54 protein-coding genes (2 of these 54 running past the window's edge) are annotated in these 55,854 nt (G+C 67.0%); 28 read left to right on the forward strand and 26 right to left on the reverse strand.

All coding sequences use genetic code 11. The features are described from left to right. On the reverse strand, window positions 1-1,015 hold the 5' portion of the coding sequence (locus CDO44_RS01495) for an MFS transporter (RefSeq protein WP_087778354.1). It extends 218 nt beyond the left edge of the window; the window shows 1,015 of its 1,233 coding nt (coding positions 1-1,015); the start codon lies at window positions 1,013-1,015; the stop codon falls past the left edge of the window. A gap of 110 nt (window positions 1,016-1,125) precedes the next feature. Between CDO44_RS01495 and CDO44_RS01500 the strand changes: the two genes are divergently transcribed. Then, window positions 1,126-1,905 (forward strand): helix-turn-helix domain-containing protein, encoded by a 780-nt coding sequence (locus CDO44_RS01500; protein WP_087778355.1) that lies wholly within the window; start codon window positions 1,126-1,128, stop codon window positions 1,903-1,905. A gap of 143 nt (window positions 1,906-2,048) precedes the next feature. Here the strand turns inward: CDO44_RS01500 and CDO44_RS01505 are convergent, their stop codons facing one another. After that, the gene (locus CDO44_RS01505) at window positions 2,049-3,029 is read right to left on the reverse strand and encodes a tripartite tricarboxylate transporter substrate binding protein (protein ID WP_233145989.1); all 981 of its coding nucleotides are present in this window, start codon (window positions 3,027-3,029) and stop codon (window positions 2,049-2,051) included. Between the two features lie 56 nt (window positions 3,030-3,085). Continuing rightward, the gene (locus CDO44_RS01510) at window positions 3,086-3,562 is read right to left on the reverse strand and encodes an MBL fold metallo-hydrolase (protein ID WP_233146003.1); all 477 of its coding nucleotides are present in this window, start codon (window positions 3,560-3,562) and stop codon (window positions 3,086-3,088) included. A gap of 394 nt (window positions 3,563-3,956) precedes the next feature. Between CDO44_RS01510 and CDO44_RS01515 the strand changes: the two genes are divergently transcribed. The 3 genes from CDO44_RS01515 (at window position 3,957) to CDO44_RS01525 (ending at window position 6,316) form a co-directional block, all read left to right on the forward strand. Continuing rightward, on the forward strand, window positions 3,957-4,766 hold the full coding sequence (locus CDO44_RS01515) for a class III extradiol ring-cleavage dioxygenase (RefSeq protein ID WP_087778356.1): 810 nt from the start codon (window positions 3,957-3,959) through the stop codon (window positions 4,764-4,766). A gap of 237 nt (window positions 4,767-5,003) precedes the next feature. Next, complete coding sequence (locus CDO44_RS01520; RefSeq protein ID WP_087778357.1) at window positions 5,004-5,408, forward strand: DoxX family protein; 405 nt, start codon at window positions 5,004-5,006, stop codon at window positions 5,406-5,408. A 5-nt stretch (window positions 5,409-5,413) separates the two neighbouring features. Next, window positions 5,414-6,316, forward strand: coding sequence for a LysR family transcriptional regulator (locus CDO44_RS01525; protein ID WP_087778358.1), 903 nt, complete (start codon window positions 5,414-5,416; stop codon window positions 6,314-6,316). 6 nt (window positions 6,317-6,322) lie between these two features. On the opposite strand, the gene CDO44_RS01530 is transcribed toward CDO44_RS01525, so the two are convergent. Genes CDO44_RS01530 through CDO44_RS01545 form a run of 4 tightly spaced genes read right to left on the reverse strand, consistent with a single transcriptional unit; the run spans window position 6,323 to window position 10,482 of the window. Beyond that, the gene (locus CDO44_RS01530; protein WP_087778359.1) at window positions 6,323-7,432 is read right to left on the reverse strand and encodes a zinc-binding dehydrogenase; all 1,110 of its coding nucleotides are present in this window, start codon (window positions 7,430-7,432) and stop codon (window positions 6,323-6,325) included. A 13-nt stretch (window positions 7,433-7,445) separates the two neighbouring features. Then, window positions 7,446-8,432 (reverse strand): hypothetical protein, encoded by a 987-nt coding sequence (locus CDO44_RS01535; protein ID WP_087778430.1) that lies wholly within the window; start codon window positions 8,430-8,432, stop codon window positions 7,446-7,448. A gap of 54 nt (window positions 8,433-8,486) precedes the next feature. Continuing rightward, entirely contained in the window at window positions 8,487-9,455 is a 969-nt protein-coding gene (locus CDO44_RS01540) for a TAXI family TRAP transporter solute-binding subunit (protein ID WP_087778360.1), read from the reverse strand. Window positions 9,456-9,465: 10 nt separating this feature from the next. Continuing rightward, the gene (locus tag CDO44_RS01545) at window positions 9,466-10,482 is read right to left on the reverse strand and encodes a tripartite tricarboxylate transporter substrate binding protein (protein WP_087778361.1); all 1,017 of its coding nucleotides are present in this window, start codon (window positions 10,480-10,482) and stop codon (window positions 9,466-9,468) included. A gap of 121 nt (window positions 10,483-10,603) precedes the next feature. Between CDO44_RS01545 and CDO44_RS01550 the strand changes: the two genes are divergently transcribed. Next, entirely contained in the window at window positions 10,604-12,508 is a 1,905-nt protein-coding gene (locus CDO44_RS01550; RefSeq protein ID WP_087778431.1) for an ABC transporter ATP-binding protein/permease, read from the forward strand. Between the two features lie 72 nt (window positions 12,509-12,580). Here CDO44_RS01550 and CDO44_RS01555 read toward each other — a convergent pair whose 3' ends face one another. Then, window positions 12,581-13,240 carry a bifunctional 4-hydroxy-2-oxoglutarate aldolase/2-dehydro-3-deoxy-phosphogluconate aldolase gene (locus CDO44_RS01555; RefSeq protein ID WP_087778362.1) on the reverse strand — a complete coding sequence of 220 codons (660 nt, stop codon included), beginning with the start codon at window positions 13,238-13,240 and terminating at the stop codon, window positions 12,581-12,583. A gap of 83 nt (window positions 13,241-13,323) precedes the next feature. After that, the gene (locus CDO44_RS01560; RefSeq protein ID WP_087778363.1) at window positions 13,324-14,529 is read right to left on the reverse strand and encodes an MFS transporter; all 1,206 of its coding nucleotides are present in this window, start codon (window positions 14,527-14,529) and stop codon (window positions 13,324-13,326) included. Between the two features lie 119 nt (window positions 14,530-14,648). Between CDO44_RS01560 and CDO44_RS01565 the strand changes: the two genes are divergently transcribed. Continuing rightward, the gene (locus CDO44_RS01565) at window positions 14,649-15,554 is read left to right on the forward strand and encodes a LysR family transcriptional regulator (protein ID WP_087778364.1); all 906 of its coding nucleotides are present in this window, start codon (window positions 14,649-14,651) and stop codon (window positions 15,552-15,554) included. Further along, window positions 15,538-15,828 carry an acylphosphatase gene (locus CDO44_RS01570; protein WP_087778365.1) on the forward strand — a complete coding sequence of 97 codons (291 nt, stop codon included), beginning with the start codon at window positions 15,538-15,540 and terminating at the stop codon, window positions 15,826-15,828. The genes CDO44_RS01565 and CDO44_RS01570 overlap by 17 nt, the downstream gene beginning before the upstream one ends. Here CDO44_RS01570 and CDO44_RS01575 read toward each other — a convergent pair whose 3' ends face one another. The 5 genes from CDO44_RS01575 to CDO44_RS01595 form a co-directional block, all read right to left on the reverse strand. Continuing rightward, window positions 15,829-17,301 carry an aldehyde dehydrogenase family protein gene (locus tag CDO44_RS01575; protein WP_087778366.1) on the reverse strand — a complete coding sequence of 491 codons (1,473 nt, stop codon included), beginning with the start codon at window positions 17,299-17,301 and terminating at the stop codon, window positions 15,829-15,831. 24 nt (window positions 17,302-17,325) lie between these two features. Next, window positions 17,326-19,116, reverse strand: coding sequence for a thiamine pyrophosphate-binding protein (locus tag CDO44_RS01580; RefSeq protein WP_087778367.1), 1,791 nt, complete (start codon window positions 19,114-19,116; stop codon window positions 17,326-17,328). 48 nt (window positions 19,117-19,164) lie between these two features. After that, the gene (locus CDO44_RS01585; RefSeq protein WP_233145992.1) at window positions 19,165-20,142 is read right to left on the reverse strand and encodes a tripartite tricarboxylate transporter substrate binding protein; all 978 of its coding nucleotides are present in this window, start codon (window positions 20,140-20,142) and stop codon (window positions 19,165-19,167) included. A gap of 245 nt (window positions 20,143-20,387) precedes the next feature. Then, window positions 20,388-21,182 carry an enoyl-CoA hydratase-related protein gene (locus CDO44_RS01590; protein WP_087778432.1) on the reverse strand — a complete coding sequence of 265 codons (795 nt, stop codon included), beginning with the start codon at window positions 21,180-21,182 and terminating at the stop codon, window positions 20,388-20,390. A 134-nt stretch (window positions 21,183-21,316) separates the two neighbouring features. Further along, a complete protein-coding gene (locus tag CDO44_RS01595) occupies window positions 21,317-22,021 on the reverse strand; it encodes a hypothetical protein (protein WP_087778369.1) in 705 nt (234 codons plus the stop codon). A gap of 190 nt (window positions 22,022-22,211) precedes the next feature. Between CDO44_RS01595 and CDO44_RS01600 the strand changes: the two genes are divergently transcribed. The 4 genes from CDO44_RS01600 to CDO44_RS27945 all read left to right on the forward strand — a co-directional run bounded on the left by CDO44_RS01600 (window position 22,212) and on the right by CDO44_RS27945 (window position 27,507). Next, entirely contained in the window at window positions 22,212-23,042 is an 831-nt protein-coding gene (locus CDO44_RS01600; protein ID WP_087778370.1) for a DUF3014 domain-containing protein, read from the forward strand. Window positions 23,043-23,402: 360 nt separating this feature from the next. After that, window positions 23,403-23,909: a (2Fe-2S)-binding protein gene (locus tag CDO44_RS01605; RefSeq protein ID WP_087778371.1), complete on the forward strand. Its 507-nt coding sequence runs from the start codon at window positions 23,403-23,405 to the stop codon at window positions 23,907-23,909. Next, on the forward strand, window positions 23,906-26,179 hold the full coding sequence (locus CDO44_RS27940; RefSeq protein ID WP_233145993.1) for a molybdopterin cofactor-binding domain-containing protein: 2,274 nt from the start codon (window positions 23,906-23,908) through the stop codon (window positions 26,177-26,179). The genes CDO44_RS01605 and CDO44_RS27940 overlap by 4 nt, the downstream gene beginning before the upstream one ends. After that, on the forward strand, window positions 26,179-27,507 hold the full coding sequence (locus tag CDO44_RS27945) for a cytochrome c (RefSeq protein WP_233145994.1): 1,329 nt from the start codon (window positions 26,179-26,181) through the stop codon (window positions 27,505-27,507). The genes CDO44_RS27940 and CDO44_RS27945 overlap by 1 nt, the downstream gene beginning before the upstream one ends. 162 nt (window positions 27,508-27,669) lie before the next feature. On the opposite strand, the gene CDO44_RS01615 is transcribed toward CDO44_RS27945, so the two are convergent. The 7 genes from CDO44_RS01615 to CDO44_RS01645 form a co-directional block, all read right to left on the reverse strand. Continuing rightward, window positions 27,670-28,761: an aromatic ring-hydroxylating dioxygenase subunit alpha gene (locus CDO44_RS01615; RefSeq protein WP_087778372.1), complete on the reverse strand. Its 1,092-nt coding sequence runs from the start codon at window positions 28,759-28,761 to the stop codon at window positions 27,670-27,672. Between the two features lie 206 nt (window positions 28,762-28,967). Continuing rightward, the gene (locus CDO44_RS01620; protein WP_087778373.1) at window positions 28,968-30,002 is read right to left on the reverse strand and encodes a CaiB/BaiF CoA-transferase family protein; all 1,035 of its coding nucleotides are present in this window, start codon (window positions 30,000-30,002) and stop codon (window positions 28,968-28,970) included. A gap of 2 nt (window positions 30,003-30,004) precedes the next feature. Continuing rightward, window positions 30,005-30,439, reverse strand: coding sequence for a PaaI family thioesterase (locus tag CDO44_RS01625; RefSeq protein WP_233145995.1), 435 nt, complete (start codon window positions 30,437-30,439; stop codon window positions 30,005-30,007). Further along, window positions 30,436-31,632 (reverse strand): M20 aminoacylase family protein, encoded by a 1,197-nt coding sequence (locus CDO44_RS01630; protein WP_369824485.1) that lies wholly within the window; start codon window positions 31,630-31,632, stop codon window positions 30,436-30,438. Before CDO44_RS01630 ends, CDO44_RS01625 begins: the two co-directional genes overlap by 4 nt. A 41-nt stretch (window positions 31,633-31,673) precedes the next feature. After that, window positions 31,674-32,543 (reverse strand): VOC family protein, encoded by an 870-nt coding sequence (locus tag CDO44_RS01635; protein WP_087778375.1) that lies wholly within the window; start codon window positions 32,541-32,543, stop codon window positions 31,674-31,676. A 15-nt stretch (window positions 32,544-32,558) separates the two neighbouring features. After that, a complete protein-coding gene (locus CDO44_RS01640) occupies window positions 32,559-34,358 on the reverse strand; it encodes an AMP-binding protein (protein ID WP_087778376.1) in 1,800 nt (599 codons plus the stop codon). Between the two features lie 10 nt (window positions 34,359-34,368). After that, complete coding sequence (locus tag CDO44_RS01645; protein ID WP_087778377.1) at window positions 34,369-35,376, reverse strand: zinc-binding dehydrogenase; 1,008 nt, start codon at window positions 35,374-35,376, stop codon at window positions 34,369-34,371. A 127-nt stretch (window positions 35,377-35,503) separates the two neighbouring features. Between CDO44_RS01645 and CDO44_RS01650 the strand changes: the two genes are divergently transcribed. From CDO44_RS01650 to CDO44_RS01690, 9 genes are all read left to right on the forward strand, one after another. Next, on the forward strand, window positions 35,504-36,481 hold the full coding sequence (locus CDO44_RS01650) for an ABC transporter substrate-binding protein (protein WP_087778378.1): 978 nt from the start codon (window positions 35,504-35,506) through the stop codon (window positions 36,479-36,481). A gap of 11 nt (window positions 36,482-36,492) precedes the next feature. Continuing rightward, on the forward strand, window positions 36,493-37,269 hold the full coding sequence (locus tag CDO44_RS01655; RefSeq protein ID WP_087778379.1) for an ABC transporter ATP-binding protein: 777 nt from the start codon (window positions 36,493-36,495) through the stop codon (window positions 37,267-37,269). Between the two features lie 3 nt (window positions 37,270-37,272). Continuing rightward, a complete protein-coding gene (locus tag CDO44_RS01660) occupies window positions 37,273-38,172 on the forward strand; it encodes an ABC transporter permease (protein ID WP_087778380.1) in 900 nt (299 codons plus the stop codon). Between the two features lies 1 nt (window position 38,173). Beyond that, window positions 38,174-38,893, forward strand: coding sequence for an aspartate/glutamate racemase family protein (locus CDO44_RS01665; RefSeq protein WP_087778381.1), 720 nt, complete (start codon window positions 38,174-38,176; stop codon window positions 38,891-38,893). A gap of 30 nt (window positions 38,894-38,923) precedes the next feature. Beyond that, window positions 38,924-39,748, forward strand: a complete 825-nt coding sequence (locus tag CDO44_RS01670; protein ID WP_087778382.1) for an IclR family transcriptional regulator — start codon at window positions 38,924-38,926, stop codon at window positions 39,746-39,748. Between the two features lie 170 nt (window positions 39,749-39,918). Next, window positions 39,919-40,884 carry a tripartite tricarboxylate transporter substrate binding protein gene (locus tag CDO44_RS01675; protein WP_087778383.1) on the forward strand — a complete coding sequence of 322 codons (966 nt, stop codon included), beginning with the start codon at window positions 39,919-39,921 and terminating at the stop codon, window positions 40,882-40,884. 5 nt (window positions 40,885-40,889) lie between these two features. Further along, window positions 40,890-41,513 (forward strand): 2-hydroxychromene-2-carboxylate isomerase, encoded by a 624-nt coding sequence (locus CDO44_RS01680; RefSeq protein WP_087778434.1) that lies wholly within the window; start codon window positions 40,890-40,892, stop codon window positions 41,511-41,513. Next, the gene (locus CDO44_RS01685) at window positions 41,510-43,090 is read left to right on the forward strand and encodes a class I adenylate-forming enzyme family protein (protein ID WP_087778384.1); all 1,581 of its coding nucleotides are present in this window, start codon (window positions 41,510-41,512) and stop codon (window positions 43,088-43,090) included. The genes CDO44_RS01680 and CDO44_RS01685 overlap by 4 nt, the downstream gene beginning before the upstream one ends. A 77-nt stretch (window positions 43,091-43,167) precedes the next feature. Continuing rightward, window positions 43,168-43,710: a GNAT family N-acetyltransferase gene (locus CDO44_RS01690; protein WP_087778385.1), complete on the forward strand. Its 543-nt coding sequence runs from the start codon at window positions 43,168-43,170 to the stop codon at window positions 43,708-43,710. On the opposite strand, the gene CDO44_RS01695 is transcribed toward CDO44_RS01690, so the two are convergent. Then, window positions 43,707-44,045, reverse strand: a complete 339-nt coding sequence (locus tag CDO44_RS01695) for a tRNA-binding protein (protein ID WP_087778386.1) — start codon at window positions 44,043-44,045, stop codon at window positions 43,707-43,709. The two genes, CDO44_RS01690 and CDO44_RS01695, sit on opposite strands and share 4 nt — an antisense overlap. A gap of 68 nt (window positions 44,046-44,113) precedes the next feature. Between CDO44_RS01695 and CDO44_RS01700 the strand changes: the two genes are divergently transcribed. The 4 genes from CDO44_RS01700 (at window position 44,114) to CDO44_RS01715 (ending at window position 46,538) form a co-directional block, all read left to right on the forward strand. Continuing rightward, on the forward strand, window positions 44,114-44,893 hold the full coding sequence (locus CDO44_RS01700) for a class I SAM-dependent methyltransferase (RefSeq protein WP_087778387.1): 780 nt from the start codon (window positions 44,114-44,116) through the stop codon (window positions 44,891-44,893). Between the two features lie 17 nt (window positions 44,894-44,910). Then, window positions 44,911-45,639, forward strand: coding sequence for a bifunctional 2-polyprenyl-6-hydroxyphenol methylase/3-demethylubiquinol 3-O-methyltransferase UbiG (locus CDO44_RS01705; RefSeq protein ID WP_087778388.1), 729 nt, complete (start codon window positions 44,911-44,913; stop codon window positions 45,637-45,639). A gap of 111 nt (window positions 45,640-45,750) precedes the next feature. After that, a complete protein-coding gene (locus tag CDO44_RS01710) occupies window positions 45,751-46,275 on the forward strand; it encodes a methylated-DNA--[protein]-cysteine S-methyltransferase (protein WP_087778389.1) in 525 nt (174 codons plus the stop codon). Next, entirely contained in the window at window positions 46,272-46,538 is a 267-nt protein-coding gene (locus CDO44_RS01715; protein WP_087778390.1) for an Ada metal-binding domain-containing protein, read from the forward strand. The genes CDO44_RS01710 and CDO44_RS01715 overlap by 4 nt, the downstream gene beginning before the upstream one ends. Here CDO44_RS01715 and CDO44_RS01720 read toward each other — a convergent pair. Then, window positions 46,535-47,062 carry a hypothetical protein gene (locus CDO44_RS01720; protein WP_158213186.1) on the reverse strand — a complete coding sequence of 176 codons (528 nt, stop codon included), beginning with the start codon at window positions 47,060-47,062 and terminating at the stop codon, window positions 46,535-46,537. The genes CDO44_RS01715 and CDO44_RS01720 overlap by 4 nt on opposite strands. A 154-nt stretch (window positions 47,063-47,216) precedes the next feature. Between CDO44_RS01720 and CDO44_RS27550 the strand changes: the two genes are divergently transcribed. Beyond that, entirely contained in the window at window positions 47,217-47,714 is a 498-nt protein-coding gene (locus tag CDO44_RS27550; protein WP_158213187.1) for a porin, read from the forward strand. A gap of 239 nt (window positions 47,715-47,953) precedes the next feature. Here CDO44_RS27550 and cadR read toward each other — a convergent pair whose 3' ends face one another. After that, window positions 47,954-48,373 carry a Cd(II)/Pb(II)-responsive transcriptional regulator gene (gene cadR, locus CDO44_RS01730; protein WP_087778393.1) on the reverse strand — a complete coding sequence of 140 codons (420 nt, stop codon included), beginning with the start codon at window positions 48,371-48,373 and terminating at the stop codon, window positions 47,954-47,956. A gap of 85 nt (window positions 48,374-48,458) precedes the next feature. On the opposite strand from cadR, the gene CDO44_RS01735 reads away from it, so the two are divergent. The 3 genes from CDO44_RS01735 to CDO44_RS01745 are packed head-to-tail and all read left to right on the forward strand — an operon-like array spanning window position 48,459 to window position 53,920. Further along, window positions 48,459-50,867: a heavy metal translocating P-type ATPase gene (locus CDO44_RS01735; RefSeq protein WP_087778394.1), complete on the forward strand. Its 2,409-nt coding sequence runs from the start codon at window positions 48,459-48,461 to the stop codon at window positions 50,865-50,867. Continuing rightward, window positions 50,864-51,955 (forward strand): signal peptidase II, encoded by a 1,092-nt coding sequence (lspA, locus tag CDO44_RS01740; protein WP_087778395.1) that lies wholly within the window; start codon window positions 50,864-50,866, stop codon window positions 51,953-51,955. The genes CDO44_RS01735 and lspA overlap by 4 nt, the downstream gene beginning before the upstream one ends. Window positions 51,956-52,003: 48 nt before the next feature. Next, a complete protein-coding gene (locus tag CDO44_RS01745) occupies window positions 52,004-53,920 on the forward strand; it encodes a cytochrome c/FTR1 family iron permease (RefSeq protein ID WP_087778435.1) in 1,917 nt (638 codons plus the stop codon). 87 nt (window positions 53,921-54,007) lie between these two features. Here the strand turns inward: CDO44_RS01745 and CDO44_RS01750 are convergent, their stop codons facing one another. Next, the gene (locus CDO44_RS01750; protein WP_005303904.1) at window positions 54,008-54,622 is read right to left on the reverse strand and encodes a recombinase family protein; all 615 of its coding nucleotides are present in this window, start codon (window positions 54,620-54,622) and stop codon (window positions 54,008-54,010) included. A 60-nt stretch (window positions 54,623-54,682) separates the two neighbouring features. After that, window positions 54,683-55,854, reverse strand: partial view of a TniQ family protein gene (locus CDO44_RS01755; RefSeq protein ID WP_087778396.1) — the 3' portion only. Its footprint extends 46 nt past the window's final position; the window shows 1,172 of its 1,218 coding nt (coding positions 47-1,218); the start codon falls outside the window, past its right edge; the stop codon is at window positions 54,683-54,685.

Below are 55,854 nucleotides of genomic sequence, written 5' to 3' on the forward strand. Positions count from 1 at the left end.
GCTCCTGGGCGAACACCAGGATCGCAGAGAAGGCCGAGGCCAGGATCAGGCCGATGACGAAGCTCAGGATGCCGGTCCACGCCAAGTCCACGTAGGGCAACGCGAGCGCGAATGGCGCCACGCCCAGGATGGAGCCCCAGATCACCTTCTTGCGCCCGATGCGGTCGCCGATGGGGCCGCCCAGTATCGTGCCCAGGGCCACGGCGATGAGGAAGCCGAACAGGTGCATCTGCGCATTCTGCACCGATACGCCGAAGCGATGCATCAGGTAGAAGGTGTAGTAGCTGGTGAAGCTCGCCATGTAGAAGTACTTGGAGAACAGCAGCGTCAGCAGGATGGCCATCGAGCCCGTGACCGCCCCGCGGCTGAGCGAGGATGGGGGCGGAGCCGGCCGGGCCTTGCGCGGGCCGGACAGGTGCTGCCGCTTGTACCAGGCGCCGACCTGGTAGAGCACGACCATGGCCAGCAGCGCGGCCAGGGCGAACCATGCCAGGCTGTCCTGGCCACGCGGGATGATGAACCAGGCGGCCAGCAGCGGCCCCATGGCGCTGCCGGCGTTGCCGCCCACCTGGAAGATGGATTGCGCCAGGCCATGGCGGCCGCCCGATACCAGGCGCGCGACGCGGGAGGATTCCGGGTGGAAAATGGACGACCCGGTGCCCAGCAGCGCCGCGGCCACCAGCAGCGTGGCGTAATTGGGCGCGAAGGCCAGCAGCACGATCCCGGCCAGGCTGCACGCCATGCCGATGGGCAGCGAATAGGGCTTGGGATTGCGGTCGGTGTACAGGCCCACCAGCGGCTGCAGCAGCGATGCCGTGAGCTGGTAGAGCAGCGTGATCAGGCCGATCTGGGTGAAGGTGAGCGCGAATTCGCTTTTCAGCAGCGGGTAGACTGCCAGGATCAGCGATTGCAGCATGTCGTTCAGGAAGTGCGAGAAGCTGATCGCGCCCAGTATCTTGAAGCCGGTGCGCTCCGCCTGGGCGGACGGAACTTGGGCAGGGTTGACGCTTTGCATGATGTCTCTAGGGTTGCCCGACAGCGGGCTCAGGGTTTTTACGTATTTTCGTAAGCGTACCTGTCCGGATTCCGTCTGTCTTGCGAAAATAAGGCACGGCCCTTCTAGAAATGGACAAATCCCGCCCTTTTCCCGACTACCACGATTACGACCGCCGCGAGCGGCCGGTCACGGCCATGGCAAAGGACTTCCCGCCGGGCTATCGCACGGGTCCGCACCGGCACCCCTCGGGACAGCTGGTCTATGCCTTGTACGGCGTCATGGTCGCCCACACCGAAATGGGGCGGTGGGTGGTGCCGCCCACCCGGGGGCTGTGGATGCCCCCCTCGGTCCACCATGAATTGCGCATGGTGGGCGAGGTGCGCATGCGCACCGCCTACATCCATCCCGACGCGGCCCGCCACCTGCCCAGCCACTGTTCGGTGATGGCCATTTCGCCGCTGCTGCGCGAGCTGATCCTGGCGGCCATCGACATCCAGGGTCCCTACGACGACGACACGCGCGACGGCCGCGTCATGCGGCTGCTGCTGGACGAGCTGCGGCAGCTGCCCATGCTTCCGCTGCGCCTGCCCCGGCCCGCCGATGCGCGCCTGCAAGCGGTATGCGAAGCCATCGTCGCCGCTCCCGACGACAAGACCACCATCCAGGGATGGGCCGGCCGCCTGGGAGTGGATGCCAAGACCGTACACCGTCTTTTCGTGCGCGAAACCGGCATGACTTTCGGCCAATGGCGCCAGCAGGCACGGCTGCTGGAAGCGCTGGAACGCCTGGCCGAAGGCGCCAAGATCCTCGACGTTGCCCTGGAGCTGGGCTACGCCAGTCCCAGCGCGTTCTCCACGATGTTCAAGCGGCAGTTCGGCGTGGCGCCCAGCGCGTTCTTCGATCAATAGGCGGCCGGCGGCCCGTCCAGGAAATGGGCCAGTCGAAAGCCACGCGGCGGCGCTCCCCCAGCGCCGCCGCAGTCGGCCGCCAGATGGCCGAGGACGCGCCGAAGCCATGCAGCAACAGCAAGGGTGTCTCGCGCGCCATGGCGTCAGTTGTCCAGCATCACGCCGGACTTCTGCACGATCTCCCGCCAGCGGCGCGCCTCCTCGCGCAGTTCCGCCGCGAACCCGGCGGGCGAGCCCTTGCCCGGCACGAAACCGCCCTGGGCAAAGGCCTCGCGTACCTGGGGTGTGGCCAGGACCTCGTTCAGCGCCTGCGATAGCGCCTCGAGGATTGCCGGATCGGTGCCCTTGGGCGCCGCCAGCCCCCACCAGTTGCTGAGCACGACGTCCGGCATGCCGGCCTCGGCTGCGGTGGGCACCTCCTTCAGGCCCGGATAGCGGCTGGAGGAGGCGACGGCCAGCGCGCGCACGCGGCCTTGGGGCATGTATGCGGCGGCGATGCTGTAGCCGCCGATGTAGAGCTGGATCTCGTTGGCCAGCAGGGCCTGCACGCCCAGCGACGAACCGCGGTAGGGAATGTGGGTCATGTTCGCGTGCATGGCCTCGCTCAGCATGTAGGCCGACAGGTGCGGCGTGGTGCCCGCTCCCGGGGAGCCGTAGTTCAGCTTGCCCGCGTGCTCCCGCGCGTACCGGGCGAAGCCCGCGTAGTCCTCGGCCGGCACGGCCGCGCTGATGTAGATGAAGGCGGGCACGTCGGCCAGCTTGCCCACCATGGCCAGGTCCTGCAGCGGATCGAACCCCAGTTTGCGGTACAGGAACTGGTTGATGACGAAGTTGTTGGTCGCGCCCAGCACCAGCGTATAGCCATCGGGCTTGGCGCGCACCACGTCCTGCACGCCGATGTTGCCGCCCGCGCCGGTACGGTAATCGATGACCAGGGGCTGGCCCAGGCGCTTCTCCAGCAACGGCTGCACCTGGCGGATGGCGATGTCGCCCGCCGCCCCGGGCGCGTAGGGCAGCACGATGCGTATGGGCCGGTCGGGATAGCCCGCCCGCGCGGCGGCGGCAAGACAGATCAGGAGGCCGGCGGCGAACAGCGCGGCGCGGCGGCGAACGGTATCGGTCACGGCATGCCCTCCTTCAAGCGATGCGCCGGATCTGTCGCCGGCGCGGCGGCGTGGCGCTACAGGTCGATGCGCATCAGGTCATGGGCCAGGCGCAGCGGGCCGTCGTAGTTCTTGCGTATGTCGGCCACGATTTCGTCCATCAGGTGCGGGCCCATCAGCTCCACCGGCAGGTGCTTGGCGGCGGCGCGCCTGAGCACGGGGCTGGTGGAATCGAAATGGCCGAAGTGGGTCGCCACCAGGCTCTTCACCTTGGCCCGGCGGGCGATCTTGCCCAGATCCGTCGGGCTGGTGTGGGCATAGGTCCCGACGCCGGTCTTGGCGCGGTGGGCGATGAAGGATTCGGGGAAGGTGCACTCATGGATCAGCAGGTCGGCATCCTGGGCCAGCCGAACCATGGCCTCGCACGGCGCGGTGTCGCCGCTGAACGCGATGACCTTGCCCTCGGCCTCGACGCGTACCCCGAAGCATTCGCAGATGTCGCGCGGGATGTGCTCGACCCAGTCGACCGAAACCCACCTTGGCCGGGTCCACATTGGCACGCACCATCTGCCGGGTCGCGCCTTCGCCGCAGTCGAACAGGTAGTGCCGGTCGTCGTCCAGCGTGAGCAGGATCGCGGACTGGCCGCGGTCGGGATCGGGAAGGGCGGCGCCGGTACCCAGCATCGTGATCTTCATCAAGGCCTCGCGTTTCGGGGATTGGACGAGGCCAGTGTAGGCATCCGGTGACTACCGATGCTCCTGCAGGCCGTACGGGACGAGGCCGCCGGGCTGGAAGAACAGGCGGAACGGGAGTGAAGGACCCCGGCCGCCAGCGGCCGATCCTGCACGAGGAATTATCAACAGACAGGAAACGAACCCTTCCATTTTTGACGATTGATTGCCTGACAGTACGCGCCTATATTGCCCGGAGAGCTATAGGAGTCCGCCATGTCCGCGTCCAGCGCCCATCGTCTGCCCACCTTCTTCATTCCACATGGAGGGGGCCCCTGCTTCTTCATGGAATGGCCCGGCAACCCCGGCATGTGGGACCGCATGGCCGCATTCCTGAAAGGGCTTGCCGCGTCGGCGCAAGTGCGTCCCAAGGCGGTGCTGGTCGTCTCGGGCCACTGGGAAGAAGAAGCCTTCACCGTCAACGCCGGCCCCAATCCGCCGCTGCTGTTCGACTACTACGGTTTTCCCGAGCACACCTACCGCCTCGAATACCCCGCCCCGGGCTCGCCCGCGCTGGCCGCCCGCGTCCAGGCGCTGCTGGGCGAAGCCGGCATCGGTTCCGGCGCGGACGCCACGAGGGGCCTGGACCATGGGGTGTTCGTACCATTCAAGCTGATCTTTCCCGATGCCGACGTGCCCATCGTCCAGTTGTCGATGAAGACGGGCCTGGATCCCCAAGAGCATCTGGCCGCGGGGCGGGCGCTTGCGCCGCTGCGCGACGAGGGCGTGCTGATCGTGGGCAGCGGCATGAGCTTTCACAACATGCGCGGGTTCTCGCCGGCCTTCCATCCTGCTTCGCAGCGCTTCGACGACTGGCTGGCCGAAACCGTGGCCCTGCCGCGCCCGGCGCGCGAGCAGGCGCTGGAAAACTGGCAACAGGCCCCGGATGCGCGCGTCGCGCAACCACGGCCGGATCATTTACTGCCGTTGATGGTGGCCGCGGGCGCGGCCGGCGACGATCCTGGCCGCCGCGTTTTCCAGGACGAGGTCATGAACGTCGTCGTTTCCGCGAGCCGGTTCGGGTAGGGAGCCCACCCCCCGGCGGCCTGCGGCCGCTCCCCCTCCAGGGGGCGGCGCTGGCGGACCGGCAAAGCCGGATCCGCGGCGCCCTGGGGTACCACCGGGCTGGCGGGGAGTGGCGTCCTGGAGGGAAGCTCATGCGTCGCGGCGACGCTGGGCCACGCTTGGAAGGGCAAGAATTCTTGTTGTTGTGCCGTTGTTCTTTGTCTACCGCTCGCCATGTTCATCTCAAGGAAAGAAAAAATGCAGACTTCCAATGACTTCTTCGCCGTCTGGGCTCCCCGCGCGCAAGCGCTGATGCGCATCGTCGTCGCCTACGTGTTCATGCAGCACGGCACGGCGAAGTTCTTCGATATTCCCTCGCTGGGCTTCCAGGGAATACAGCTGTTCTCGCTCATGGGATTGGCGGGGGTGCTGGAGATCGCCGGGGGCCTGCTGATGATCCTGGGCCTGTTCACCCGGCCGGTGGCGTTCATCCTGTCGGGCTTCATGGCGGTGGCCTATTTCATGGCCCATGCGCCCAAGGCTTTCCTCAGCCCCTTGCAGAACGGCGGCGAGCCGGCGGTGCTGTATTGCTTCGTGTTCCTGTTCTTCGCCGTGGCCGGGGCCGGCGCGTTCAGCATCGACGCGGCGCGCGGCAAGGCCTGAGAGGCTTGGATACCCTGGTCAGCATGAAGGTGTTCCGCCTCGTGGTCGAGGCGGGCAGCTTCGCGCGGGCGGCGGCGCAGATGGGTATCTCGCCCGCCATGGCGAGCAAGCATCTTGCCCACCTGGAACGCAGCCTGGGGGCGCGGCTGCTCAACCGCACCAGCCGGCACGTCAGTCCCACCGAGGCGGGACAAGTCTATTTCGAGCAGTGCTGCGAAGCGCTGGACCTCCTGGACACCGCCGAAGCCACCCTGCAGGACAGCCACGCCGAACCGCGGGGGCAATTGAAGATCACCGCGCCCGTCTGGTGCGCCAACCGCCGCTTCGCCGGCATGCTCGCCTGCTATCGCGAACGCTACCCCCGCGTGGCCATCGACCTGCGCCTGAGCAACTACAAGGTAGACCTGGCCGAGGAAGGCTTCGACCTCGCCTTGCGTGCCGCGACCCAGAACGCGCCCTCCCTCATCGCGCGGCCCCTGTGCGAGGTTCCCTTCGCGCTGGTGGCGTCGCGCGATTACGCCGCCCGGCACCGTATCGACACCCCGGCCGAACTGGCCGACCGCCCCGCGGTGCTGCCTGCCTATATCAGGCGGCCGGAAGAGATCCGCCTGCATGGGCCGCAAGGCCCGGCCACGCTGCGCATGCCCGTCGCCTTGAAGACGGACGATTCTTCCCTGGCGCGCCACAGCCTGCTGGCCGGCATAGGTCCGGGCTACCTGCCCGAGTGGCTCATCGCCGACGACCTCGCCAGCGGCGCGCTGGTCCGGCTGCTGCCGGCATACCGCCCTCCGTCCGTGACGCTGTATGCCGCCTATACCAGCCGCAAATTCCTGACGCCCAAGGTGCGCACCTTCATCGATTTCTTCAGCGCGGCCTTCGGCCAGGCCTCCACGGAATCCCGTCCCTAGACGGTCTCAGCCGTGGGCCGGGTGCACCACCGCCATCCATATCGGCTCGCTGCGATCGAGCATCACCTGCAGGGCCCGGTTCACCTCGGCAAGCGGGAAATGGTGCGTAATCAGCTCGTCCGCGCCGAGCCTGCCCGAACCCAGCAGTTCCAGCACCGCATCGGTATCCGACCGGGTGCAGGCGCGGGTGCCGACGATCCGCCAGCATTTCTGCATGATCTCGGCAATGGGCATGGCCAGCGGCGCGGTGCTGCCTCCCATGTGGACCAGCGTGCCGCCCAGCGCCAGCGCGCGCACCGCCTGCACCGTGCCGGGTCCGCCGGGAAAGTAGTCCAGCACCGCGTCCGCGCCATCGGGCAGCAGCTCGCGCAGCCGGCGGGTGAGCCCCTGGTTGTCCGCCCAGTCGGCTTCCAATTCCTCCAGCGCGAGCAGTTCGACCGGCAGGTCGCCCGCCAGCGGCCGGAGCGCCTCCAGCCGTTCGCGCGATCGCGCCACCAGCACGAGCTGGCGCGCGCCGTAGAACCTGGCGAGCTTGATGCTCGCGGTGCCCATGGTGCCGGTGGCGGCGGTGATGACGAGGCGCCCGGGCTCGGGAATCGCGGCGCACTTGAGCGCACGCACCGCATTGGCCAGGTCGTGCACCTTCGCGCCCACGTCGAAGTTCACGTTGTCGGGCAGGACGTCGACCAGCCACGCGGGCACGCGCGCGTACTCTGCCAGCCCGCCCTCGTGATAACGCGCGTACAACTCCATCTTGCCGGTGCCGAAGGCGGCGTGGCCGATCATGCCGGTTTCGGCGCACAGCTGCTGGCGATCGGTGCGGCAGTAGACACACTGACCGCACGACAGCATGGGATGCACGCGCACCCGGCGGCCGACCAGCGCGCCGGCGGCCTGGGCGCCGGCCGCCACCACCACGCCGGCAATCTCATGGCCGGGCGTGGAAGGAAGATGCTTGAAGCGGCCGCGTTCGAGCAGCTTCATCATGCCGGGGGCGATGCCGGCGGACATCACCTTGACCACGACGTCCTCCGGGCCGGGTTCCGGTACCGGCAACCGTTCGAGGCTCAGTTCAGTCGCGCCCCGGTGGGCCCGGGCGGCAAGCATGGTGGTCATATCGCTACCTTCTTCATGGCTGGCGACGCAGCGCGTCGATGTCTTCGGGGGTCAGCCGGGCGGCCTGCCGCGCGGCCTTGGCCACCTGCGGAATGGGGCGGGCGGAAACCAGCGACAAGTGCGTGCTGGGCGCCGCATGGATACTGGCAAAGGCCACCGCGCGGGGAATCCGGACAAAGTCGCCGGGCTCGAGGTGCAGCACGCCGCGCTGGGTCACGAGGGTGCGCGTGCCCGACACCTGGTACTGGATCTCTTCCGCGTTGCGCAGCCGGCGATAGGCGTGCCCGGTCGAGGCATCGGCGGTCGTCTGCCCGATCATGATCTCGGGGCTGCGGTACAGCCACACGGTAGCGGCGGCGTCGCCGTCGGGCCGCAGCACTTCCAGCCGGTCTTCGGTCTCGTCGGCATGGGCCAGCAGCAATTGCTCGTCGACCGGCGCGAGGGCGACATCCTGGCCGGGGCCGGCCACGCCCTCGGTGACCAGTTCGTTGATAGGCGCCGGCGCCCAGCCTGGAAACGGCGGAATCCGGGCTTCCGAGCGCCGGTCCACGGGCCCCAGGCGCTCGACCGGGCCAGGAACGTAGAACAGCAGATGGACGTCGCGGCGGCCATAGTTATCGTGGGCCACGCCGTCGGGCAGCAGCGCGAACTCGCCCGGCGCCACGTCGACGCTGCCGAGCTCGGTCATGATGGTGCGCTCGCCGCAGACCTGGAACGAGATCTCGTCCACCCCGCAATTGCGATGGTAGAAAGGCTGGCGCGCATTCATCGTCTGCCATTCGATGCGCACCGCCGCGCTCTCGTAGACGCCGCGCGGCGGCACGAACGGCTGGTCGACGTAGTCGGGCGGGAAATGCACCGCCTCGATCGGCGGATAGTCGCGGGGAGGACGCCCGCGGCCGGGCAAGGGCTCGGCCAACAGCAGTTCCTCGCGCCGCCGCAGCTTGCGCGGCGGCGCATCGAATGGGAAGGCGTCCAGGTATTCGTGGACTTCAGGCACGGCGGTCTCCTCGTTTCTGCCATCCATGCGCGGCATGCCCGCCGCTGCAGGGATTCAGGCCAAAAGGCCTGCCTCGCGGTAGTAGCGCTGCGCGCCCGCGTGCAGCGCGATGGGCGGACGAGCCATTCTGGCGGGCTCGAGCGGATACGACAGCGGACTGCGCTGCGCCGGCAGGTGGCGGTACTGGCGTTCGATGGCCGCGCGCGTCTCCACCAGGCACCAGGTCAGCAGATGGGCCACCTCCTCGTCCATGTCGTCGCGCACCAGCACCAGGAAGTCCGAGAAGTCGAGGGCATCGAGCGGCGTCTCGAGATTCTTCCAGTATCCGGCCGGCAGCCGATTCGCCGGAAAACCGTGCGCCTCGCGCAGCCGCGCCAGCGCGCCGGCCTCCGCCGCCAGCGGCACCGCCTGGCCGGACTCCACGATCTGCGCCCACCAGGGTGTCATGATGGCTTCCTGCAGGACGGCGTCCACCTCCCCTGCTTCCATGCGCGCCAGGCTGTCCCGCGGGTTGGTGTCCTCGACGTAGGCGCCGCCCCAGGCGGACAAGGTCGCCTCGTCGATGCCGTGCGCCTGCATGAAAAGACGGGCCACATAGCCGATGAAATTGGTGCCGTCGTTGCGCGAGGTCGCGATGCGCAGGGCCGGCTTGCGGCGGCGCAGCTCCTCGAACGAACGAATGCCGAGCTCGGGCTTGAGCGCCAGCACCATGCGGTCGTTCTGCGGCAGCACGGCCAGCGAGCGCAGGTTGGGCGCGGCACGGCCCTGGAAGATGCCTTGGCCGGTCAGCGCCGCCGGCATCAGCATGGCCGGCGTCACCAGGCACAGATCGACCTCGCCGTCCTGAACCAGGTCGATGGCTTCGATGCCGCCCCCACGGATGCTCCAGATGGCCACCCGGCTCTTGGGACCGGTGCGCTTGCAGAACTCCTCGCACAACCAGGAGCAGATGCGGTGGAAATTCGCCTGCCCCCAGTCGCCGACGAAGCGCAGGTGGTAGGAGCGGGATAGAGCGGGTTGCATGGCGGATCCCCTATTCGACCTTGACGTTGGCGTCCTGGATCACCTTGGCCCAGAACGCGTTCTGCTCGCGCACCAGCGCCGCGAAGGCCTGCTGGTTGCTGTCCACCGGCTCGAAACCCAGCTCCAGGAGGCGGGTCCTGATCTCGGGGCGCGCCAGCACCTTCTGCACCGAGGCGGCCATCTTGGCCGTCAGCGCCGGCGGCGTGCCGGCCGGCACCAGCAGGCCGCCGAATCCCACCACCTCGAAGCCGCCGTAGCCCGACTCTTTCATGGTCGGAATGTCCGGACTGATGGGCGAGCGGGCCGATCCGGTGCTGGCAAGAATGCGCATGGTGCCCGCCTGCACGTGCGGCAGCAGATCGGAATACGAGGCGAACACGCTGGAGATGCGGCCCGCCGCCACGTCCATCACGGCCGGCGGGATGCCGATATAGGGAACGTGCAGCATGTCGATGCCGGCCTGCTTCATCAGGATGACCATGTTCAAGTGGGGGGTCGAGCCCTGACCGGGACTGGAGAACGACAGCGTCGAACCGGGCTTCGCCGCGTACGCGGCGAATTCCTTGACGGTCTTGGCCGGCAGCCCCGCGTTCACCCCCAGCCACAGCTGGGCGTTGAAAAGCTGCGCGACCGGCGCGAAGCTCGATACCGGGTCGTAGCGGGCGCTGCGCAACAAGTGCGGTGCCTGCACGAAGGGGGTCGTGCCCAGCAGCATGGTGCGGCCATCCGGCGGCGCCTTGGCGACATGGGCCGCGCCGATGAGGCCGGATGCGCCGGCGCGGTTGTCCACCACCACCGGCACGCCCCATTCCTTGGAGAGCGGCTCGGCCACCAGCCGCGCGGCGTTGTCGAACGAGCTGCCGGCCCGGCCGGAAACCACGATGGTGACGCGCCCGCCGTCGAACGGCTCGGCGGCCGCCGGCCCGGCGCCGGCCAGGATCGACGCGACGCAGGCGAGCGCCGGCAGGCAGGTGCGCGCGAAGCTTGCGCGCCGGCGCGGACCGGCGCTCGGAATGTTCGGTTTCATGACTGTCTCCCCCTCTCGTTCCGGGTAGGTTGTTGTGCGAATACTGTGATGCCGGCAAGAAGAGGTCAAACAGAATTCTCAACAGTTGAGACGCCCGGAGATGCCGATGCCGGAGGATTCCATGGGGGTAAACGAGCCTGGATATCCGAACAGGCGTATCGTTTCCGCTAACGCATCCTGGAAACGCGCTTTGAACAACTCTGCTCCCCTGCGCCGCCCCGGCGGCGGCTTCGCCACCCTGCGCACGCTCCTGCCCTATTTGTGGCCGGCCCACGCCCCCAACCTGCGGCTGCGCATCGTGGCGGCCGTGGCCCTGCTGATCGCCGCCAAGGTCGCCAACGTCTACGTTCCCATTTTCTACAAGTCCGCGGTCGATACGCTGGGAGGCACCGCCGGCGCCGCGCTCGCCATCCCGATCGGCATGATCCTGGCGTACGGCGGCGCGCGCGTCCTGACGCTGGTGTTCTCGGAACTGCGCGATGCGGTATTCGCGCGCGTGGCCCAACACGCCATCAGAGTAGTCGGGCTGCAGGTCTTCCGGCACCTGCACGCGCTGGCGCTGCGCTTCCATCTGGCGCGGCAGACGGGCGGCCTCACGCGCTCCATCGAACGCGGCACCAAGGCCATCGATACGCTGCTGTCCTACATGCTGTTCAATGTGCTGCCCACGCTGTTCGAGATCGGCCTGGTGACCATCATCCTGTGGCGCATGTTCGACGTATGGTTCGCGCTGGCGACCTTCGTCACTGTCACGCTGTACATCGCCTACACCCTCGTCATCACCGAATGGCGCACGAAGTTCCGGCGCCAGATGAACGAGACGGATTCCGAGGCCAATACCAAGGCCATCGACAGCCTGCTCAACTACGAGACCGTCAAGTACTTCGGCAACGAGGAACACGAGGCGCGGCGCTACGATCATGCCCTGGACCGCTATGAGCGTGCGGCGGTCAAGAGCCAGGTTAGCCTGTCGCTGCTCAACATCGGGCAGGCCGCCATCATCTCGGTCGGCCTGACCGTGGTGATGTGGATGGCGGCGCGCGGCATCGTCGCCGGGCGGCTGAGCATCGGCGACTTCGTGCTGGTCAACGCCTACCTGCTGCAACTCTACCAGCCGCTCAATTTCTTCGGCTTCGTCTATCGCGAAATCAAGCAGTCGCTGATCGACATGGATCGCATGTTCGAACTGCTGTCCGAGGACCGCGAGGTCGCCGACCGGCCCGGCGCGCCGGCGCTGCAGGTAGGCGGCGCCACGGTGGAGTTCCGCCACGTGGTGTTCGGCTACGATCCCCGCCGCCTGATCCTGAAGGATGTCAGTTTCACCATTCCGGCCGGCAAGACGATAGCGGTGGTCGGTTCCTCTGGCGCGGGCAAGTCGACGCTGAGCCGCCTGCTGTTCCGCTTCTACGACGTGAACGAGGGCGCCATCCTGATCGACGGCCAGGACATCCGCGAGGTCACCCAGGCCAGCCTGCGCGCGGCCATCGGCATCGTGCCGCAGGACACGGTGCTGTTCAACGACACCATCTACTACAACATTGCCTACGGACGGCCCGGTGCCACGCAGGCGGAGGTCGAGGAAGCCGCGCGGCTCGCGCACATCCACGAGTTCATCCTGGCCATGCCGGACGGCTACCAGACCGTGGTGGGTGAACGCGGGCTGAAATTATCGGGAGGCGAGAAGCAGCGCGTCGCGATCGCCCGCACCATCCTCAAGCGGCCTGCGGTATTGGTTTTCGACGAAGCCACGAGCGCGCTGGACACCCACACCGAGCGCGAGATCCAGACCAACCTGCGGGAGGTCAGCAAGGGGCGCACCACGCTTACCATCGCGCACCGGCTGTCGACCATCATCGATGCGGACGAGATCATCGTGCTGGATGGCGGGAAGGTGGTGGAGCGGGGCCGCCACCACCAGTTGCTGACGCTGAACGGCGCCTATGCCGCCATGTGGAAGCGGCAGCAGGAAAGCGCGGGCGATGGGGAGGAACTCAAGCCCTACCGGGCGGCCGTAGAGACGTCCTGAAGGGTCGTTACGCGTAGCGGGCGGGATGCAATCCGGGGAGCGGGGCCCTTCCAGCCGACCTGCGCGGCACCGTCAGGCCGCGGCGGCGTCGTCCAGCGTCGCCCGCAGCGCCGCCACCAGCGCATCGGTGTCGCGCGCCGCGAGCTTCTGCTTGTCGAACAGGTTGCTGCCCATGCCGACGATGTCGGCGCCGGCGCGGAAATAAGCGGCCATGTTGTCGCGGGTCACCCCGCCGGTAGGGCAGAACAGCGTGTCGCGGAACACCGCCTTGAGCGCCGCCAGGTGGCCCGGCCCACCCGTATCGGCCGGAAAGATCTTGACCACGTCCGCGCCCGCCGCACGGGCCGCGATGATCTCCGTGGGCGTGAACGCACCCAGCATGCTCAATGCGCCGGCGGCGCGCGCCAGCTCGACCAGCGGCGGCACGACGCCCGGCGAGACCAGGAAATCGGCACCGGCTTCGAGGGCGGCGCGGGCCTGCTCGGCATCCAGCACCGTGCCGACGCCGACCAGGACATCGGCACGGCCCGCGAGCTCGGCATCGGCGCGTACCGAGCGCAGCACCCCCAGCACGTCGGGTATGGTCCAGGTCAGCTCTATGCCGCGGCAACCCGCGCGCAGCGCGACCTGGGCGGCATAGAGGGCGGTGGCGGCATCCTGGTAGCGCAGCACGGGAATCAGTCGGGCCGAGCGCAGCACCGCCCAGCGCTGTTGGGGAACGGGATCGTTCATCGTGGTGGTCCGGTCACTCACTTATAGTCAGGAGGCTAACACGGCGTCCGGCGACGTCCTGTAAAAGGCGGCAACACGACGGCTCATCCCCGGGCCGACGCGGTCGTCGCGATGGGCGGCCGGGCTTTCCACACCAGCATGCACACCAGGCCCATGCACGCCCCCGCGCCGGTCACCGCGTACCACCCCCCATGCGCGTAGGCCCACGCCGAAACCAGCGATCCGGCCGAACCGCCGATGAAATAACTCGTCATATAAGCCGCCGTCAGCCGGCTGCGCGCCTCGGGACGGATCCGGTAGATGGCGTTCTGGTTGCTGATGTGCACGGCCTGCGCGGCCAGGTCGAGCAGGATCACGCCGGCCACCAGCAGCAGCACCGACACCTTGGCGAGCGCGAGCGGGAGCCATGATGCGAGCATGATGGCCAGGCCGTAGCGGGTCGCCACCTCGCCCTTGCCGCGGTCGGCCAGCCGGCCCACGCGCGCCGCGGCAAGGGCGCCCGCCGCGCCCGCCAGGCCGAACAGCCCGATGGTGAAGGTCGAATACTCGAAGGGCGGCGCGGACAGCAGGAAGGCGAGCGACGTCCACAGCATCGCGAAACCCGCGAAGGTAAAGGCGCCGAGCAGCGCCCGCGTGCGCAGCACCGGTTCCTGGGCGAACAAGGCGGCGATGGAGGCGATCAGCCGCCCGTAAGGCATGCCGGCCGCCTGCACCGGATGGTGGGGCAGCGCCCGGCGCATCACGAACGCCAGGATCGCCATCAGCACCGCGGCGAACCAGTACACCGCGCGCCAGCTTCCCATCGAGGCCAGCGTGCCGGCGAAGGTACGCGCCAGCAGGATGCCCAGCAACAGGCCGCTCATCAGCGTGCCGACGACCTTGCCGCGCTCGTGCGGCGCGGCGAGCGTCGCGCCGAAAGGCACCAGCACCTGGGCCACGACCGAGAACAATCCCGCCACGGCGGTCCCCGCCAGCAGGACCGGGAGGCTGTCCGCCATGGCGCTGGCGCACAGCCCGGCCGCCGCCAGCAGCGTCATGACGAAGATCAGGTTGCGCCGGTCGAACAGGTCCCCCAGCGGGACCAGGAAGAACAGCCCGACGGCATAGCTGACCTGCGCCGCCGTCACGATGGAACCCGCCGCCGGCACCGACAGGCCTAGATCGCCGGCGATGACGTGCAGCAGGGGCTGGGCGTAGTAATTGGCTGCCACGGTCACGCCGGTGGCGATGGACATCAGCCAGACGAGGCCGGGGTTGAGGTTGCCCGAAGATGCGGTATTCGTGTTCATTGCGGATGGACGGCTCCTTGCCCTGCATTATTTCGCACCGGCCATCCATGAATCCAATGCATAATTTTCATTCTTTTCATCTTTTTTCAAGATAGATCGGCGGACGGCAGGGCGATGCGATGAATCTCAGGCAGATCGAATATGCCATCGCGGTGGCCGAGGAAGGCAGCTTCACTCGGGCGGCTCACCGTTGCCACACGGTGCAGTCCGCGTTGAGCCACCAGATCGCCAGGCTCGAAGAAGAATTGGATGCGCGGCTGTTCGAACGGACCTCGCGCAGCGTGCGCCTGACTCGCGCGGGCGAAGCCTTTCTGGCGGCGGCCCGGCGCGCCCTGGACGCCACCGGCCGCATCGCCGCGGAAGTGGCGGCCGCGCAAGGCGAGATCCGGGGCACGCTGTCGGTGGGTACGATCTCGACCCTGACCGCCATCGACCTGGTGGACGTCCTGGCGAAATTCCATGCCCGCCATCCCCAAGTGGACATCCGGCTGAACGTAGGCATGAGCGAAGCCCTGCTCGACAATGTGCGCGAAGGCCGCGCCGATTTCGGCTTCATCGGCCTGTGGCCGAGCGCGCGGCTCCCTGCGGTGCAGTCGCGTCTGCTGGCGGAGGAAAAGCTGATGGCGTTGCTGCCGCCGCGGCATCCGCACGTTGGGCGCAGATCGATCGCGCTGGCCGAACTGGCCCGGTTTCCGCTGGTAGACTTCTATGCGGGAAGCAGCGCGCGGCGACAGACCGACGAAGCCTTCGGCGCCGCCCGGATCGAACGGCGCGTGAATTTCGAGGTCGACCATATCGACCTGCTGCGGCAGATCGTCCGCAAGGGACTGGCGCTAGGGCTGGTGCCGAGTTCGCTGGCCGCGCAGGCCGGCGGCTTGCCGAGCGTGCCGATCACCGACGCTCCTCGGCGCCGCGTCTATGCCATCTGGTCGAGCACACCGAGTCCCGCGGCGGCAGCCTTCCTCGCGTTGCTCGAGAGCCATTTTCCAAGCCATACCGATACCGACCATGCAAGAACTCGATAGACCCCTGGAAACCGTCATCGTCCGCGTCACCGGCAAAGTCCAGGGTGTGGGCTACCGCCTGGCCACGGTGCGCCGCGCCCATATGGTGGGCGTGGGCGGCTGGGTACGCAACAATGACGACGGCTCGGTCGAGGCGCTCGTGCAGGGCACGCCCGACCAGGTCGACCAGATGCTCGAATGGATGCGCCAGGGCCCGCCCCAGGCGCGCGTGGACGAGCTCACGAGCGAACGCCAGTTCATCGACCGCAGGTTCGCCCGCTTCGAGCAGCAGTGATCAGCCGAGCTTGACGTTCACGTTCTTCGTATAAGTGAACTCGAGCAGCTCGGCAAAGCATTCCTCGCGGCCGATGCCCGACTGCTTGACGCCGCCGAACGGCGCGCCCAGGAAGTGCTGGCTGGTGTTGTTGATCCAGACGTAGCCGGTGGCGATGCGCCGGGCGGCCCGGTGCGCGGTGTTCAGGTCGCGTGTCCAGATCGACCCCGTCAGCCCGAACTCCACGCCGTTCACCTGCTCGAACAGCGTATCCTCGTCGCGCCACTTGAAGACGGACAGGATGGGGCCGAACACTTCTTCGCGCGCCAGCCGCATGTGCGGCTGCACGTCGGCGAAAACTGTGGGCTCGAAGAAGAAGCCACGGGCCAGTGCCGGATCGGCCGGCCGCTTGCCGCCGCATACCAGCCGCGCGCCCTCCTCCAGCGCGGAGGCGACGAACCCCTCGACCTTCTGCAATTGCGCCCGGCTCACCAAGGAACCCATGGTGGTTGCCGGATCGGTCGGGATGCCGGGCTTGTGGCGCTGCGGCAGCAAGGTCGCCACCGCGTCGAGCACCTGGTCGTGGATGGACTCGTGCAGGAAAACCCGGCTGGTGGAACCGCAGCTCTGGCCCGACCAGGTGAAGTTCATGCCGCCGATGATGCCTTGCGCCAGCTTGTCGAGGTCGGCATCCGGATAGGCTATCAGCGCATTCTTGCCGCCCAGCTCCAGCAACACCGGCTTGAGATCCTTGGCCGCGGTTTCCATGACGGCCTTGCCCGTCGGCACGCCGCCGATGAGCGTGATCTTGCGGACCAGCGGATGCCGCGACATCGCATCGCCGCACTCCCGGCCGCCGCACAGGAAGTTCACCACGCCGGGCGGGAAGATGTCGCCGATCAGTTCGGCCAGCCGGATGATGGACAGCGGCGCCTGGTCGGGCGCCTTGACCACGACGGTGTTGCCGGCCGCGAGCGGCGCGGCGATGCGCAGCGCGGCGAACATCAGCGGATGGTTGTAGGCGACGATGCGCGCGATCACCCCCATGGGTTCCTGCACGGTGTAGTTGAGATTGCCGTCCCCCATGGGAATGGTCTCGCCTTTCACCTCCGTGGCGAGGCCGGCGAAATACTCCAGGCCATCGGCAGCGAAGCCGGCGTCGTGGAGCAGGATGGAAACCGGGTTGCCGTTGTTGAGGGAGTCGAGCTGCGCCAGCGGCAATGCATGCTCGCGCAGCACCGCGGCGGCGCGGCGCAGGTAGTCGGCACGGCGGGCCGGCGGCGTGCTGGCCCAGGCGGGGAAAGCCGCATGGGCGGCGCGCACCGCGGCGTCCACGTCGGCCGCGCCCGCCACCGGCGCCTGGGTAATGGGTTCGTCGTAGGCGGGATTGATGGTGTCGGCATATTCGCCGGACCGGGGCGCATGCCAGGCACCGCCATAATACAGGCTGCGCTGGGCGGGAAGAATGCCCTCCGGGATTTCATGAGCACGCATGGAAGCTCTCCGCGAAATGGATGGCTAGTGATTGGAGCGGGTCAGGCCGGCCGTCATGGCGGGGTTGTAGCCGGGCTGCACGATCGCGTCGACCACGACGATGCCGCCCTCCCGGACCGCGGCGACGGCTTCGGTCAACGCCCGCTCCAGCTCGGTAGCATGGCGCACCGGCCCGATGCCGGTCAGGCCCTGCGCCCGCGCGATCGCCGCCAGGTCGGGCGCCGGCTCGTCGATGCGCTGGCCGATCCAGCGGTTCTCCACCGGGCGGCCGCGCTGCCGCGCCACGCGCTCCTGGTGGATCTCGTCATTGAAGAACGAGTGGTTGTTGCAGACGATCATCAGCATGGGGATGCCGGCATTGGCCGCGGTCCAGAGCGCGTTGGCGCCCATCATGTAGTCGCCGTCCCCGATCAGCGCCACGGGCAGCCGGCCGCTGCCCTTGAGCGCGAGCGCCGAGCCGATCGCCATGCCCGGGCCCGATCCCACCCCGCCCCCGCCGTCGTAGCCGATGAAGTCCAGGGGATGCCTGAAGTCCCACAGATCGCCGCTCCAGCTCAGCGGCAGGCGCATCAGGCAGGTGGGCGCATCGCCCACGACCTTGCGCAGGACGGCCGCGACAGTCGGCACCGTCATGGGCGCCGCCGGGTCCTCGGGAATCGCCGGCCGGGCCACGGGCGCGGCCGGCGGCGGGGGCGTGCGTCGAACGGCGACGTGTTCGTTCAGCAGCGCCACCGCCGGCTCGGGCTCGGACAGCAGGAACAGGTCGACCGGAGGCAGTCCCTGGTGATCCATGCTCCAGCCATTGTGGCTGTAGTGATCCACCGACACCTGGATGACACGGCTGCCCACCGGTTCGCTGCCCCACGCCTGCTTGAGCGTGCCGGCCAGGTCCAGCCAGTCCAGGCTGAGGACCACGTCGGCCTCGCGCAGCACTTTTTCCGATTGCGGATTCAGGAACATGCCGCAGGGCGCGGCGTGCAGCGGATGATCGGTGGGAAAGGCCGCGCCCACGCGCAGGTCCGTCAGCACCTGCGCCTGCAGCGTTTCGGCCAGGCGCACGCGCTCTGCCCAGCCCTCTTCCGACCGGGAGACCCGGCCCGCCAGGATGACGGGCCGCTTCGCCTTGGAAAGCCAGGCCGCGGCCTGCCGTATCTGCTCGTCGGCCGGGCGGGCGGGAGGAGGCGGCAGATAGCGGGCGGGGTCGGGCAAGGCGTAGTCCTGCTCGCAGCGCGCCTCCTGGAGCGAAGCGTCCAGGCATACGTAGACGGGCCCCTGGGGCGCGCTGGTCGCGATCTGGCGCGCGCGCAGCAAAGCCTCGAGCGCGGCCGGCACGGAGGCCGGCTGGGCATCCCACTTGACGAAGTGGCGGACGAGCGCGCCCTGGTCCTGCGCGGTGTGGATCCAGTCTATCCACGGACGCCGCTTGGCCGCGTCCACCGGACCGGTGGCCCCGAGAATGATCACGGGCGCGCGGTCGACCCACGCGTCATAGATGGCCATGGACCCGTGCATCAGGCCGACGTTGGCGTGCAGCGCCGCACCCAGCGGCTTGCCCGTCACCTTGGCGTAGCCGTGCGCGATGGCGACCGCGTGCTCCTCGTGCAGCACCACGATCATCTGCGGCTGGCGGTTGCCCAGGTGGTTGACCAGGCTGTCGTGCAATCCTCGGTAGCTCGAACCCGGGTTCAGGATCAGATAGGGGATGTCCAGTTCGCGCAGCATGTCGGCGATCCTGTCGCTTCCCCAGACGACGCCGTCGTCGTTCCAGGCTTGCGGTTCGTCGCGTCGGACCAGCGATTCGGTCGAGGACTTCATGGTGTTTCCTATGAGCAATGAACAGGGAAGGGGATGGGTCGGAAGGAATCAATCGACCCGGATGTTGGCGCGCCTGATGACCTCGGCCCACCGCTCGCGGTCCGTGACCATCATCCGGTCGAATTCGGCGGGCGTGCTTGTCGCGGCTTCTATGCCTTGCTCGCTCAGCTTGGCCTGTACTGCGGGCAGCTTGAGCGCCCGGTTCAGCTCGCCGTTGAGTTTCTGGATGATGCCGGGCGGCGTGCCCGCGGGCGCGATCAGGCCGATCCAGATGTCGCTCGCGAAGCCCGGCACCTTCTCCGCGATAGTGGGAACCGAAGGCAGGTATTGCAGGCGCTTGCCGCCGGTCACGCCCAGCGCCTTCAGGCGGCCGTTCTGGATGTAAGGCAGCGCCGAGTTGATCGGGCAGAACATCACGTCCACCGTTCCGGCAAGCACGTCGACCAGCGCGGGGCTCGACCCCTTGTAGGGCACGTGCGTGAGCTGCGTGGAGGTAAGCGACTGGAAAATCTCCGCCGACATGTGCTGCGGGCTGCCGGCCCCGGCCGATGCATAGGTCAGCTTGGTGGGCGCGGCCTTGGCCATCGCCACGAGCTCCTCGATCGACCCGGCCTTGAACTGGCCGGGCACGACCAGCGCCATCGGCACCGTCGCCATCAAGCCGACGCCGGTCAAATCCTTTTGCACGTCGAAAGGCAGCTTGGGATAGAGCGCCGGATTGACGGCCACGGTCTGGTTGGGCGCGATGCCCAGCGTGTAGCCGTCAGGTTTGGCCTTGGCCACCTGGTCGGTGCCGATGTTGCCGGCGGCGCCAGGCTTGTTCTCCACCACGAAGGGCTGGCCGAGCGTTTTCGACATTTCTTCGCCCAGTACGCGCGCCAGCACGTCGTTCGATCCGCCCGGCGGCAGCGGCACGATGATGCGGATGGGCTTGCTGGGGTAGTCGTCGGCATGGACGGCCTGGACGGCGCAGCAGCCACCGACGAGCGCCGCGACCAGTGCCGCTTGATGGGAATGCTTCATCATGTCTCCTCGCTGTGGACCCGCACCGCGACGCACGGGGGCGGGTCGCGGCGCGGGCCGGTTTGTTGGCGGGGGCCATGATAGGAACTGGCGTCCGGAGGTTCAATCTTGAATGTTGAATCAACTCACTCAACCTTGAATGTTGATTCAACATATGAACGGACATGGAAATGAAAAAAGGCCGCCGCCCCGTTTCCGGTGGCGACGGCCCGCCGCGCGAAGAACGGCGCCTTGGCGGCGCCTCCCGCTCAGCGCCCCTTGAATACGGGCGCGCGCTTCTCGATGAAGGCGCGCATGCCTTCCTTCTGGTCTTCGCTGTCGAACAGGCGCTCGAAAGCCCGGCGCTCGATGGCCAGGCCCGCTTCGAGGCTGGAATCGGCGCCCAGCCGCACGGCATCGCGAATCGCGCGCACGGCCAGCGGCGGCATGGTGCAGATCTGCCGGCCGATGGCCAGGGCGCGCTCGAGCGCCGTACCGTCGGGCACCAGTTCGCTCACCATGTTGGAGTGGTAGGCCGTCTTGGCGGGAATGCGATCGCCGGTCAGCGACCACAGGAGCGTCTTGTACTTGCCCGCCGAACGCAGCAGCCGCTGCGTCCCGCCGCCGCCGGGGATGATGCCTACCTTGATTTCGGGCTGGCCGAAGCTGGCGCCCTCGGCCGCGATGATGATGTCGCAGGCCAGCGCCAGCTCGCATCCGCCGCCCAGCGCGAATCCCTCCACCGCGGCGATGACAGGCTTGCCCAGCGTGCGCAGCACGTGGAACACCTGGTCCCCGCCCTGCAAGGCGTGGTCGGTGGGACGCATGGTCGACATCTCGACGATGTCCGAGCCGGCGACGAAATAGCCTCCGGCACCCGTCAGCACGATGCAGCCGATGGCCGGATCCTGTTCCAGCTCGCGCAGGTTCCGGATCAACGTGGCCTTGACCTCGGCATTGAGGGCATTCTTCCGTTCGGGACGGTCGATGACGATGACACCGACGCTGTCGTGACGCTCTTGGCGCACCGGCGCCTTGTTCTGTTGGGCTTGACTGTCAGACATGGGAAGCAAATCCAGTTGGCGATGAAAGCGCAATCGGCTGCGCGTTGGGAAAGACCCGCCGGGCAGTCTCCACACCCCCGGGCCCGACGTATCGAGAATAACAAAACCTGCGCGGCGGCGGCCGCGGACGGGGATCAGCGGCCGAGCAAACGCGCCGTCTCTTCAGCCGTACGTCCCGCATCGATCAGATGCATGAGGCGATACGTCCGGCATTCCGGCTCCCCCCAATCCCCTTCCAGCGCCCGCACCGCGGCATCGATCGCCTCTCGGTGGCGGACCAGCCATTTTTCCTCCTGCGCTTCCACCATGACCACCAGCATGCTTTCCGCATCGGCGCGCGCGGGCGCCTGCAAGCCGGGAACCGCCGGCGCCGCCGTATCGCAGGCGCCCGCGTGCACCCCGGTCAAGCCGGGAAGGCGGCCCAGCGCCAACGCGAGCGCCTCCCAGGACTGACGGCCCGGAGGCCGGGCCGACGTGGAGCGCAGCACGATCGTCTGCACCGCGGCGCCTACGCCATCCGCACGCGTAAAAACCGTGCGGCATGGCGCGCGGAAGAATTTTCCGAAGAACGGCCGCATGCGGTTGGTCCAGTCCGAACGATGGGACAACAGACGCAGATAGGCATCGGAATACATGGCATCGATGGATGCCAGTTCATACAGCGTGAAATAGGGCAGGTCGGCATCCTCCCGGTTCACGTAGCGGCGCGCCCGCGTGATGCCCGGCATCGTGAGGCGTTCGGGCACGTGCTCCACCGAATGCCAGACGTTGTACTCATCGTCGTGGGCGGGATCGAAGCCGTTGAACAGTGCCAGGAATGCGGTGCCAGCCAATGCCATTTGTTTCTCGGGAAGAATGGGAACCACCAGCGACTATGCGTGTTTTGAACAGGGCCTGCAACCCGGCTGCCGGTTCGCCGTGCCTTTTCCGCACGCCGCCTTGCCGATACTGCACCGGCACCGGCCCGGCCTGGGAACGCCGCCCGCCGGCTGGTACAGTGTCCCCGGATCTATCGCACGTAGGCACGCCATGAACCGACTGTCTTCCCTCGTCGTGGTGCTGGCCCTGGCCGCCATCGGCACCGGCCTCTACCTGTGGCTGCGGCCGCCGGCCGCCCCGCAGGCTCCCGTCGTGGAGAACCCGCCGCCGATCGTGGCGGAGCCCTCCGAGCCCCCCACGCCGCCGGCCCCCGAACCGGAAATCCAGCATCCCATCGAACCGCCGCCCGCGGCGGAAACGCCCGAACCCGCTGGGCCGCCGGACATTACCGTGGCGCTGACCGGTCTCCTCGGCCGGGATGCCGTGCTGGCTTTCTTCAATCTCGATCACTTCATCCAGCGCGCGGTGGCGACGGTGGACAATCTCGCGCGTCCGCATGCGCCGCCCGCCGTCTGGCCGGTCAATCCGACCAAGGGCCGCTTCACGGTGGACGGCACGGCGCCCGAGGAACGCATCGCGCCGGCCAACTACGCCCGCTACAAGCCCTTCGTCGCCGCCGTGACGGCGGTCGACACCGGCAGGGCGGTCGCGCTCTACAAACAGCTCTACCCGCAGTTCCAGAAAGCCTACGAAGAACTGGGCTATCCGCGCAGCTACTTCAACGATCGCCTGGTGGCGGTGGTCGATACGCTGCTCGCCACGCCGGACCCGGCCGAGCCGCTGGCCGTCAACCTGCCCGCGGTCAAGGGCCCCAAGGAATTGCAGCGTCCCTGGGTGCGCTATGAATATTCCGATCCATCGCTGGAATCGCTGACCTCCGGGCAGAAACTGCTGCTGCGCATGGGCCCCGACAACCGCCGGGCGCTCAAGGCCAAGCTGGCGGACTTCCGGCGCCGCATCGCCCAGCCGGCCCACCCCTAGCGAACGGCGTCCCGCCGCTGCGCGGCGGCATTCCCCGGAGCCGGCCCAGGCCCCGGGGCGGCCGGCGGGATCCCGCCCCACGGCCCGGCAACCAAGGCGCTCAGCCGGCTAGCAACGCGCTCCGCCAGCGGAGCTTGGTTTGCAATGACCGCCCCATTGGTGTAAACCCTTAGCCCTTTCGAAACGGCCTTCTGGTTCGAATGCCGGCGCCCGTCGGCAACAACTCGACACACTTGCACGGTTCCGTTGCGCTAAGGCCGAGCTACGGTACTACCTGGAGCACGCGCGCCGCCGTGCGCCGCAGTGTGGGGACCTTCACCGCCAGCCGGTCGATCGAAAGCTTCTACACAGGAATCAAACATGGCATCGCTAAAACTCAAGGTGAACGGGGCAGAGCACTCCGTCCAGGCAGAAAAAGAAACCCCGCTGCTCTACATCCTGCGCAACGACCTGAACCTGAACGGACCGAAATTCGGCTGCGGGCTGGGCGAGTGCGGCGCCTGTACGGTGTTGATCGACGGCAAGCCGGCGCGCTCCTGCCTGATCCCGGCTGGCAGCGTGCAGGACCAGCCGGTCGTCACGCTGGAAGGCCTGGCCAAGGGCGATGCCCTCGATCCCGTGCAGCAGGCTTTCATCGAAGAAAACGCCGCCCAGTGCGGCTACTGCATCAACGGCATGATCATGGCCGCGCGGGCGCTGCTGGACCGCAATCCGCGCCCCACGGTGGATGAGATCAAGCAGGCGCTGGCCTACAATCTGTGCCGCTGCGGCACCCACATCGAGATCATCAAGGCGGTGCAGCGGGCCGCCGAACTGCAAGGCAAGGCCGCGCCCATGACGGCCGCCATGGCGGAGGGCGCGCAATGAAGACGACATCGCACGCCCCGCGCCTCTCGCGCCGCCAGTTCCTGGCCGCCACCGGCAGCCTCGCGGTCACTTTCACGTTCCCCGCCCTGGTCAAGCGCGGCATGGCCGCCGCCGGCCCGGCCACCGATGCCGGCTCGCAACTGGTGGACAAGACCCTCGTCTCGGCCTATGTGCAACTGATGGCCGACGGCACCGTCCGCGCCTGCAACGGCCACGTCGACCTGGGCACCGGCATCCGCACGGCGTTCATGCAGATCGTTGCCGAAGAGCTGGACGTCGGCATGAGCCAGGTCACCATGGTGCTGGGCGACACCGACGCGACGCCCAACCAGGGTCCGACCATCGCCAGCAACTCGGTACAGGCGTCGGCCGTGCCCATGCGCAAGGCCGCGGCGCAGATCCGGCAATTCCTGCTGGAAGAGGCGGCGCGCCGCCACAACGTGCCGGTCTCCTCGCTCGTCACCCGCAACGGCCAGGTACTGCGCGCCAGCGGCGAGCGCCTGGCCTCCTACGGCGAACTGATCGAGAACAAGACACTGTCGGTGCCGCTGGCGGCCGACGTCCCGCTCAAGCCGGTCTCGGAATACACCATCGTCGGCAGCCCCGTGCCGCGCGTCGACATTCCCGCCAAGGTCGCCGGCAAGCTGACCTACGTCCACGACGTGCGCCTGCCGGGCATGCTGCACGCGCGCATCGTACGGCCGCCCTACCTGGGCCGCGACTCGGGCAGCATGGTGGCCACCAGCCTGGAATCGGTGGACGAATCCTCGGTGGCCAAGGTGAAGTCCCTGGTGAAAGTCGTCGTCATCAAGGACTTCGTGGCTGTCGTCGCGCGCCGCGAGGAAGACGCCATCCTGGCCTCGCGCCTGCTGAAGGTGAAATGGAAGGCGCCGCCGGCGCTGGGCTCCATGGCCTCGCTCACCGACGCGCTCGCCTCCCAGCCTTCCAAGCAGCGCCCCCTGGCCAGGAAGGGCGACCCGGACAAGGCCCTGGCATCGGCCAAGAACACGGTGAAGGCGACCTACGTGTGGCCCTATCAGATGCACGGCTCCATCGGCCCGTCCTGCGGCGTGGCCGACTGGAAGGACCAGAAGCTGACTGTCTGGAGCGGCAGCCAGAACCCCCATAACCTGCACAGCGACATCGCCAAGATGCTCGACATCCCGGAAGACCGCATCCGCGTCGTGCGGATGGAGGCCTCGGGCTGCTACGGCCGCAACTGCGCCGACGACGCTTCGGCCGATGCCGCGGTGCTGGCGCGCGAGCTGGGCCAGCCGGTGCGCGTGCAATACATGCGCGAGGAAGAGCACGCCTGGGAGCCCAAGGGTACGGCCCAGACCATGGACGTGCACGGCGGCGTCGCCGGCTCCGATTCGCTGGTCTATCGCTTCAGCACCCGCTATCCCTCCAACGGCGCGCCGCTGCTGGCTTCGCTGCTGATGGGCAAGGAGAAGGCCGAGGCCACGGTGTTCGAGATGGGCGACCGCACCGCCATCCCGCAGTACCGCGCCTCGGACCTCGACATCGTGGCGCTGGACATGGCGCCCATCGTGCGCGCGTCGTGGATGCGCGGCGTGGCGGCGCTGCCGAACGTCTTTGCGCACGAGTCCTTCATGGACGAACTCGCGGCCCGGGAAGGCGCCGACCCGATCGAGTTCCGCCTGCGCTTCATGGAGGATCCGCGCCCCATCGCGCTGCTCAAGGCGGTGGCCGAGAAGGCCGGCTGGCAACCTCGCAAGGCGCCTGCCGAGCGGCCCGCCAAGGGTATCGTCAAGGGCCGCGGCGTGGCCCAGCACCAGTACGTGCACGGCACCTTCCCCGGCGTGGGCGCCTCGTGGTGCGCCTGGGTGGCCGACGTCGAGGTCGACCTGGATACCGGCAAGGTACGGGTGACCCGCGTCGTGGCGGGCCAGGACTGTGGCCTGATGATCAATCCCGACGGCGTGCGCCACCAGGTGCAGGGCAACGTCATCCAGACCGTCAGCCGCACGCTGAAGGAAAGCGTGAGCTTCGACCAGAACGGCGTCTCCAGCCTGGAGTGGGGCGCCTATCCCATCCTCAAGTTCACCGACCTCCCGGAGATCGACGTGGTGCTGATGCCGCCCAACGGCAACCCCCCATTGGGATCGGGCGAATCGGCGTCCGTACCCGGACCGGCCGCCATCGCCAACGCGATCTTCGATGCCACCGGCCTGCGGCTGCGTGAAGCGCCGTTCACGCCCGAACGTGTCCGCGCGGCGCTCGCCGCCGCCCGCAAGGAGGTGAAATAATGAGCCGCGCCGCCAAGTGGTTGCTGACCATCGTGATCCTGCTGGTCGTCGTCGCGGCCGGCGCAGCGCTGATCGCGCATGAGCCGGAGATCCCCACCGCGACCGTCGACCCAGGGCAATTCCCCGAAGAACAAGTCCGGCGCGGACAGGAAGTGGCCGCCGCAGGCATGTGCGTCGTCTGCCATACCGCTCCGGGCGGGCAGGCCAACGCCGGCGGGTTCCACATGGAAACGCCCTTCGGCGTCATCGTCTCGACCAACATCACGCCCGATACCGAGACCGGCATAGGCGGATGGTCGTTCGAGGCCTTCGAGCGGGCCATGCGCCGCGGCATCGCCCGCAACGGCACGCATCTCTACCCGGCTTTCCCGTACACCTCCTTCACGAAGATGACCGACGAGGACATGCGGGATCTCTACGCCTACATGATGAGCCAGCCGCCGGTCCGCAACCAGCCGGAGGAGACCCATCTGCCGTTCCCCTTCAACCAGCGCGTGCTGATGGCCGGCTGGAACCTGCTCTTCCTGGACCGCGATCCGGTGGCCAAGGTGGCCTCCGAGTCGGAGGCCTGGAACCGCGGGCAATACCTCGCGGTGGCGCTGGGACACTGCAGCGCCTGTCATACGCCCCGCAACGCGCTGGGCGCCGAAAGGGGCGGAAAGGACTACCTGGGCGGCGGCGAAGCCGAAGGCTGGATCGCTCCGGCGCTCAATGGGTCCTCCAAGGCGCCGATACCGTGGACCGAACAGGCCTTGTTCGACTACCTGCGCTCCGGCTACTCGGACCAGCATGGCGCGGCCGGCGCGTCCATGACCCCGGTGGTACGCGTCGGCACCTCGCAGATCGCCGAGTCCGACACCCGTGCGCTGGCCACCTACATCGCCAGCCAGATGGCCGGGGCCGGCCAGGGCAAGACCGGCCCCACGCCGCCGCAGCGCGAGGCGGCGGCGCAGGCCGCGGTCGCCACCACCGACACGCTGGGCGCCCGCATCTACGCCAATGCCTGCGCGGCCTGCCACCATCCCGGTCCCGGCGGACCCGACCTGTTCGGCGCCCAGCCGCCGCTATGGCTGTCCACGTCGTTGAACCTGGACCAGCCCGACAACGTGATCCGCTACGTCCTGAACGGCACCCAGCACGATGCGGGCAACCCGCGGGGCGGCCACATGCCGGGCTATGCGTATGCACTGAATGATGCGCAGGTCGCGGCGGTGGTGCAGTTCATGCGCGAGTCCTTCACCGATCAGCCGGCCTGGAACGGCGTGCAGGATGCGGTGAAGCGCATACGCGAGGAATATCCGCTGGCGCTGCAGGGCAGGGCGCAATGACGGCGACCCTGGGCCAAGGGGCCTTCGGCGCGTAGTGCGCCGTTCGCGCCGGAACACGGCCCCGCGGGCTCATGACAACGGGCGAGCCTCGATCGAGGCTCGCCCGTTTTGCCATTCACGGAGCGCGGTTGAAATGCGCCGGCGTATTTTCCTGGCGGGCGGTCAACCCGCCGTGGCGGCCTGCGCCGCCGACGCCTCGGCGGACGCCGCGATGCGGCTGGCCCGTTCGGCGGCTTCCGCGGCCAGCAGGCGATCCAGCACGACGCGCGACTGCACGCCGCCGGAATCGATGTTGAGCTTCAGGATCTTGCGGCCCGGGTTCTCGGACAGGTTGCGCTGCTGCGCCTCCAGCATGTCCAGGTCCTCGGCGAAGATCTTGCCCTGGCCCTCGCGGATGGTGGCCGTGAGCTGTTCGTCGTTGGGCTTGAAGTTGCGCGCCATGCCCCAGAAGTACCAGATCGAGGTCTCGGTCTCGGGCGTGATGAAATCCACCACGATGCTGGATGCCTTGTACTCGGGCGGCGCGTTGTAGCCGCCCTTGCCCGCGTGCGCCACGCCCACCTCGATCAGCACGTGGCTGGGCGGCGTGAAGCGGCAGATTTGCCAGCGGTCGCACAGGACGTCGTCGGCCAGCCCGTTGCCGCGCAGCGCGGCGGCCCAGAACGGGGGCGGCTTGATGTTCTCCATGTGGCGGCTGGTCACGACCTCGTCGCCGATGGTCTTGGTGGACGGGGCCGACTCTTCGATCTCCGCCTGGCCGATGCTGCTGGCGTGGACGTAGGTCTCATGGGTGAGGTCCATGAGGTTGTCGATCATCAGGCGATAGTCGCAATGGATGTGATACAGCCCGCCGCCATAGGCCCATTCCGGACTTTCGGCCCATTCCAGGTGATGAATCTTGGCCGGATCGGCCAGCTCCGCGTCGCCCGGCCATACCCAGATGAAACCGTAGCGCTCGACCGCGGGGAAGCTGCGAATGCTGGGGAAGGCGCGCACGCGCTGCCCGACCATGCCGGCACAGGTTCCGTCCGGATTCATGCGCAGGCCGTGGTAGCCGCAGACCAGCTCGCCCTTGTCGACGAAACCCAGCGAGAGGGGCGCGCCACGATGCGGGCAGAAATCCTCGAGCGCGGAAACGGCGCCGTCCTTGCCGCGATAGAAAACCATGCGTTCGCCGCAGATCTTGCGGCCCAGCGGCTTTTCGGCGATTTCGTCTGGGGTACAGGCGACGTACCAGGTGTTCTTCAGGAACATTGTCTTTCCTCCGGGGCCCCATCCTGTCCGAGTAGCTGCGCTAGGCGGGCTGAACCAGGCCAATCATCAAATCTGTATACAGGTTGATTTTGCTCTCTATTCAAATTTGACGAAACTGCGGGAAAACCCCTAGATTAAGCCTCGTGATTGAAGAGCCGCGAAGGCTGATCTGAATAATCTGTATACAGGTTTGTCGTGTCGATCCCCTAAGCAGCGCAGGAACCGGCAATCTCCCCGCGTATCGCGAAATACGGATGCGCCATGGCCTCCTCCATGCTCAGCACCGGCGTGACGCAGCAATCGACGGACTCGAGCAGGGCGTTCCACTCATCCCTGCTCTTCCCGCGAAAAACCCGTTCCAGCTCCTCGCGCACCCTGGCCGACTCCTCTGCGCCCGGCGCCAGGCCCCGGCTCCAGTGGCACGGAACCAGGTCGGGGCGCTGCAAGGCCTCGCACAGCGCCGCCCAGAACTTGAATTCCAGCGCCCCCACGGCCAGGCTGCGGCCATCGGCGCAGCGGTAGACGGCGTAGCAGGGCGCACCGCCCGTCAGCAGTCCCCGGCCCGGTTCGCCGGCGCGGCCGTGGACGTTGACCTCGGCCAACGCCAGCACGTGATGCGCGAAGGCCGCATCGGCCAGCGCCACGTCCACGTGGCGCCCGGCGCCGGTGCGGCCGGCCTCGATCAACGCGGCCAGGATGGCGGTGGCGGCCGCCTGCGCGCCCAGCGCGTCGGACACGGGCAGCCCGGGCAACGCCGGCAGGCCGTCCGCGACGGCGTTCTGGTGCAGCACGCCGGACAAGGCCAGGTAGTTGATGTCGTGGCCGGCTCGCCGCGCCAACGGCCCCGATTGCCCATAGCCCGTGATCGAGCACAGCACCAGGCGCGGGTTGGCCGCATGCAATGCGTTCCAGCCGAGTCCCAGGCGCGCCAGGGTGCCGGGCCGGAAGCTCTCGACCAGCGCGTCGGCGTCCTGCGCCATCGCCAGCAGGGTGTCGCGTCCTTTGGACGTCTTCAGGTCCAGCGTGGCGTATCGCTTATTGCGGTTGACCGCGAGAAAGACCTCGGATGTCCCGCCGCGCGCCGGACCCATGCCGCGCGCGGGATCGCCCGCGGGATCCTCGATCTTGGTCACTTCCGCGCCCAGGTCGGCCAACCGGCGCGTGGCCATGGGGCCCGGCAAGAGGCGCGTCAGGTCGAGGATGCGCAGGCCCGCCAACGGCCCCGCCGCTTGCGCGCCCATGATCAGGCGGCCGGCATGCCGAAGCAGCCGCGGCCCACGGCGGTCAGCCTTCCCTGGTCGTCGAACACGTCGACGTCGACCACGCCCACCGTCCTGCCGGCACGGCGCACCAGCGCCTTGCCCGTCAGGCTCGCACCGGACGAGGGCCGCAGGTAGTCGACCCGGAAGTTGATCGTGGGCAGGGGCTGCCTGGTCCCCATGATGAGGGCGAAACAGCCTACGGTATCGACCAGCGAGGCGATGCTGCCGCCGTGGAACTGGCTGCCGCCGGCGCCGCGCTCGAGCTCCGGTCGCATCGGCATGGTCATGGACAGCGTGCCGGCCGCGACATCGGCGTCGTCGCAGCGCAGGCCCAGGAATTTGATGAAGGGCGAGCCGTCCAGCCACTTCTGGATGTCCCGCGGCGTCATGGCCGCAGGGTTCGAGGTGTCGTTCATGATTCGTGTCCTTGGTCGAGGGAGGCCGGCGGCAGCGCCGTGCGGACCAGAGAAACCCAGTATGCGCTGCCCAGGGGCAGGATGGCGTCGTTGAAATCGTAGTTGGGGTTGTGCACCATGCAGCCGCCTTCCTGGCCGACGCCGTTGCCTATCCATACATAGGCGCCCGGCCTGGCCTGCAGCATGAAAGCGAAGTCTTCCGCGGCCATCAGCGCCTGGGCCTGGGTCAGCACGCGCGCCGGCCCCACCAGCGCCAACGCCGCCTCGCGCGCGATGCCGGCTTCGGCCTCGCTATTGACCGTGGGCGGATAGCGGCGGTCGTAGCGCAGCTCGATCTCCACCCCGTGGGTATGGGCGACTCCTTCGCAAATGCGGCGGATCTCGGCCTCCACGGCGTTGCGCACCTCCTCCTTGAACACGCGCACCGTGCCCGACAGCCGGGCCGAAGGTGGAATGACGTTGTGGGTATCGCCCGCATGGAAGGTCGTGACGGACACCACGGCCGAGTCGAGCGGACTCACGCGCCGGCTGACGATGCCCTGCAGCGCGCAGACCAGCGCCGAACCGGCCAGGACCGGGTCGATGGCCGCGTGCGGAAAGGCCGCGTGCCCGCCCTTGCCGCGCACCTCGACGTCGAGCAGGTCGAACGAGGCCATCATCGGCCCCGGCATGACGCCGAACGTGCCGGCCGGCATGCCGGGGATGTTGTGCATACCGTAGACCGCGTCCATCGGAAAACGCTCGAACAGGCCTTCCTCCACCATCAGCCGGCCCCCGCCTTCGCCTTCCTCGGCGGGCTGGAAAATGAAGTAGACCGTCCCGTCGAAAGCGGGATGCGCAGCCAGGTAACGCGCGGCACCGAGCAGCATCGCGGTATGGCCATCATGCCCGCAGCCGTGCATCTTGCCCGGCACGATCGAGCGGTGGGCGAAGGTATTGGCCTCTGTCATGGGCAGGGCGTCCATGTCGGCGCGCAACCCGATCGCACGCGTGCCCGTACCCGCCCGCAGCGCACCGACCACACCCGTGCGCGCAATGCCGCGGTACGCGGCGATGCCCAGCGATTCCAGCATGTCGGCGACCAGGCCTGCGCTGCGCACTTCCTCGAACGCGGTCTCCGGATGCGCGTGCAGGTCGTGGCGGATGCGGACCAGTTCGTCGCGATAGGCCTGGATCTCCTCGAGCGGGCTCACTGCCGCCCCCTCCTGCCGCATGCTGTCCCTGGCAGCGACACTCATGGCGACTGCTCCACGAACTCGATCACATTGCCGCATGCCGATCGCGGGCCGACCACGATGCCACTCGCTTCCGTGAACGGCACCTCGTTCGCAGCCAGGAGGCCGGCCAGGCGGAGGCGGTCGCTCACCGCGATGCGCATGCCGGCGTAGGCCACGCCATCGCCCGCCGCCGGAGCGGCGCAGCCGAAGCGCGCCTCGAAGGCCGCCGGCTCGTAGAGCACCAGGTCGGTCCTGCCTGGCGACAACGCATGGCCGCCATCGGCGCCGCACACGGCGGCCACGCCGAACAGGCGCTCGAAGTAGGCGATCGCGGGCCGGACGTCGTCGCCCACGCCGATGGCCGCGAGCAGCGTCTGCGCCGTATTGGGATGTTCCAGCCAGTCCTCGCGCAGGTAGAGCTCGACGTTGTGATACTGGCAGACGTTGAACTTCAACGGCGCGGGGACGGGCAGCAGCACGTCGAATTCGGGCCAGACCGACCCTTCTCCCGGAATGGCCCACTCGCGACGCACGTGCGAGGGCGGCGCGAAGGGATAGCCGGCATCGGCTAGCAGCCGATGCGCGGCATGCGCATCGCGCGTCATCATGACCATGGACTTGATCCCGGGCTCTCCGGCCAGCACTTCGCGCATGGGGGCGGGCAACCGCGAGGCGTCGGCCACGCCCATCAATTCGATGAAATTGGCCGCGCCCGGCGTGCGCGGACGCATGGGCACCAGGCGGTTGGCGATGCCCATGGCGGAGATGTGCGAGATGGGCGTCAGCCGGAATCCCAGCCGCTCATAGTCGGCTGCTGCCGCATCCAGGTCGGCGACGTAGGTCATCAGGTGATCGAGTTCTTCTATGCCGTGACTGCTCGTGTTCATCGGTTCCGTCTCTATTCAGAAAGCCAGCACTTCATGCTGATGGGGAAACTGCGCCAGCAGCCGGCGCGCGCCTTCGACATGCGCGGCCGGCACGCGGACCTGGACGAAGGTGCCGTGGCGGGGATGAGGGGCGATCTCCAGCGCCACGCGCTGCCCGCTGCCCACCAGTTCGCGCAGCAAGGCTTCGAAAGTGCGATGCGCGGCATCCAGGCGCAGCAGGGTCTTGTCGACCTTGCCCACGCCGGTCAGGGGTAGTGCATCGAGCACGATGATGTCCTTGGGCACCGCGGCGCGCTCGGCAATGGAACGGGCGGCCAGGTCGAGCAGCTCGGTGGGCAGCGCCAGATGGCCAGGCTTGAGCTGGACGTAGGCAATGGGCAGTTCGCCCGCGTACGCATCGGGCCGGCCCACCGCCGCCGCCAGCGCCACCGCCGGATGGGCATACAGCGCGGCCTCGATCACGGCCGGATCGATGCCATGCCCGCCGCGCTTGATCAGGTCCTTGGCGCGGCCGGTGATCCAGACGTAGCCGTCGGCGTCCACCCGCCCGAGATCGCCGGTGTCGAGCCAGCCGCCACGAAAGAAAGGCTGGCGTCCGGCTTCTACGCCGCGGTAGCCGGAAAACACGCTCGGACCGCTGATCGCCAGCACGCCGATCTCGTCCACGCCGCAGTCGCCCGCCTCACGGCCCTGCGCGTCCACCCGTACCGCCTTGACTCCGCAGTACGGCAGCGCCACGCCCACCGAACCGGCGCGGCGCTGCCCATGCAAGGGCATGGAGGTCACCGCCAGGCAGGCCTCGGTCAGGCCCCAGGGTTCGGTCAGCGGCACCTGCAGGCGTTCGACCAGCGCATTGCCGATCGACACCGGCAAGGCCGCCGCGCCATTGACCAGCAGGCGCAGCGCGGGGATCCGCGCCTTGCCCGGCGCGTTCTGCGCCAACTGACCCATGACGGTGGGCGGCGCGATGAGCACCGTCACCCGTTCGCGCTCGGCCAGCGCCCAGGTATCGGCCACCGTGCCCGGCCCGCGGTAGCCCGATTCGCCGGCAATGACCAGCGAGGCGCCGTTGGCGAGCGGGAACAATGCACTGGCCAGCAGCCCGCCCACGTGGAACATGGGCATGGCGGCAAACACCCGGTCGGTATCCGTATAGCCGTAGCCATAGCTGGAGAACAAGGCGCAGACGGCAAAGTTTTCGCCCGTCAGCGGCACCAGTTTCGGCAGGCCCGTGGTGCCGCCGGTATGGAACAGCGCGACCTGCTCGGCGCTCCGGTCCCGCAGCGCGAAACCCGCCGACGATCCCGCGGCCAGCAACTCGGCACGGCGCAGCAGCCTGGGCGGCGACGCGCAGGCGGCAAGGATGGCGTCCAGCTTGCCTTCGACCACCTCGCCGTCCGCCACGAGCACGCGCGCGGCCATCGCGTCGAGCAGGGTGGCGATCTCCCGAGCCTCGAGATAGACGTTGATCGGCGCGATCACGCTCGCGGCCTGCGCGCCCAGCACCACGGCCAGCGTTTCGGGCCCGTTGGGCAGCAGTGCGGCAACGGTGTCGCCAGGACCCACGCCCGCGGCCGCGAGGTTCGCCGCCACGCGCAGCATGGCCGCGTGCAGCCGGCCGAACGTCCAGTCCTCGGGCGCATCGCCCAGCAAACCCCTGGGCAGGTAGCGGATGGCCGGCGCCTCGGGCCGCCGGCGCGCCGCGTGGACGAAGAGTCCGGGCAGGTCGCGCGCCGGCAGCCGTGCGGCCGGCGGCACGGCGGCGAACCGCGCCGCGTCGGCCGCGCTCGCGAAGACCGTGTCGGGCGGAATCATGAAGCCTCCGTCACGGCGTCACGACGATCTTGCCGAAGAACTCGCGCCGCTCGAACGCGCCGTACGCGTCGATGGCGTCGGACAGGGGCACGACCCGGTCGATGACCGGCTTGAGTCTGCCGTCGGCCACCAGCGCGACCAGCCGCTCCTGGTCCTCCATGGTCCAGCCGGTGGAGCCGATGATGGTCATTTCCGACGTGAACAGATAGGGGATGTCGGTCACGGCCTTGTAGCCGCCCGTGCCGCCGCAGCACAGCAGGCGGCCAAAGCGCTTGACGCAGCGCATGGACGGCATCCACGTTTCGCCGGCCGTGAAGTTGACCACCACGTCGACGCCGCCGCCCCGCAGCAGCGAACCGGTCTTCTCGCGGATGACCTGGTCGAAGGAATCCCGGGTGTAGTCGATGGTCTCGTCCGCGCCCAAGGCCTCGAGCCGGCGGCATTTGTCGGCATCGCCGGCGGCGGCGATCACCCGCAGGCCGGCGATCTTGGACAGCAGCACGCAGGCATTGCCCACGCCGCCCGAGGCGCCCAGGATCAGGATGGTTTCTCCGGCCTGTATGTTCCCGCGGCCGTGCAGCATCCGGTGCGCCGTGCCGTAGGCGCAGGGCAGGCAGGCCGCGTCCTCGAACGACACGTTGTCGGGCAGGCGCATCAACTGGCTGGCGCGGACCACGCAGTACTCGGCCATGGCGCCGTTGCGGTTTTCGCCCAGCATGTCGAAGCTGCCGGCGGTCCAGTCGACCTGATGCGGAATGGGCAATACGCGGTCGCCCACCTTCCAGCCGGCCACGCCCTCGCCCAGTTCGGCGATCTCGCCCGCGCAATCCGATCCGTTGATGCCGGGCAGTTGCACCTTGATGCCCGGCATGCCCCGGCGCGAGAACAAATCCGCATGGTTGAAGCTGGTTGCCCGCACCCGGATCTTGACCCATCCGGGGGGCACGGCGGGCTCGGGGACATCGCCATAGCGAAGGACGGACAGATCGCCATGTTCGTTGAAGTAGACGGCTTTCAAGGCAGCTCCTTTGGACGGAAGACGGACATGGGCAAAGAGGGAAAAGCACCATTGCCGCGTTTTTCTGTTTTGTATAGTATCCAACATGTTGTCCATAGTGCAATGACCTGAACTCCGGAGGCCAGTCATGCGTATGCTGTCCAAGTTGGTTCTCACTGCAGTACTGGCGGCATGCGCGTCCCTGCCCGCCCATGCTCAGAACAAGAAGGTCGCGATTGCCGGATGGGGGCCGCATCCCACGCTCGACGCCACCATCGCCGGCTTCAAGAAAGGCCTGGCGGCGGAAGGATTCAAGCCCGGCGACAACCTCGTCTTCGACGAAAGCGACGTCAACTTCGATCGGTCGCTGATCCCGCAGATGCTCAACAAGCTGGCCAGCGGCAATCCCGATCTCATGGCGACCATCGCCACGCCGGTTTCGCTCACCGCGATACAGCGGCTGCGCACCCGCAGCTTTCCCATCGTCTTCACGCCCATCGCCGATCCGGTCCACGCCGGCCTGGTGCCCGGCTGGAAAAACGGCGAGAAACTGCTCACGGGATCCTCGGTCGCGCTCGACTACGACGCGGTGCTCGCGTTCTTCAAGGCGGTCGTTCCCAGCCTCAAGCGGCTGGGCGTGCTCTATGACACAGGCGACGACAGCTCGACCGCCGCGCTGGACGGCCTGGCTCCCCTGGCCGGCAAGCACGGCATCACGCTGGTCAAGATAGGCGTGGACAACCCCTCCGAGCTGCCGCAGCGCGTCCAGTCCGCGCGCGGGCGGGTGGACGCCGTCTATCCGGTGGCCTCGGGCCGCATCCAGCAGGGGGCGGCCACCATCGCGGCCACCGCCGAACGCGCGCAGTTGCCGGTGGTCACCACCATTCCCGAAATGGTCCGGCAGAACCAGGCGGCGGCAGCGCTCGCGGTATCGTTCGAGCAATCGGGCGAAGCCGCCGGCCGCATCGCCGGCCGTATCCTGAAGGGCGAGGATCCCCAGTCCATACCCGCGTGGCGGCCCGCGCCGCAGGACCACCGGCCGTTGTTCAGCGCCTCCAGGCTGAAGGCGGCGGGCCTTGCCGTTCCCGCGGCGTACAAGGACTGCGGCTGCGTGGTCGGGCAATAGGGCGGCGCGCCATGATACGCATCGCCCATTTGCACAAGACCTTCAACGCCGACACGCCCGATGCCAAGACCGCCACCCGCGACCTGAACCTCGCGGTGGCCGAGGGCGAGTTCGTCGCCATCATCGGCGGTAACGGCGCGGGCAAGAGCACCCTGCTCAATCTGGTGGCCGGCGCCTTGCAGCCCGATTCGGGCCTGATCGAGATCGCCGGCCGGGACGTGACCCGCAGTCCCGAATACCGCCGCTCGCGCTGCGTGGCACGGGTGTTCCAGGATCCGATGATAGGCACGGCGCCCATGCTGACGGTGGAAGAAAACCTGGTCCTGGCTGAAATGCGCGCCCGCGGGCGCGGCTGGCGCCAGGCGCTTACCGGCCACCGCCGGGAACGATACCGCCACGCCCTGGCCGGGCTCGGCCTCGGCCTGGAGGATCGCCTCACCGCCCGCGCCGGCCTGCTCTCGGGCGGCCAGCGCCAGGCGCTCGCGCTGGTCATGGCCACGCTGGAAACCCCGCAGGTGCTGCTGCTCGACGAGCACACCGCCGCGCTCGACCCGCGCACATCCTCCGCCGTCATGGAGGCTACGCAGCGGCTGGTATCGGCCCGGCGCCTGACCACGCTGATGGTCACGCACAACATGGAACATGCGCTGCAATACGGCAGCCGCATCGTCATGATGGCCGGCGGCGCGGTGCGCGCCGACCTGTCCGCCGCCGACAAGCAAGGCCTGGGCGTGGCCGACCTGGTAGAACGTTTCCATATCGCGGACGACCGCATGATGCTGAGCTGACCCATGATGGCAATACTCGAGAGCTTCTGGTTCCTGATACCCGTTACCGTCGTCCAGAGCCTGATCTATTCGACGGTGGCGGTGGGCATCATGATTCCGTTCCGCATCCTGTCCTTGCCCGACCTGACCTGCGAAGGCAGCCTGCCGCTCGGCGGCTGCCTGGCGGCGGCCCTGGTCATCGCCGGCCTGGACCCTTACACGTCGACCTTGCTGGCGGTGGCGGCCGGCGCGCTGGCGGGCGCCGCCACCGCATGGCTGCACTTGCGATTCCGCATCCACTCGCTGCTGGCCGGGATCCTGGTCTTCACCATGTTGTGGAGCGTGAACCTGCGCGTGCTGGGCAAGCCCAACGTATCCATGCCCGCCGGCCAGAATGTCTTCGATGCGGTGTCCGAGACGATCCTGCTATCCAACGGCTGGCAGGTCGCGGTGTTCGGCGCGCTGGCGCTGCTCGGCGTCCTGGCGCTGGTCTGGCTGTTCCGCACCGAGGTCGGCCTGTCGATGCGCTGCGTGGGCGCCAACGACCGGCTCGCGCCCGCGTTGTCCATCCGGTCGGCCAGCTTCATCATCGGCGGCTTCGCGCTCGCCAACGCCATCGTGGCCGGCGGCGGCGCCCTGCTGGCGCAACAGCAAGGCTATGCCGACGTCACCATGGGCTTCGGCATCCTGATCAACGGACTGGCCTCGCTGATCGTCGGCGAGGCGCTGATCGGCCGCCACACCGTCGCGCGGCAGGTGTGCGCGCCGGTGATCGGATCGATGGTGTACTACCAACTGGTGTCGCTGGGCCTGGCGAGCGGCCTGCACCCCTCGGACCTGAAATTCCTGACCGGCCTGTTCGTCATCGCCACGCTCGCGCTGCCCGGCCTGCGCAAGCGGGCCGGCGTCATGGGAGGACTGTAAGATGCCGCAAACGCGCCTCATCGGACTCATAGGGGGCATGAGCTGGGAGTCGTCCGCCCTCTACTACCGCTTGATCAACGAAACCATGCAGCGGCGATGCGGCGGGCATCGCAATGCCGCCAGCGTGCTCGTCACCCTGCAATTCGAGTCGCTGCTGCAGGCCGGCGGCGAGGGCCGCTGGGCGGACGTCGCCGGCGCCGTTGCCGAGGCCGGCCGCCGTCTCGCGAGGGCCGGCGCCGACTTCTTCCTGCTGACGGCCAATACGGCGCATCGCTTCGCGGACGAGGTCGAACGCGCCGTCGGCCTGCCGCTGCTGCACATCGGCACGCCCACCGCGGCCGCGCTGAAGGCGGGCGGGTTGCGCCGGGTCGGGCTGATCGGCACCCGGCACGTCACCACGTCGTCCTTCTATATGGACTGGTACCGCGACCACCACGGCATCGAAGTGGTTCCGCCCGCCGCCGAGGACTGCGCGATGCTCGACGCCATCATCATGGACGAGCTGACCCAGGGGCGCATCGACGACCGCTCCCGCCAGCGCGTGCTGGCCGTCATTGATAGAATGCGGCTCGCCGGCCTGCAAGGGGTCATCGTCGGATGTACCGAGCTGCCCTTGCTGCTGGACGGCGCCGCGCCGTCGCTGGCCTGCTACGACACCACCCGGCTGCATGCCGAGGCAGCGGTCGAATGGGCACTCGGCGCGTCCGGCGCACCCCCGTGACCTCATTTCCTCATTGACAGGTTGTCGCGCATGCCCGCATCGAAACCGCAAAAGAACGCCGCCGCGCCGGTCGTGCGCGAGAAAAAGGGCATCCAATCCGTCGAAGTCGGCGTGCGTGTGATCGACGCCCTGGCGGCCGCCACCGGCTCGCTGCCGCTGCGCGACATCGGCAAGGAGGCGGGCATCTCGGCCAGCCAGGCGCATCGCTATCTCACGAGCTTCGCCAAGTCCGGCCTGGTGGTCCAGGATCCCGCCACCGGCCACTACGGCCTCGGTCCCCGCGCGCTGCGCTGGGGCGTATCGGCCATGACCAAGACCGATGTCTTCACGCTCGCCTCGCAGGCGCTCGACCGCATCTGCGAACGCTTCGACCTGACCGGACTGCTGTGCGTCTGGGGCGAATCGGGGCCGACCTGCATACGCCTGAAGCGCAGCACCTTCCTGATCGGCACCGACCTCGGCCTGGGTTCGGTGTTCCCGGTGCTGACCTCGGCCTCGGGGCTGGTCTTCATGGCCCACCTGCCCGACGCCATTACCAAGCCCTTCATCCAGAAAGAAATCACGCGCGCCAAGGCGCGCGGCGAGCGCATCGGCCCAGGCGACGTGGAGCGCCTGTGCCAGACGGTGCGCACGCAGGGCTATGCGGAAGGGCACGGCCACTACGTCAGCAACCTGTCGGCGCTGGCCGCCCCCATCCTCGACTACCAGGGGACGGTTTCCACCGTCATCACGCTCATCTTCCGGGAGCCGCCCGGGCAGACCATCGTGCCCAGTCCGGCGGAGATCGCCACCGCGCTGGTGGAGGAAACGCGGGGCGTGTCGCGGTCGATCGGGTGGAAGCCGGAAGAGGCGTAGAAGCGGAGCGCCTGACGCGCGCGGGCGCGGCATCGATGCGCTAGGGTTCCCCCTTGTTCCCTTCATTGTAAGGATACCTTATATTATTTCTTCCGGATGCTGCCCGCAAAGCAGCGCCCTGCCCGCGATCGCCGATCCGAGCATGAGCAACCAATGATCCAGGAGACGCCATGCCTTGCCTACGCCTGTCGGCGGGAGCCGTCGTGCTCGCCGCATTCGCTCACGCTCCCGCCTTCGCGAGCGACTACCCTAGCCGTCCCGTCCGTCTCGTGGTGGGCTATACGGCAGGAGGAGGCAGCGACATCCTCGCGCGGGTGCTGGCGCAGAAGATGTCCGAGGGACTCGGCGTCCAGGTCGTCGTGGAGAACCGTCCCGGCGCGGCCTCGATGATCGCGACCGAGTACGTGGCGCGGGCCGCGCCCGACGGCTACACCATTCTTCTGGGCGCCAGCGGCGCGCTGGCCATCAATCCCGCGCTGTACAAGGAAGTCAAGTACGACGCCGCGAAAGATTTCGCTCCCATCTCGCTGGTGGCCTCGCTGCCGGTGCTGATGGCCGTGAACAAGAGTGGTCCCGCGCAGACCCTGCCCGACTTGCTCGCCTATGCGAAAGCACACCCGGACAAGGCCAACTACTCGTCCGCGGCCGCGCCGTTCCGCCTGATCGGCGAACAGCTCAACCTGCAAGCCGGCACCCGCTTCCAGGAAATTCTCTACAAGGGCAGCACCGACGCCGTGAATGCCGCGCTCGCCAACGATGTGCTGGCGACCATTTCCGACTCGATCTCGATCGGCGCCGGCTTGAAGACCGGCAAGCTCAAGGCCATCGCGATTACTTCCCGCAGCGAACATCCTTCGTTTCCCGGCGTGCCGACCTTCACCAGCATGGGACTGAAGGGCCTCGATATGCAGTTATGGCAGGGACTGCTGGCGCCGGCCGGCACGCCGCCCGCCATCGTCGATCGCCTGCAGCGTGAGGTGCACCGCGTCATCGCGCTGCCGGAAGTACGTCAGCGCTATGCCGGCATGGGCCTGGATCCGGAGACCAGCACGGCGGCGGAGTTCTCGCGGCTGATCGCGAGCGAACTCACACGATGGAGCGACATCGTGAAGAGCGCGGGGATCGAAAAGCTGTGACCACCATGGACCGCGGGTCTCCCATCGCGTTCTATTTCGATCCCATCTCTCCCTACGGCTACCTGGCCTCGACCCGCATCGAGGCGCTGGCGGAGCGCTACGGCCGGCAGGTGGATTGGCGGCCCGTGCTATTGAGCGTCACGGTGTTGCAGGTGATGGGCCTGAAGCCCGTTCCGGCCACGCCGCTCAAGTCCGACTATTCTCGGCAGGACAAGAGCCGGATGGCGCGCCTGATGAACGTGCCGATATGCGAGCTTCGCCACCCGGACGTGTCGCCGATCCGCGCGCTGCGCGCGTTCCTCTGGCTGAAGCGGCGCGACGCCGCGCAAGCCGCGCGTTTTGCCAAAGGCATCTGCGCGAAGCTGTGGGCCCGGGGGGAAGACATTTCCACCACCGAAGCCGTCCTGCAAGAAGCGGTCTTGCAAGGCCTGGATGCGTCGGCCCTGCGCCAAGGCATGGAATCGCCCGAGATCAAGGCGCAGCTTCGGGAAGAAGTGGACCATGCCGTCGCCGCGGGAGTCTTCGGCGTGCCCTTTTTCATCGTGGACGGACAGCCCATCTGGGGCGTGGACCGTCTCTGGATGCTCGAGCATTGGCTCAAATACGGTTCGTGGGACCCCGCGCCATGACACACCCGGATGCCCTGTTGCAATTCGCCGGCCAGGACCTGGCCGCACTGCTCGGCAAGAAGGCCGCCGAGCGCCCCCGCCATCCCTTCCTGATCTGGGCATCGGAGCCCGGCTCATCGCGCGCCTGGACCTATGCCGAGTTCGCGGGCCAGGTCGAACGCCTGGCCGGCGGACTGACGGCCCGCGGCATACGAGCCGGGGACCGGGTGCTGATGCACCTGGAGAACTGCCCGGAGTTCCTGCTGACGTATTTCGCCTGTGCGTACCTGGGCGCGGTTTGCGTGCCCACCAACGCCATGGCCGCCGGTCCCGAGCTGGCCTACTTCGCCGAGCTGACCGGGGCCCGGGGCGCCGTGACCCAGCCGAAGTTCGCGGACAAGATCCGAAGCCATTGCCATGCGCTGGAATGGCTGGCGATCACCGACGACGACGCCGGCCAGCCTGCGGACCTTGCTACCGCCCCCAAGCCCGACGAACGCTACGCCGCATTGCTGGCCTCGCCCGTGGCGCGGCGGCCGCCCGATGCATCGGCGCCCCTGTCCGTGCTGTTCACGAGCGGCACCACGTCCAGGCCCAAGGGCGTGCTGTGGACCCATGCCAACGCGTTGTGGGCCGGCAGGCTGGGGGCCATGCAGCAAGGCCTGCGCAGCGACGACATCTATCACGTATTCCTGCCGCTGTTTCACGTGGTCGGCTTGTCATGGTCCGTCTTTCCGGCGCTCTGGGCCGGCGCAACCGTCGTCCTGCAGCCGCGTTTCTCGGCCAGCCGCTATTGGCCCGTTGCGCTGGAGCACCGCTGCACCGTGGGATCGCACGTCATCTTCAGCGCCAACGTGCTGGCCGGCATGCCGGTCCCGCAAGGCCACGCCTTCCGGCAATGGTGCAACGCGCTGTGGCAGCCCGAACACGAAACCCATTTCGGCCTGAAGATGATGGGCGCCTGGGGCATGACCGAAATGGTGGCCCAGGGCATCGTCACCGATCCATGGTCTCCGCCGCGCCCGGGCGCCATCGGTCGTGCATCGGCAGGCTACGGCGTGCGCATCGTCGACGACCATGGCCGGGACTGCCGGCCGGGGGAACGCGGCCACCTTCTCATCCGCGGCGTGCCTGGCGTCACGCTCTTCGCGGAATACTTCGGCAATTCCCAGGCGACGCGGGACGCCTTCGACGATGGCTACTTCAAGACGGGCGACAGCGTGCTGCTGCACGACGACGGCTCGATCCAGTTCGGCGACCGCGCCAAGGACCTGCTCAAGGTGGGCGGCGAAGGGGTATCGGCGGCCGAGATCGAGCGGGTCATACGCGGCGTCCCCGAGGTTGGCGAAGTTGCCGTGGTTGGCCGGCCGGATGCGGCATACGGCGAAGTTCCTGTCGCCTTCGTGAGGCTGGCCTCCGGCAGCCACGGCGGCCCGGGCCTGTCCGAGCGCATCGTCGCGGTCTGCCGGCGAGAGCTCGCCAAATACAAGGTGCCGCAGGCAGTGGTCTTCGTCGAGGATTTCCCCCGCATCGGCGTAGGCAAGATATCGAAAGCCAGGCTCAGGGAACTGGCCGCATCGGAAACGGGCAAGCGGTAACGCCCGTGCGATTGCCCCATCCCGGGTCCGGAGGCTTGTGTGGCTGCAATACACTGTCTTGCTCACAGGATACCGCGATGCATGTTCCCACCCTCGCCACGCCGCGCCTGGTGCTGCAGCCCTTGACGCTGGCCGATGCCCCCGCCATCCAGCAGGCCTTCCCGCGCTGGGAAATCGTGCGCTTTCTGGCCGACCGCGTACCCTGGCCCTATCCCGGCGACGGCGCGCTCGCCTTCGTACGCGACGCGGCGCTGCCGGCCATGGCCGAAGGCCGCGAGTGGCACTGGAGCCTGCGCCCCAGGCAGGAGCCGGACCTGCTGATCGGCGTGATCAGTCTCATGGACGACCCGGACAACAACCGCGGCTTCTGGATGGTGCCGGAATGGCAGGGGCAGGGCCTCATGACCGAGGCCAGCGAAGCCGTCACCGCCTACTGGTTCGAGGTGCTCGAAAAACCCAGGCTGAGGGTGCCGAAGGCGGCGACCAACATCCCGTCCAGCAGGATATCGGCGCGCAACGGCATGCGCATCGTCGCCACCGAAGAACGCGGCTATGTATCCGGGCGGCTGCCCACCGAGATATGGGAGATCACGCGCGAGGAATGGCTCGCGCGCCGCTAGAGCAGGCGCGTTCCTGGCGGCACGTCCTTGTCGGGCACGCACAGGGCCACATGGCCGTTCGCGTCGTGGAAACCCGTCACGAGGCATTCCGACATCAACGGCCCGATCTGCTTGCGCGGAAAGTTCACCACCGCCACGACCAGCCTGCCCACCAGCTCATCGGGCTGGTAGTGATGGGTGATCTGCGCGCTGGACTTGCGCACCCCTATCTCTTCGCCGAAGTCCACGTGCAGCACGTAGGCGGGCTTGCGCGCCTCGGCGAATACCGAAGCACTGACCACGCGGCCTACGCGCAGCTCGACCTTCATGAAGTCGTCCCACCCGATTTCCTGCATGTCGCTTCCTTGCCAAGCAAAGGCGCATGGTAAAACAGATCGCCCCTGCGCTTCACCGGAGAGCACACATGGACAGCACACCCGCCATTCATCACGCCGCCGCCGACGGCTATGCCAAGGGGGCCGACACCTACGTCCGCGGGCGCCCCGATTACCCGCCGGAGATCGCCGCGTGGCTGCGCGACACGCTGGGGCTGCGGGCCGGCGCCACTGTGCTGGACCTGGGCGCCGGCACCGGCAAGTTCACGCCTCGCTTGCTCGCCACGGGGGCAAGCGTGATCGCGGTGGAGCCGGTTGCCGCCATGCTGGACAAGCTCGCGGCGGCCCAGCCCGAGGTCCGGCCGCTGGTCGGCACGGCCGAGGCCATCCCGCTTCCCGATGCCAGCGTCGATGTCGTGGTCTGTGCCCAGGCCTTCCACTGGTTCGCAACGGCCGAGGCCTTGAGCGAGATCCACCGGGTGCTCAAGCCGCGCGGCCGGTTGGGGCTGGTCTGGAACATGCGCGACGCCCGCGTGCCCTGGGTGGCGCAGATGGACCGCATCGTCAACGAGTTCGAAGGCGACGCGCCTCGCTACTACACCGGCGCCTGGCGCAAGGCGTTTCCCCATCCGGGCTTCGGACCGATCGACGAGCGGCACTACGCCAACGGCCACACCGGCTCGCCGGAAGACGTCATCCTGAACCGGGTGCGTTCGACCAGCTTCATTTCGGCCTTGCCGCCGGAAAAGAAGGCGCTGGTCGATGAACGGCTGCGGGCGCTGATCGCCGCCGAACCCGAGCTGCGCGATCGCGCCGTCGTGACCGTTCCCTACGATACCGCCGCCTATTGCGTGGCGAGGGCGGATTAGCAAGAAGCCGAAGAACCATGACCCAGAACATCTACGACGATCCGGCATTCTTCGAAGGCTATAGCCGGCTCAACCGATCCATCCACGGGCTTGCCGGCGCTCCCGAATGGCCCGCGCTGCGGAACATGGTGGGCGATGTCCGGGACCAGGCCGTCGTCGATCTGGGATGCGGCTATGGGTGGTTCAGCCGCTGGGCGCGCGAACATGGCGCGCGCAACGTGCTGGCGCTCGACGTTTCCGACCGGATGCTGGCCCGCGCGCGCGAGCTCACGGCCGGCGACGGCATCGTCTACCAGCGGGCCGATCTCGAGCGGCCCTCTCTGCCCCGCGCGGCGTTCGATCTTGCGTACAGCTCGCTGACCTTCCATTACATCGAGAACCTCGCCGGCCTGTTCTCGGCCATCCACGCCTCGCTCAGGCCGGCGGGCCGCCTCGTCTTCTCCATCGAGCATCCGATCTACATGGCGTCGCGCCATCCGGGATGGCGCGTGGATGCCGACGGCCGCAAGACCTGGCCGATCGACAGCTACCAGGTCGAGGGCCCGCGCACCACCAACTGGCTGGCCGAAGGCGTGGTCAAGCAGCACCGGACGATAGGCACGCTGTTCCGGCTGCTCGACGAGGCGGGATTCACGGTCACGAGGCTGGTGGAATGGGGCCCATCGGATGAAGACCTGGCCACTCAGCCCGAATTGGCCGAGGAACGCGATCGGCCGATGATGCTGCTGATGGCGGCCTCGGCTTGAAGGACCGCGGCGGAATTCAAACGCAAGAGCCGGAGTGCACGGCCTTTTCCCGGGGCCTAGAGTGACAACCATCGCGGCACGTCGCCGCTTTCCCGGTTGAAGGATTCCATCATGAAACTCCGACTTGCCCGCCTGGACTCGCCATTGGGTGGACTACGCCTGGCCATCGACGCGCAGGGCTTGCTGCGCGCGGTGGATTTCCAGGACCACGACGGTCATTTGCATCGCGGCCTGCGCACGCGCTATGGGCAATGCGAAACCGCCGAAGGGCCTGCGCCGGCCGGCATCGCCGCCCGTTTCGTCCGCTATTTCGAAGGCGACCTGGCCGCGCTCGACGACATTCCGACCGCGACCGCCGGCACCGCCTTGCAGCGCCAGGTCTGGGCCGCGCTGCGCGGCATTCCGGCCGGACGAACGGCGAGCTACGGCGAACTGGCTCGCGCCCTGGGCTACGCCGATCCCCGCATGGCCATCGAGATCGGCGCCGCCAACGCCGCCAATCCGCTCGCCATCGTCGTGCCCTGCCATCGGGTCATCGGCAAGGACGGCGCGCTCAAGGGCTATGCGTGGGGCCTGGCGCGCAAGCGCTGGCTGCTGGCGCATGAAGGCGCGCTGGCCGGGGCGGCTCGAGCATGAAGAAGCGCTGGCGCCTGGTCGGCGCCGGCGGCAAGGCTTATCTCGGCGACGAGCCGGGCGCCTGGGGCGGACACCGCCGCAGCAGGATATATGGCCGCCTGGACTGTCCGGCCGCCGCACGGGCCATCGCGCGCGGCGGATACGTCGAGCACCGGGTGTTCTTCCTGCGCGAGTCGGACGCCTTGGCGGCCGGATATCGTCCATGCGGCATCTGCATGCCGGCCGCCTATGCGGCATGGAAGGCAGCGCGGCGGGGAGCCTAGCCGTCCAGGTGCGAATACACCGTCACGTCGGTCGGCCAATCCGTAAAAGGCACCGGCTCGGACACCTGCACGCCGTGCGGCATTTTTCCCATGCGCCGCGCGCCGCGCGCCGTCACGCGTACCGTATCGCCCCAGGCGAACTGGAACGCGCCATCGGCCGTGGAGATCGCGGGCTTGCATATATAGACGCCGTCCTCGGGAAAAGCCGCGTCCATGGCGCGCTCGGTCGCGCCGTAGAAGGGATCGCCGCCCAGCCGGGTGAGCACCAGCGGACGGTCGTCGCCCAGGCCTCTGCCGTGCAGGATGAGCGAGGCCCGCAGTCCGGCCAGCGGACCGCTGCGCGGCGCGATGCGACGCGTGATGTCGACGGTCGCGGCGATCATCTCGCGTACCGTGACGCCCGGGCGGAAGATCTCGAGCAGTTCGGCGTACATGTCGCCATGCAGGGCCGACAGGTCGCGGATGACGGGCGGGCACCGGTTCACCGCCACCACCGGCAGGCGCTGCGCGCGATACCCGATCACCGACGCCTCGATTTCGCCGAGGATCAGGTCGCCCTCGCGCAGCGGCCGGGCGGCCGGGCGGTCGGGCGGTCGGGCGCGTCAGGGTACGGCCGGGGTTGTCGCCGCTGATCCAGTTGAAGTGCACCGAAAGCTCCGACCCGCGGCGGAACATGGCATGCATGGTCTCGGCCCAGGCGACGTAGTCCGGCACGCCCGGCTGGGCCTGGCCTGGAACCGGGTCGACGTGCTGAACGGGGGTGTGCACGCCACGAATGAGTGGATGGCCGGCGGCAGCTACGCACTGGACCGCGCCAAGCTGTACCTGAGCTACTGGCAGTTCCGGACCGACAACGGCGCGGCGCCCGACGCGCGGATCGGCCTGTGGACCTTGGGCGTCACCTTCAACGTCACGGCCAGCGGCCGTATCCTGGGCAGCCTCGGCCTGCTGGGCGCATCCCGGCCCGCGGCCGCCTCGGGCAACGATGCGCGGCAGATCACGCTGGGCTATGAGCACGATCTGTCGAAGCGCACGACGCTCTACGCGCAGTACGCGCACGTCGCCAACAAGAACGGCGCGAACTATCTGCTCAGCCGGTTCGCCAATACCGGCGTGGGCACGGGCAACGTCTCCGATCCGCGCGCCTTCCAGGTCGGGATGCGGCACTCGTTCTAGCGCGTGATGCCCTTGCTCTCGATCAGCGCTCCCAGCATGTCGTAGTCCTTCCTAAGGTTGCGCTTGAACTCCTCGGGCGAGGTCATGAAGGGTTCCGCCGAGAGCTCCTTCTGTCATTTTCAGAAGACGACTGCACGGAATATCAGAAGTCAACCGCACGACCTTCTCCGATGCCAATTAGGCAGGCCGCTCACGAATCCAAAATCGCAGGCCAATGTCGGCGTGCGAAACAACTCATGCTATGCGTTGCATCCCGGATGATTGCAATCTGATAAACCTTGCAAGATGCCACATGCCTCTATTCGTCGAGCGCCCGAGCATTTTTCACGCAGCGAGAGCAAGTGCCGCTTCAATTGCAACAGCGCTTCGACGCGATCTTCGGTCTGACGAATATGGGCATCCAGTAGTGTATTGACGTCGCCGCAGTCCTGAGCAGGGTTATCTCGTAGGCCCAGCAGTATCCTGATTTCGCTCAGCGTCATGTCAAGCGAACGGCAATGGCGGATGAACTGCAAACGCTCGATGTGTACATCGCCGTACAACCGGAAGTTGCCACCACTGCGCGCTGGCTTCGGCAGCAGCCCTTCCTTCTCGTAGTAGCGGATGGTCACGACCTCGCACCCGGAGCGCTTGGCGAGGTCGCCAATTCTGATTTCCATGCCTCAATCTCCATTTTTCACTTGACTCTATAGCGACTATAGAGTTTTTAATGGGGGCTGAATAGACGATTTGAAGGAGTTATCCATGAGCGAATGCGCTTCAAAGGGGTGTGGCTGCTCGACTGGGCCAATCATCCAACCCACGGCACAAGCCCCGCTGGCAACCGGATCGGCTCAAGCGGTGTACCGCATCGAGAACATGGATTGCCCCACGGAAGAGGCGCTGATCCGAGGCAAGCTGGCTGGGCTGGCGGGTGTGGTTGGTCTTGAGTTCAACCTGATGCAGCGTACCTTGACCGTGCGGCACGAATTGCCTTCGCTGTCTCCCGTTGAACAGGCACTGAAGGCCATCGGCATGCAAGCTGTGCGCATGGATGAGGCGTCGGCTGGGCAGACAACCAAGCTGTCCATTGCCAAGATGGATTGTCCGACAGAGGAAGCATTGATCCGCAACAAGCTCGGCACCGTGGCCGGGGTTACCGGTCTCGATTTCAACCTGATGCAGCGCACGTTGTCGGTACGCCATGCTGACGGGGTTCTGCCGGATGTGCTTGTGGCACTACAAGCGCTCGGATTCGAGGCGCAGGTCGAGGACAAGGCCGTGGCCGCGTCGCCATCCGCGTCCCCTGTGACAACGCCGACCAACTGGTGGCCGCTCGGCATTTCCCTCATCGCTGCATCGGCGGCCGAAGCGGTCTACTGGTTCCACGACGGCAATCATTGGTCGGTCGTCATTCTGGCGCTTGTCGCGGTCTTGACGGGGGGGCTGTCCACCTACAAGAAGGGCTGGATCGCGCTCAAGAACCGTAACCTCAACATGAACGCCCTGATGTCGATTGCCGTCACGGGTGCTATGTTCATCGGCCACTGGCCCGAAGCTGCGATGGTAATGGTGCTCTTCGCGCTGGCCGAGGTGATCGAGGCCAAGTCATTGGATCGCGCCCGTAACGCCATCCGTGGACTGCTCGACCTGACCCCGGAGCAGGCCACGGTGCAGCAGCCTGACGGCACTTGGCGAGAGGTAAGTGCCAAGCAAATCGCCATTGGCAGCCGAGTCCGGGTCAAACCGGGTGAGCGCATCGCGCTCGATGGCGTGGTGCTAGACGGACGCTCCACGGTCAACCAAGCCCCGATCACGGGCGAAAGCCTCCCGGTCGAGAAGTCCCCCGGCGATCCGGTGTTTGCGGGCACGATCAACGAATCCGGTTCCTTCGAGTACCGCGTCACCGCCTTGGCCAACAACTCCACTTTGGCCCGCATCATTCACGCGGTAGAGGCTGCACAAGGTAGCCGTGCGCCGACCCAGCGTTTTGTCGATCAGTTCGCCCGTTGGTACACGCCTCTCGTGTTCGCCCTAGCCATCGCCGTCGCACTGCTGCCCCCGCTTTTCATGGGCGCGGCATGGATGGACTGGATTTACCGTGCACTGGTTCTGCTGGTGGTTGCCTGCCCATGCGCCTTGGTGATCTCCACGCCGGTCAGCATCGTCAGCGGCTTGGCCGCCGCTGCCCGCCACGGCATTCTTGTCAAGGGCGGTGTCTATCTGGAAGAAGGCCGCAAGCTGCGCTGGCTGGCTCTGGACAAGACCGGTACGATCACGCACGGCAAGCCTGCTCAGACCGATTTTGTCGCATGGGGCAACGCACTCGCCGCCTCCGATAGCCGCAGCATCGCTGCCAGTCTGGCGGCCCGCTCAGACCATCCGGTATCCAAAGCGGTGGCGCAGGCTGCGCAGCGGGATGGGGTTGCCTTGCTCGACGTGGCCGAGTTCAGCGCGCTGCCCGGTCGGGGTGTGCAAGGCCAAATCGACGGGGAGACCTACTATCTGGGCAACCACCGAATGGTTGAAGAGCTGGGGCAGTGCACACCAGAGCTGGAGCAGCGCATCGCTGCGCTGGAAACCGCAGGCAAGACCGTCGTGATGTTGGTAGGCGCAAAAGGGGTACATGCCTTATTCGCCGTAGCGGACACCATCAAGGACAGCAGCAGGAGCGCTATCGCCGAGCTGCACGCACTGGGCATCAACACCGTGATGCTGACCGGCGATAACCCCCACACGGCACAGGCCATTGCCGCACAAGCCGGAATCGACCGTGCGAAAGGCAACCTACTCCCAGATGACAAATTGCGCGAAGTGGAGCAACTGGCCCGAAGCGGCAAGGTTGGCATGGTCGGTGATGGCATCAACGATGCACCGGCCTTGGCGCGTGCGGATATCGGCTTTGCCATGGGAGCCGCTGGCACCGACACCGCCATCGAAACGGCTGATGTGGCGCTGATGGACGATGACCTGCGCAAAATTCCGACCTTCGTGCGCCTGTCGCGTGCGACGGCGCAGGTGCTGATGCAAAACATTGTGCTGGCCCTTGGCATCAAGGCAGTCTTTCTGGTGCTCACCTTCACGGGTCACGCGACCATGTGGATGGCTGTGTTTGCTGACATGGGGGCCAGCTTGCTCGTCGTTGGCAATGGCTTGAGGCTGTTGCGCCGATGAGCTGGAAATTCTTTCTCTATGACTGGGGTGGCCTGAACATCGCGTTGTTTCAAGCCATCAACACAGGCACGCCCGCCACGCTGAAACCACTGGCATGGTTCTTTGGCCTCGTGGGAAGTTACTGGACAGCGCCGCTGATGCTGTTGGGTCTGTGGTGGTGGTCGAAATCGGCTACAAACCCGGCGCGTGGTACGGCCGTTCGGCATCGCCTTATTGGTTTTAGCGCGGCCTTCTTGCTGGCGTTATTGGTCGCCACCGCCTTGAAGCTATGGTTCGACTTTCCACGCCCGCCTGCCGTCCTTGGCGACCTGGCGCGCGTCATCGGGGACAAAGAGCTTCACTACAGCCTGCCCAGCGGGCATGCCACCTATGCCGCGATGGTGGTCGGCGCGCTCTGGCCTTTGATGGGCCGCCGTGGTCGTCTCAGTTTAATGCTGTACGCCACATTGGTCGGCTGGTCGCGCATCGCGGCCGGAATGCACTTTCCGGCCGATGTGTTGGCGGGGTGGACGCTGGGATGGAGCTGCACGGCACTCGCCGGGTGGTTGCTGCCGTTGGCCGCCCCTGTGTGGCAATCGGCCCGCCGCACATCGGCTTGGGTCTGGTTCACCGTGGCCGCCAGTGCTGTCATGACCGATCAGCTCACGAAGTTCGCCATCATCCGCACGTTTGCCTACGGTGAGCAAGTCGAAATCACCCCGTTTTTCAACCTCGTTCATGTCCTGAATCCGGGTGCGGCATTCAGCTTTTTGGCGAACGCTGGTGGCTGGCAACGTTACTTTTTCATCACGCTGGGTCTGGCTGTTTCTGCTTGGCTGGGGCGCATGCTGTGCCAGCAACGGCCACGTCTCGAAGCGATGGGCTACAGCCTGATCCTTGGTGGTGCGCTCGGCAATGTCGCGGATCGTGTGCTGCGTGGACAGGTTGTTGATTTCCTTGACTTCCATTGGCGACTTGCGCACTGGCCCGCCTTCAACCTCGCAGATGTGGCGATCACATCGGGTGCTGCTTTGCTCATCATGCAGATGCTAACCCAAGGCAAGGCGGTGGACACCGGCGCAAATGGGAATTATAATCATTCACAATGATATAATCCGAGAGTTTCCATGACTTGCCGAGCAACCTATCGCTGGCTGATGACTTTGCTGTTGGCGACTTGCGCGTTGATTGGCGGGCCAAGCTACGCAGCCGACACCACCGAACTCAAAGCCAAACAGATTTGGCAGCTTCTGGACTACGTCGCCGTCGATTACGGCGGCGCGGTCGCCAACGGTGCTGTCCTGAAAGCGTCGGAGTACGCTGAAATGCAGGAATTTTCAGCGACAGCCGAACGTCAACTGGGAGAATTACCTGACCAGACCGACAAGGGTCGCTTGTTGCAACAAGCGACCGCTTTGCGTGCTGCGGTAGCTGCCAAAGCCGATCCGGCCAGCGTAGCAAAACTGGCGCACGCGCTGTCCAGTGCGGTGCAAAAGGCGTACCCGTTTCCAGTCGCACCGACTGCCATGCCGGTCTTAGCGAAGGGAGGGCAGTTGTTTCAGGCCCAGTGTGCGGCCTGTCACGGTCAGCAAGGGCGCGGTGATGGCCCCCTAGCGGCATCCCTCAACCCCAAGCCGACCGCGCTGGCCGATCACATGCGGGCGCGCGAGCGCAGCTTATTCGCGCTATACCAAATTATCAGCAACGGTGTCCAGGGCACCGCTATGCAGGGCTTTGGCGCGTTGTCGGATGAAGACCGATGGGCATTGGCGTTCTTTGTTGGCACGCTACCTTATACGCAAAGCGACAAGGACGAAGGAGCCAAGCTCTGGCAAGCCAACGCGCAGGTTCGCCAGACGCTCGCCAGTCTGGATGTGCTGACGCAAACATCTGAGCATGTCTTGGCGGACAGGCTGGATGAGCCTTCCGCCAGAGCCCTGACGGCCTATTTGCGCGCCAATCCGAGCGCGCTGAATATCAGCAGTCCGAAGGGCACCGCGATTGCCAAAGCCAAACTCAGTGAGAGCGTGACGGCATTGCTGGCTGACGACCGTGCAGGTGCGACCAAGCTAGCCTTGTCTGCTTACCTCGATGGCTTCGAGCCGGTCGAACCGGCGTTGGCCACTCGCAATCGGCCGCTGTTCGAGAAGATCGAAGCCGCGATGGTGTCCTACCGGGCATTGATAGCCAATGGTTCGCCTGCCGATGTGCAGACAGCGGAGCTGCATTTGCGCGGCTTGCTGGATGAAGCGGACAAGGTGCTTGCCCCCTCCGACGACGATGCCGTGGCGGCCTTCATCGGTGCGTTAACCATCTTGCTACGTGAAGGATTGGAAGCCCTGCTGGTGGTCGTTGCCATGCTGGCGTTTCTCAAGAAAGCCGAACGGAAAGACGTATTGATCTACGTGCATGCAGGCTGGGCATCCGCGCTGGCCGCAGGCGGCATTACATGGGCAGTGGCAACTTACTTGGTCGGCGTCAGTGGGGCAAGCCGGGAGCTAACGGAAGGCTTTTCGTCACTCTTTGCCGCCGTGGTCTTGCTGGGTGTGGGCATGTGGATGCACCAGAAGAGCGTTGCCGGTCGTTGGCAGGTCTACCTCAAGGAAAAGCTGTCTTCGGCGCTCAACAAGCGCACGGCATGGTTCTTGTTTTCGCTGGCCTTCGTCGCCGTCTACCGTGAGGTGTTCGAGACGGTGCTGTTCTACGCAGCGCTCTGGACAGAAGGAAATGGCTGGCCCCTGCTGGCGGGCTTGGGCACTGGCATGGGAATCCTGGCCCTGCTGGCAGTCGTGCTGCTGCGCACCAGTGCGCGCCTGCCGATTGGCCAGTTCTTCGCTGCCAGCTCACTGCTGGTGGCCATACTTGCCGTGGTCTTGGCAGGCAAGGGCATCGCAGGTCTGCAAGAAGCAGGGTTATTGCATACCAGCCCAATATCGATCCCACGCATTGATCTGCTGGGCATCTATCCGTCGTGGCAAACACTCTCAGCGCAATTCGCTGTGTTATTCATCATTGTGGTGGTTTTTACGATCAATTCGCGGTCATCGCGTCAAATGGCAGTACAAAAAAGCTGATTTGACGGCGTGAATAGGTGAATTGATGCCGCGATGAGCGCCGTCATCCTCGAATCCGTGCTGACCATGTAGAGGCCAGTTTTTCTTTTACATCTTGGACAGCAGTCGTATTCCATCTGCGCGCAATTCCCCCTTGGGAGAAATATGCCGGTACAAGGTCTGTCGCGTGATGCCGAGCTCTTGGCACAGGTCGCCGACCTTAGTTTCAGTCTGCCCCATTGCCGCCATCGCCAGGCGCAGCTTGGCGGCGGTCATCTTGAAAGGCCGACCACCTTTCCTACCGCGCGCCCGCGCCGAGGCCAAGCCCGCTACTGTGCGCTCTGCGATCAGCTCGCGCTCGAATTCGGCCAGTGCGGCGAAGATGCCGAAGACCAGTTTGCCAGCAGCGGTCGTCGTGTCGATGGCCGCACCGTGGCCGCTCAGCACCTTGAGACCGACGCCACGCCCAGTCAGATCGTGCACGGTGTTGATCAGGTGCCGAAGGTCGCGCCCGAGCCGGTCGAGCTTCCATACGACCAAGGTATCCCCTGAACGCAACGCCTTCAAACAGCTCGCCAAGCCGGGACGATCCTCGCGCTTGCCGGATGCCTGGTCTTCGTAAAGATGCGCCGGGTCGACATCGGCGGCGATCAGCGCGTCGCGCTGCAAGTCAGTGGCCTGGGAGCCATCCGCCTTCGATACCCGCATGTAGCCGATTAGCATGTCATACCTGTCACATATACGTTCGATTATGTGACAGTATGCGCCGGAAAGTTCTAACCGTCAAAAGTTGTCACTTAACCCGTCATTCTGTCTAAGACATGCAAAGGGCCCATTAGGCTCGTAATGTGACAAAAATTCCGGGGGGATGCCTTCCTTTGCAAAGGTGGTGCGCAACTGTTCCAGGGAAGCGGGATCGCGCCGACCATAGGAAGCCAACGCGAACAGCGAGCGTGCCGTCTCGGGGTCGTGCCGCGCTTCAATGATGGCCTCATCGATGGCCTGGACTGCCCGTTGCCAGTGATCGACGGGTTCGGGCTTCGGCGTTTTCGCCGACAGGCCACTGGTGAAACCGGTTTGGGGTTCGGACCAGAACAGCTTTGCATGCTCGCCCGGCGGGCTTATATCCCTCATCTCAATCAAGCTGATTGCCGTTGCCGCCGCCTCCAGCATCTGCAACCGTACTGCCGGGTTCAGGGTTTCATACGGTCGCCACAGACTTTGCCCAGCACGCAGCGGATGCCCGCAGCCTTCCCAGACTTGGCGGAGATACCCCGCGCAGGTTCCGCACGTCGAAAGCGGGGTGTTCAGCTCATCGAGCAGCGTGCGTAGTAGCCGAAACCACAATCCAGCGTGGATGCGTCGGCGCGGCAGCTCCACATGGCCGGTCGTCAGTGCCTGCCAGGTGCGCCGGTCCATCACCGCAATCGCGTCGCTGGCGGTGCGCGGCGCAGTGTCGGCGTTCTCCCAGCCGAGAAACCGCCCAGGCACGCCCCAATAGGATTCCAGCCAGCAGCCATGCAGCGGGCAGCTCAGCATCAGGGGCAGCTTCCATGCAAGCAGTACGGCTTGGTTTGCCGGGTCGTTCAGACAGAGCGGGCAGGCGCGATGTATCGGCTGGCTGGGCAGCCAGGCACGCCAGCTCGTGATGGATCGCGTCCTACGGCGGAGTTTCGGCAGCAGCACCGAGAGCTGGAACGCATAGGTTTCCAATGCGTCTGGAATCTGATCATCAAGGCTGTCCAGTAGCCAAGGCACCCAGCCGGCGAAACTCATGCAACGCAGCCGGTCCGGCTCGATGCCGCTCCGCTGGGAGAGCATCGCCAGCAGCGCCAGTGGTGGCGCGGTGTCCAGGTCATCAACCTGGCCGTGACCAAGATCGTGCTCCAGCAGCTCGGACACCTCCATGTGATAGCAAAGGGCCACGCGGTTGAGCCACGAAGACAAGGCTTCGC

The sequence above is a fragment of the Pigmentiphaga sp. NML080357 genome (assembly GCF_002188465.1).
GTDB lineage: Bacteria > Pseudomonadota > Gammaproteobacteria > Burkholderiales > Burkholderiaceae_B > Pigmentiphaga.

Bases quoted from the DNA above. Each gene is read 5' to 3' on its own strand.
- CDO44_RS01520 (WP_087778357.1), top strand. From the start codon at position 5,004: ATGCAGACTTCCAATGACTTCTTCGCCGTCTGGGCTCCCCGCGCGCAA.
- CDO44_RS01575 (WP_087778366.1), bottom strand. From the start codon at position 17,301: ATGCGTGCTCATGAAATCCCGGAGGGCATTCTTCCCGCCCAGCGCAGC.
- CDO44_RS01660 (WP_087778380.1), top strand. From the start codon at position 37,273: ATGATGGCAATACTCGAGAGCTTCTGGTTCCTGATACCCGTTACCGTC.
- CDO44_RS01605 (WP_087778371.1), top strand. From the start codon at position 23,403: ATGGCATCGCTAAAACTCAAGGTGAACGGGGCAGAGCACTCCGTCCAG.
- CDO44_RS01635 (WP_087778375.1), bottom strand. From the start codon at position 32,543: ATGAACACGAGCAGTCACGGCATAGAAGAACTCGATCACCTGATGACC.
- CDO44_RS01690 (WP_087778385.1), top strand. From the start codon at position 43,168: ATGCATGTTCCCACCCTCGCCACGCCGCGCCTGGTGCTGCAGCCCTTG.
- CDO44_RS01580 (WP_087778367.1), bottom strand. From the start codon at position 19,116: ATGAAGTCCTCGACCGAATCGCTGGTCCGACGCGACGAACCGCAAGCC.
- CDO44_RS01735 (WP_087778394.1), top strand. From the start codon at position 48,459: ATGAGCGAATGCGCTTCAAAGGGGTGTGGCTGCTCGACTGGGCCAATC.
- CDO44_RS01670 (WP_087778382.1), top strand. From the start codon at position 38,924: ATGCCCGCATCGAAACCGCAAAAGAACGCCGCCGCGCCGGTCGTGCGC.
- CDO44_RS01625 (WP_233145995.1), bottom strand. From the start codon at position 30,439: ATGAACGACACCTCGAACCCTGCGGCCATGACGCCGCGGGACATCCAG.
- CDO44_RS01530 (WP_087778359.1), bottom strand. From the start codon at position 7,432: ATGACCACCATGCTTGCCGCCCGGGCCCACCGGGGCGCGACTGAACTG.
- CDO44_RS01545 (WP_087778361.1), bottom strand. From the start codon at position 10,482: ATGAAACCGAACATTCCGAGCGCCGGTCCGCGCCGGCGCGCAAGCTTC.
- CDO44_RS01620 (WP_087778373.1), bottom strand. From the start codon at position 30,002: ATGGGCGCGCAAGCGGCGGGGCCGTTGGCGGGCCTGCGCATCCTCGAC.
- CDO44_RS01745 (WP_087778435.1), top strand. From the start codon at position 52,004: ATGACTTTGCTGTTGGCGACTTGCGCGTTGATTGGCGGGCCAAGCTAC.
- CDO44_RS01715 (WP_087778390.1), top strand. From the start codon at position 46,272: ATGAAGAAGCGCTGGCGCCTGGTCGGCGCCGGCGGCAAGGCTTATCTC.
- CDO44_RS01595 (WP_087778369.1), bottom strand. From the start codon at position 22,021: ATGGCATTGGCTGGCACCGCATTCCTGGCACTGTTCAACGGCTTCGAT.
- CDO44_RS01600 (WP_087778370.1), top strand. From the start codon at position 22,212: ATGAACCGACTGTCTTCCCTCGTCGTGGTGCTGGCCCTGGCCGCCATC.
- CDO44_RS01590 (WP_087778432.1), bottom strand. From the start codon at position 21,182: ATGTCTGACAGTCAAGCCCAACAGAACAAGGCGCCGGTGCGCCAAGAG.
- CDO44_RS01515 (WP_087778356.1), top strand. From the start codon at position 3,957: ATGTCCGCGTCCAGCGCCCATCGTCTGCCCACCTTCTTCATTCCACAT.
- CDO44_RS27940 (WP_233145993.1), top strand. From the start codon at position 23,906: ATGAAGACGACATCGCACGCCCCGCGCCTCTCGCGCCGCCAGTTCCTG.
- CDO44_RS01655 (WP_087778379.1), top strand. From the start codon at position 36,493: ATGATACGCATCGCCCATTTGCACAAGACCTTCAACGCCGACACGCCC.
- CDO44_RS01675 (WP_087778383.1), top strand. From the start codon at position 39,919: ATGCCTTGCCTACGCCTGTCGGCGGGAGCCGTCGTGCTCGCCGCATTC.
- CDO44_RS01665 (WP_087778381.1), top strand. From the start codon at position 38,174: ATGCCGCAAACGCGCCTCATCGGACTCATAGGGGGCATGAGCTGGGAG.
- cadR (WP_087778393.1), bottom strand. From the start codon at position 48,373: ATGGAAATCAGAATTGGCGACCTCGCCAAGCGCTCCGGGTGCGAGGTC.
- CDO44_RS01710 (WP_087778389.1), top strand. From the start codon at position 45,751: ATGAAACTCCGACTTGCCCGCCTGGACTCGCCATTGGGTGGACTACGC.
- lspA (WP_087778395.1), top strand. From the start codon at position 50,864: ATGAGCTGGAAATTCTTTCTCTATGACTGGGGTGGCCTGAACATCGCG.
- CDO44_RS01650 (WP_087778378.1), top strand. From the start codon at position 35,504: ATGCGTATGCTGTCCAAGTTGGTTCTCACTGCAGTACTGGCGGCATGC.
- CDO44_RS27550 (WP_158213187.1), top strand. From the start codon at position 47,217: ATGCATGGTCTCGGCCCAGGCGACGTAGTCCGGCACGCCCGGCTGGGC.
- CDO44_RS01750 (WP_005303904.1), bottom strand. From the start codon at position 54,622: ATGCTAATCGGCTACATGCGGGTATCGAAGGCGGATGGCTCCCAGGCC.
- CDO44_RS01555 (WP_087778362.1), bottom strand. From the start codon at position 13,240: ATGAACGATCCCGTTCCCCAACAGCGCTGGGCGGTGCTGCGCTCGGCC.
- CDO44_RS01680 (WP_087778434.1), top strand. From the start codon at position 40,890: ATGGACCGCGGGTCTCCCATCGCGTTCTATTTCGATCCCATCTCTCCC.
- CDO44_RS27945 (WP_233145994.1), top strand. From the start codon at position 26,179: ATGAGCCGCGCCGCCAAGTGGTTGCTGACCATCGTGATCCTGCTGGTC.
- CDO44_RS01570 (WP_087778365.1), top strand. From the start codon at position 15,538: ATGCAAGAACTCGATAGACCCCTGGAAACCGTCATCGTCCGCGTCACC.
- CDO44_RS01705 (WP_087778388.1), top strand. From the start codon at position 44,911: ATGACCCAGAACATCTACGACGATCCGGCATTCTTCGAAGGCTATAGC.
- CDO44_RS01640 (WP_087778376.1), bottom strand. From the start codon at position 34,358: ATGATTCCGCCCGACACGGTCTTCGCGAGCGCGGCCGACGCGGCGCGG.
- CDO44_RS01540 (WP_087778360.1), bottom strand. From the start codon at position 9,455: ATGCAACCCGCTCTATCCCGCTCCTACCACCTGCGCTTCGTCGGCGAC.
- CDO44_RS01585 (WP_233145992.1), bottom strand. From the start codon at position 20,142: ATGATGAAGCATTCCCATCAAGCGGCACTGGTCGCGGCGCTCGTCGGT.
- CDO44_RS01615 (WP_087778372.1), bottom strand. From the start codon at position 28,761: ATGTTCCTGAAGAACACCTGGTACGTCGCCTGTACCCCAGACGAAATC.
- CDO44_RS01560 (WP_087778363.1), bottom strand. From the start codon at position 14,529: ATGAACACGAATACCGCATCTTCGGGCAACCTCAACCCCGGCCTCGTC.
- CDO44_RS01500 (WP_087778355.1), top strand. From the start codon at position 1,126: ATGGACAAATCCCGCCCTTTTCCCGACTACCACGATTACGACCGCCGC.
- CDO44_RS01700 (WP_087778387.1), top strand. From the start codon at position 44,114: ATGGACAGCACACCCGCCATTCATCACGCCGCCGCCGACGGCTATGCC.
- CDO44_RS01510 (WP_233146003.1), bottom strand. From the start codon at position 3,562: ATGTGGACCCGGCCAAGGTGGGTTTCGGTCGACTGGGTCGAGCACATC.
- CDO44_RS01565 (WP_087778364.1), top strand. From the start codon at position 14,649: ATGAATCTCAGGCAGATCGAATATGCCATCGCGGTGGCCGAGGAAGGC.
- CDO44_RS01695 (WP_087778386.1), bottom strand. From the start codon at position 44,045: ATGCAGGAAATCGGGTGGGACGACTTCATGAAGGTCGAGCTGCGCGTA.
- CDO44_RS01685 (WP_087778384.1), top strand. From the start codon at position 41,510: ATGACACACCCGGATGCCCTGTTGCAATTCGCCGGCCAGGACCTGGCC.
- CDO44_RS01550 (WP_087778431.1), top strand. From the start codon at position 10,604: ATGGGGGTAAACGAGCCTGGATATCCGAACAGGCGTATCGTTTCCGCT.